Annotated in this window: 49 protein-coding genes and 1 pseudogene (2 of these 50 cut by a window edge); 25 read left to right on the top strand and 25 right to left on the bottom strand. The window is 47.0% G+C overall.

All coding sequences use genetic code 11. The features are described 5' to 3' along the window. Positions 1-463, bottom strand: partial view of a 50S ribosomal protein L25/general stress protein Ctc gene (locus BACPLE_RS15370; RefSeq protein ID WP_007563613.1) — the 5' portion only. 134 nt of this gene lie to the left of the window's left edge; 463 of the gene's 597 nt are visible here — the first part of the coding sequence; it begins with the start codon at positions 461-463; its stop codon lies off the left edge, out of view. A 190-nt stretch (positions 464-653) separates the two neighbouring features. After that, positions 654-1028 (bottom strand): PUR family DNA/RNA-binding protein, encoded by a 375-nt coding sequence (locus BACPLE_RS15375; RefSeq protein WP_007563615.1) that lies wholly within the window; start codon positions 1026-1028, stop codon positions 654-656. 184 nt (positions 1029-1212) lie between these two features. Here BACPLE_RS15375 and nusB point away from each other — a divergent pair, with 184 nt between their 5' ends. From nusB to cbiB, 12 genes and pseudogenes are all read left to right on the top strand, one after another. Further along, entirely contained in the window at positions 1213-2139 is a 927-nt protein-coding gene (nusB, locus tag BACPLE_RS15380) for a transcription antitermination factor NusB (RefSeq protein ID WP_007563617.1), read from the top strand. Between the two features lie 40 nt (positions 2140-2179). Continuing rightward, positions 2180-2488 carry a preprotein translocase subunit YajC gene (gene yajC / locus BACPLE_RS15385; protein ID WP_007563619.1) on the top strand — a complete coding sequence of 103 codons (309 nt, stop codon included), beginning with the start codon at positions 2180-2182 and terminating at the stop codon, positions 2486-2488. 12 nt (positions 2489-2500) lie between these two features. Then, positions 2501-3535, top strand: coding sequence for a CdaR family protein (locus BACPLE_RS15390; RefSeq protein WP_040313391.1), 1035 nt, complete (start codon positions 2501-2503; stop codon positions 3533-3535). Next, the gene (gene coaE / locus BACPLE_RS15395) at positions 3532-4137 is read left to right on the top strand and encodes a dephospho-CoA kinase (protein WP_007563624.1); all 606 of its coding nucleotides are present in this window, start codon (positions 3532-3534) and stop codon (positions 4135-4137) included. The genes BACPLE_RS15390 and coaE overlap by 4 nt, the downstream gene beginning before the upstream one ends. 65 nt (positions 4138-4202) lie before the next feature. Then, the gene (locus tag BACPLE_RS15400) at positions 4203-4616 is read left to right on the top strand and encodes a DUF5606 family protein (protein ID WP_007563626.1); all 414 of its coding nucleotides are present in this window, start codon (positions 4203-4205) and stop codon (positions 4614-4616) included. Between the two features lie 150 nt (positions 4617-4766). Then, the gene (cobU, locus tag BACPLE_RS15405) at positions 4767-5276 is read left to right on the top strand and encodes a bifunctional adenosylcobinamide kinase/adenosylcobinamide-phosphate guanylyltransferase (RefSeq protein WP_007563628.1); all 510 of its coding nucleotides are present in this window, start codon (positions 4767-4769) and stop codon (positions 5274-5276) included. A 3-nt stretch (positions 5277-5279) separates the two neighbouring features. Next, entirely contained in the window at positions 5280-6320 is a 1041-nt protein-coding gene (gene cobT, locus BACPLE_RS15410) for a nicotinate-nucleotide--dimethylbenzimidazole phosphoribosyltransferase (protein WP_007563631.1), read from the top strand. A 4-nt stretch (positions 6321-6324) separates the two neighbouring features. After that, positions 6325-7071 carry an adenosylcobinamide-GDP ribazoletransferase gene (locus BACPLE_RS15415; RefSeq protein WP_040313332.1) on the top strand — a complete coding sequence of 249 codons (747 nt, stop codon included), beginning with the start codon at positions 6325-6327 and terminating at the stop codon, positions 7069-7071. A gap of 19 nt (positions 7072-7090) precedes the next feature. Then, a pseudogene (cobC, locus tag BACPLE_RS19915) lies at positions 7091-7597 on the top strand (alpha-ribazole phosphatase); the annotation flags it as partial. Positions 7598-7600: 3 nt separating this feature from the next. After that, entirely contained in the window at positions 7601-9109 is a 1509-nt protein-coding gene (locus BACPLE_RS15420) for a cobyric acid synthase (protein WP_040313392.1), read from the top strand. Further along, entirely contained in the window at positions 9102-10112 is a 1011-nt protein-coding gene (locus BACPLE_RS15425) for a threonine-phosphate decarboxylase (RefSeq protein ID WP_007563637.1), read from the top strand. Before BACPLE_RS15420 ends, BACPLE_RS15425 begins: the two co-directional genes overlap by 8 nt. Beyond that, positions 10094-11035, top strand: coding sequence for an adenosylcobinamide-phosphate synthase CbiB (gene cbiB, locus BACPLE_RS15430; protein WP_007563638.1), 942 nt, complete (start codon positions 10094-10096; stop codon positions 11033-11035). The genes BACPLE_RS15425 and cbiB overlap by 19 nt, the downstream gene beginning before the upstream one ends. Before the next feature lie 152 nt (positions 11036-11187). On the opposite strand, the gene BACPLE_RS15435 is transcribed toward cbiB, so the two are convergent. The 5 genes from BACPLE_RS15435 to BACPLE_RS15455 all read right to left on the bottom strand — a co-directional run bounded on the left by BACPLE_RS15435 (position 11188) and on the right by BACPLE_RS15455 (position 20552). Further along, entirely contained in the window at positions 11188-13470 is a 2283-nt protein-coding gene (locus BACPLE_RS15435) for a hypothetical protein (protein ID WP_007563640.1), read from the bottom strand. Positions 13471-13510: 40 nt separating this feature from the next. Beyond that, positions 13511-15727, bottom strand: a complete 2217-nt coding sequence (locus tag BACPLE_RS15440) for a hypothetical protein (RefSeq protein WP_007563642.1) — start codon at positions 15725-15727, stop codon at positions 13511-13513. A gap of 26 nt (positions 15728-15753) precedes the next feature. After that, positions 15754-17607, bottom strand: a complete 1854-nt coding sequence (locus tag BACPLE_RS15445) for a hypothetical protein (protein ID WP_007563643.1) — start codon at positions 17605-17607, stop codon at positions 15754-15756. A 300-nt stretch (positions 17608-17907) separates the two neighbouring features. Next, positions 17908-19620, bottom strand: a complete 1713-nt coding sequence (locus BACPLE_RS15450; RefSeq protein WP_007563647.1) for an arylsulfatase — start codon at positions 19618-19620, stop codon at positions 17908-17910. 23 nt (positions 19621-19643) lie between these two features. Then, positions 19644-20552, bottom strand: coding sequence for a helix-turn-helix domain-containing protein (locus BACPLE_RS15455; RefSeq protein ID WP_007563650.1), 909 nt, complete (start codon positions 20550-20552; stop codon positions 19644-19646). Positions 20553-20743: 191 nt separating this feature from the next. Here BACPLE_RS15455 and BACPLE_RS15460 point away from each other — a divergent pair, with 191 nt between their 5' ends. The 3 genes from BACPLE_RS15460 to BACPLE_RS15470 are packed head-to-tail and all read left to right on the top strand — an operon-like array spanning position 20744 to position 26431. Then, positions 20744-21853, top strand: coding sequence for an efflux RND transporter periplasmic adaptor subunit (locus tag BACPLE_RS15460; RefSeq protein ID WP_040313393.1), 1110 nt, complete (start codon positions 20744-20746; stop codon positions 21851-21853). A 9-nt stretch (positions 21854-21862) separates the two neighbouring features. Then, positions 21863-25054 (top strand): efflux RND transporter permease subunit, encoded by a 3192-nt coding sequence (locus tag BACPLE_RS15465; protein WP_007563653.1) that lies wholly within the window; start codon positions 21863-21865, stop codon positions 25052-25054. A 9-nt stretch (positions 25055-25063) separates the two neighbouring features. Continuing rightward, positions 25064-26431 (top strand): efflux transporter outer membrane subunit, encoded by a 1368-nt coding sequence (locus BACPLE_RS15470; protein ID WP_040313394.1) that lies wholly within the window; start codon positions 25064-25066, stop codon positions 26429-26431. Positions 26432-26586: 155 nt separating this feature from the next. On the opposite strand, the gene BACPLE_RS15475 is transcribed toward BACPLE_RS15470, so the two are convergent. Continuing rightward, the gene (locus BACPLE_RS15475) at positions 26587-27246 is read right to left on the bottom strand and encodes a carbohydrate-binding family 9-like protein (protein WP_007563657.1); all 660 of its coding nucleotides are present in this window, start codon (positions 27244-27246) and stop codon (positions 26587-26589) included. A 31-nt stretch (positions 27247-27277) separates the two neighbouring features. After that, positions 27278-27430 (bottom strand): YqaE/Pmp3 family membrane protein, encoded by a 153-nt coding sequence (locus BACPLE_RS19025; RefSeq protein ID WP_081458141.1) that lies wholly within the window; start codon positions 27428-27430, stop codon positions 27278-27280. A gap of 224 nt (positions 27431-27654) precedes the next feature. Here BACPLE_RS19025 and BACPLE_RS15480 point away from each other — a divergent pair, with 224 nt between their 5' ends. Further along, complete coding sequence (locus BACPLE_RS15480) at positions 27655-28608, top strand: FimB/Mfa2 family fimbrial subunit (RefSeq protein WP_007563661.1); 954 nt, start codon at positions 27655-27657, stop codon at positions 28606-28608. A 510-nt stretch (positions 28609-29118) separates the two neighbouring features. Here the strand turns inward: BACPLE_RS15480 and BACPLE_RS15485 are convergent. The 5 genes from BACPLE_RS15485 to BACPLE_RS15505 form a co-directional block, all read right to left on the bottom strand. After that, positions 29119-29547, bottom strand: a complete 429-nt coding sequence (locus tag BACPLE_RS15485; protein WP_040313333.1) for a Fur family transcriptional regulator — start codon at positions 29545-29547, stop codon at positions 29119-29121. 80 nt (positions 29548-29627) lie between these two features. Beyond that, a complete protein-coding gene (locus BACPLE_RS15490; RefSeq protein WP_007563667.1) occupies positions 29628-30815 on the bottom strand; it encodes a C1 family peptidase in 1188 nt (395 codons plus the stop codon). A gap of 40 nt (positions 30816-30855) precedes the next feature. Beyond that, the gene (locus BACPLE_RS15495) at positions 30856-32454 is read right to left on the bottom strand and encodes a dipeptidase (protein WP_040313334.1); all 1599 of its coding nucleotides are present in this window, start codon (positions 32452-32454) and stop codon (positions 30856-30858) included. A 376-nt stretch (positions 32455-32830) separates the two neighbouring features. After that, a complete protein-coding gene (locus BACPLE_RS15500) occupies positions 32831-34405 on the bottom strand; it encodes an Rne/Rng family ribonuclease (protein ID WP_007563673.1) in 1575 nt (524 codons plus the stop codon). 244 nt (positions 34406-34649) lie between these two features. After that, positions 34650-34925: an HU family DNA-binding protein gene (locus tag BACPLE_RS15505; RefSeq protein ID WP_007563675.1), complete on the bottom strand. Its 276-nt coding sequence runs from the start codon at positions 34923-34925 to the stop codon at positions 34650-34652. A 207-nt stretch (positions 34926-35132) separates the two neighbouring features. On the opposite strand from BACPLE_RS15505, the gene mutY reads away from it, so the two are divergent. The 6 genes from mutY (at position 35133) to BACPLE_RS15535 (ending at position 43373) form a co-directional block, all read left to right on the top strand. Then, positions 35133-36197 (top strand): A/G-specific adenine glycosylase, encoded by a 1065-nt coding sequence (gene mutY / locus BACPLE_RS15510; protein WP_040313335.1) that lies wholly within the window; start codon positions 35133-35135, stop codon positions 36195-36197. A 4-nt stretch (positions 36198-36201) separates the two neighbouring features. Next, positions 36202-36627, top strand: coding sequence for a single-stranded DNA-binding protein (locus BACPLE_RS15515; RefSeq protein WP_007563679.1), 426 nt, complete (start codon positions 36202-36204; stop codon positions 36625-36627). A 43-nt stretch (positions 36628-36670) separates the two neighbouring features. Beyond that, entirely contained in the window at positions 36671-38032 is a 1362-nt protein-coding gene (gene gldE, locus BACPLE_RS15520) for a gliding motility-associated protein GldE (RefSeq protein ID WP_040313336.1), read from the top strand. 2 nt (positions 38033-38034) lie between these two features. Beyond that, entirely contained in the window at positions 38035-38697 is a 663-nt protein-coding gene (locus tag BACPLE_RS15525) for a 4'-phosphopantetheinyl transferase family protein (RefSeq protein ID WP_007563682.1), read from the top strand. Between the two features lie 22 nt (positions 38698-38719). Beyond that, positions 38720-41716: an AsmA family protein gene (locus BACPLE_RS15530; protein WP_007563684.1), complete on the top strand. Its 2997-nt coding sequence runs from the start codon at positions 38720-38722 to the stop codon at positions 41714-41716. Between the two features lie 100 nt (positions 41717-41816). Further along, on the top strand, positions 41817-43373 hold the full coding sequence (locus BACPLE_RS15535; protein WP_007563685.1) for a peptide MFS transporter: 1557 nt from the start codon (positions 41817-41819) through the stop codon (positions 43371-43373). A gap of 312 nt (positions 43374-43685) precedes the next feature. On the opposite strand, the gene BACPLE_RS15540 is transcribed toward BACPLE_RS15535, so the two are convergent. From BACPLE_RS15540 to trpB, 10 genes are all read right to left on the bottom strand, one after another. Beyond that, positions 43686-45473: a sensor histidine kinase gene (locus BACPLE_RS15540; RefSeq protein ID WP_007563687.1), complete on the bottom strand. Its 1788-nt coding sequence runs from the start codon at positions 45471-45473 to the stop codon at positions 43686-43688. Between the two features lie 17 nt (positions 45474-45490). Next, complete coding sequence (locus BACPLE_RS15545) at positions 45491-46177, bottom strand: response regulator transcription factor (protein WP_007563688.1); 687 nt, start codon at positions 46175-46177, stop codon at positions 45491-45493. Between the two features lie 103 nt (positions 46178-46280). Further along, positions 46281-47330: an asparaginase gene (locus BACPLE_RS15550; protein ID WP_007563690.1), complete on the bottom strand. Its 1050-nt coding sequence runs from the start codon at positions 47328-47330 to the stop codon at positions 46281-46283. Positions 47331-47416: 86 nt separating this feature from the next. Beyond that, positions 47417-48196, bottom strand: a complete 780-nt coding sequence (gene trpA, locus BACPLE_RS15555; protein ID WP_007563692.1) for a tryptophan synthase subunit alpha — start codon at positions 48194-48196, stop codon at positions 47417-47419. Between the two features lie 12 nt (positions 48197-48208). Then, positions 48209-48832 carry a phosphoribosylanthranilate isomerase gene (locus tag BACPLE_RS15560; RefSeq protein WP_007563694.1) on the bottom strand — a complete coding sequence of 208 codons (624 nt, stop codon included), beginning with the start codon at positions 48830-48832 and terminating at the stop codon, positions 48209-48211. Beyond that, on the bottom strand, positions 48829-49617 hold the full coding sequence (gene trpC / locus BACPLE_RS15565) for an indole-3-glycerol phosphate synthase TrpC (RefSeq protein WP_007563696.1): 789 nt from the start codon (positions 49615-49617) through the stop codon (positions 48829-48831). The genes BACPLE_RS15560 and trpC overlap by 4 nt, the downstream gene beginning before the upstream one ends. Positions 49618-49624: 7 nt before the next feature. Next, positions 49625-50620: an anthranilate phosphoribosyltransferase gene (trpD, locus tag BACPLE_RS15570; protein ID WP_007563698.1), complete on the bottom strand. Its 996-nt coding sequence runs from the start codon at positions 50618-50620 to the stop codon at positions 49625-49627. A 42-nt stretch (positions 50621-50662) separates the two neighbouring features. Then, complete coding sequence (locus BACPLE_RS15575) at positions 50663-51229, bottom strand: anthranilate synthase component II (RefSeq protein WP_007563700.1); 567 nt, start codon at positions 51227-51229, stop codon at positions 50663-50665. Between the two features lie 6 nt (positions 51230-51235). Continuing rightward, entirely contained in the window at positions 51236-52636 is a 1401-nt protein-coding gene (locus BACPLE_RS15580) for an anthranilate synthase component I family protein (RefSeq protein ID WP_007563702.1), read from the bottom strand. Between the two features lie 12 nt (positions 52637-52648). Next, positions 52649-53845: a tryptophan synthase subunit beta gene (gene trpB, locus BACPLE_RS15585; protein WP_007563704.1), complete on the bottom strand. Its 1197-nt coding sequence runs from the start codon at positions 53843-53845 to the stop codon at positions 52649-52651. A 307-nt stretch (positions 53846-54152) separates the two neighbouring features. On the opposite strand from trpB, the gene BACPLE_RS15590 reads away from it, so the two are divergent. Further along, positions 54153-54863, top strand: a complete 711-nt coding sequence (locus BACPLE_RS15590) for a DNA alkylation repair protein (protein ID WP_007563706.1) — start codon at positions 54153-54155, stop codon at positions 54861-54863. 29 nt (positions 54864-54892) lie between these two features. Here the strand turns inward: BACPLE_RS15590 and prmA are convergent, their stop codons facing one another. Beyond that, complete coding sequence (prmA, locus tag BACPLE_RS15595) at positions 54893-55738, bottom strand: 50S ribosomal protein L11 methyltransferase (protein ID WP_007563708.1); 846 nt, start codon at positions 55736-55738, stop codon at positions 54893-54895. A 241-nt stretch (positions 55739-55979) separates the two neighbouring features. On the opposite strand from prmA, the gene BACPLE_RS15600 reads away from it, so the two are divergent. Beyond that, positions 55980-56966 (top strand): hypothetical protein, encoded by a 987-nt coding sequence (locus BACPLE_RS15600; RefSeq protein ID WP_007563710.1) that lies wholly within the window; start codon positions 55980-55982, stop codon positions 56964-56966. After that, on the top strand, positions 56953-57671 hold the 5' portion of the coding sequence (locus BACPLE_RS15605; RefSeq protein ID WP_007563712.1) for an acyloxyacyl hydrolase. 514 nt of this gene lie beyond the right edge of the window; 719 of the gene's 1233 nt are visible here — the first part of the coding sequence; its start codon is at positions 56953-56955; its stop codon lies beyond the right edge, outside the window. Before BACPLE_RS15600 ends, BACPLE_RS15605 begins: the two co-directional genes overlap by 14 nt.

Here is a 57671-nt window from a genome sequence, read left to right on the forward strand (position 1 = left end):
CCAGCGGAGTTACGTCTACAACCAGACGTTCAGGAATTACATTGTACAAAGCTTTCACTTTCAACTTACGGATCTGCAGAGCCAATTTACCACCGGCTTTCACACCTTCTGCCAAACCTTCCAACTTCACAGGAACTTCCATTACGATAGGTTTGCTTTCGTCGATCTGATAGAAGTCAACGTGCAGGATTTTGTCTGTTACAGGGTGGAACTGGATATCTTTCATGATAGCGTTTACAATCTTGCCATCAATGTTCAGGTCTACAACGTAGATGTGCGGTGTGTATACCAAGTTACGCAAGCCTTCAGTAGGAACTGTAAAGTGAGTAGCAACCTGATTGCCATTTTCATCTTTCTGAGTTCCGTACAATACGCAAGGAACACCATTGTCTTTACGAAGTTCACGAGTGGCTTTCTTACCAGTTTCAGTTCTCAAAGAACCTTTGATTTCGATTGATTTCATTGTTTTTAATTTTTTGTGTTACTCTAAATTAAGTTGATTGTTTGCTTAATTCGCCATCACACGATGTGGTATATCACACGATGAGCTTGAAAAAGCGGCGCAAAGGTATGCATTTTCTTTTTACTTTCCAAATGTTCACGGAATAAATTCCTGTAATTCAAGTTGGAATCAGTGCTTTTTGCGCTTTATCTTAAAAATCGATGTCAATTTTTATTTCTTCTGATTGTGAAGGAATCTCTTCTGTGGTTGTAGCAGGCTGATAATGTGTTTCACTTGTGGTCCCCTGTTCGTGTCCGATAAAATCGATGGCCTGCTGTAAACCGTTCATAAACTTCTCAAAATCTTCCTTGTACAGGAAAATTTTGTGCTTCTCAAAATTAACCTGAGGATCATCTTTGTCAAGAGATACCACTTTCTTGCTTTCGGTGATAGCAATGAACATTTCCTCTTTCCGGTTTTTCTTTACATCCAAGTAGTAAATTCGTTTTCCAGCTTTGATAGCTTTGGAGAAAACGATTTCTTTGTCGTTTTCAATAGTCGTACTTTTCTTCTTCAGTTCTTCCATAACTCACTGTTACTAATAAAAATGCGTTCAAATTTGAATATTTTTTTGCAATGTGCCAAAAGAGAATGAGGAAAAATGTCGAATCTCTGAAAAAAAAGAAAAAATATAAGGCTTTATGGTGTGTAATAAAGGAAAAATGCTTACTTTTGCCCACCTAAAATAAAATATAGTTTGTTTATATATTATGATTAACAGAGTTCTTATTCGTCTGAAGATAGTTCAGATAATTTATGCGTATTATCAGAACGGAGGTAAAAATTTGGATACTGCAGAAAAGGAGTTGTTCTTCAGTTTATCTAAAGCGTATGATTTGTACAACTATCTTTTGCTTTTGATGGTAGAGGTAACCAAGTATGCCAACAAGCGGTTGGATGCAGCAAAAAACAAGTTGGTTCCTACCAAAGAAGATTTGTCTCCCAACATGAAATTTGTAGAAAATCGCTTCATTGCGCAGTTGGAAATCAACAAACAGTTGAATGCTTTTGCTTCTTCTCAGAAGAAAACCTGGGAAAATGAAGGCGATTTCATTAAAAATCTGTGTGAACAAATCATGCAGAGTGATATATATAAGGAGTATATGGCCAGCGAAACTTCTTCATACGAAGAGGATCGTGAATTGTGGAGAAAACTGTACAAGAAAATTATTTTCAACAATACAGCTCTTGATGAAGTTCTGGAAGACCAGAGCTTGTATTGGAATGACGATAAGGAAATCGTGGATACTTTTGTGTTGAAGACTATCAAACGCTTCAATCCTGAGAACGGTGAAAAGCAGGAACTTCTTCCTGAATTTAAGGATGAAGAAGATCAGGACTTCGCTCGCCGCTTGTTCCGTCGTTCTATCCTGAATGCAGATTATTACCGTCATTTAATCAGTGAGAATTCAAAGAACTGGGATTTGAGCCGAGTAGCTGTGATGGATGTTATCATCATGCAGATTGCATTGGCTGAGATTCTGAGTTTCCCTAACATTCCGGTAAATGTCTCGTTGAATGAATACGTGGAAATTGCCAAGCTGTATAGCACTCCGAAGAGTGGCGGTTTCATCAATGGTACTTTGGACGGTATTGTTAATCAATTGAAAAAGGAAAACAAGCTGACTAAAAACTAATATATTTGTCCAGCTATTATTAATCTAAACCGAAAAACGTATGAATTTGTTAGCTGTAGTATTGCAGGCACAGGGAGGAGCAGATTACTCTTTCCTTATTATGATGGTGGCTATTTTTGCCATTATGTACTTTTTTATGATTCGTCCCCAGAACAAGAAGCAGAAAGAAATCGCCAATTTCCGTAAGAATCTGGAAGTAGGCCAGTCTGTAGTTACTGCGGGTGGTATTTATGGAAAAATCAAGGAAATAGAAGATAATACTGTAATAGTTGAAGTTGCTGCCGGTGTAAAAATCAAGGTAGATAAGAACTCAATTTATGCAGATGCACAGGCTCAGCCTGCGAAATAAATATGAATGACTATGTTCGATCGAAAGAACATAAAGAGATATTACTTGATACTTGTACGAAAAATCAGGAACTTTCTGCTCAGTGCCAAGAGCAGAGAGTTCCTGATTTTTCTGTTTTTCGTGTTCGTGTCGCTTTGTTTCTGGTTCTTGCAGACCATGAACGACACGTATCAGACCGAGTTTAAGATTCCGGTCAGACTGAAGAATGTGCCGAAAGAGGTGGTCATGACGTCTGAACTGCCTGATGAGATTCGGGTGAAGGTAGAAGACAGAGGTACGGTACTGCTGAACTACATGCTGGGACGTACTTTCTTTCCGCTGACTTTTAACTTTGAGGATTATCAGGATAAAGGTTCTTATGTCCGCATTCCTCAGACTGAGGTACTGAAAAAAATCAGTGCCCAGTTGAATAACTCTACGCAACTGCTTGCCGTACGTCCGGACACACTGGATTATATCTATTCAAGGGGAATACCCAAGAAGGTGCCGGTAGCGGTGGGAGGAGAGGTCTCAGCCGGCCGGCAGTATTATGTGTCAGATATTCAGGTGATACCCGATTCTGTGGTAGTATATGCTCCTCAAGGTGTGCTGAATACCATTCTGACAGCATATACACAGCCTTTCCATTGGACCAATGTAACGGATACGCTGAAGAAACATATCAATTTGCAAAAGCTTCATGGCGTGAAGTTCGTGCCGTCATCCGTAGATGTGGTAGCTTGTGTAGATATGTATTCAGAAAAGACGTTGGAGGTGCCTGTGGTAGGAATCGGTTTCCCGAAAGGAAAGGTCTTGCGGACTTTCCCGTCGAAGGTGCAGGTAACTGTACAGGTGGGACTGAAGAACTTCAAGTCTGTGACGGAGAACGATTTTCTGGTCGGTGTTTCTTATGCTGACGTGATTGGCAATAAATCCGAGAAACTGCCGCTTACCATCAAAAAACATCCAGATGTAGTAAGTCACGTGCGTGTGACTCCTTCCTCTGTAGATTACTTGATTGAACAGCAGACCGTAAGCGAACCCTCTAAAGAAAAAGAATCAGAATGATCAAGATTGGAATTACAGGAGGTATCGGGAGCGGTAAATCCTATGTGTCGCATTTGCTGGAAAAAGCAGGCATTCCTGTATACGATACGGATACGGAAGCCAAAAAACTGACGCTTTCTCATCCCCGGATTCGTGAAGGTTTATTGGCTCTGCTAGGAGAAGAAGTGTATAAGGCAGACGGCTCATTGAACAAGCCCGTGCTGGCAAATTACTTGTTTGCCTCGGCAGAGAATGCCGGACGTGTCAACCGTATTATTCATCCTTGTGTGCATGAAGATTTCCAACAGTGGGCAGACCGTCAGGCCGCATCCGGCACGGAGGTGGTGGCTATGGAGAGCGCCATCCTGTTTGAGTCGGGTTTTCATGCAATCGTGGACTATGTCGTGATGGTATATGCTCCCTTGGAGTTGCGTATAACGCGGGCTATGCAGCGGGATGCCGCTACGGAAGCACAGATAAAGGCCCGTATTTCCGCACAGATGGATGACGAAGAAAAGAAGCGTCGGGCCGACTATGTCATTTTCAATGACGAAAAACTACAGCTGGATACGCAGATTGCAGCGTTGGGAGAGTGGCTTGCCCATAGAAAAACGGGCCGATAGTTTGTGTATGTCATTCGTGCGTTGTATTTTTGTCACTCGTAATTTAATTAATCATTAGAGATAATATGTTGAAGACTATTTTAGCGATTTCTGGAAAACCAGGTTTGTACAAACTGATTTCTCAGGCAAAGAATATGCTGATTGTGGAAACAGTCAGTGCAGAAAAGAAAAGAGTACCGGTCTATGCCAGTGACAAGGTAATCTCATTGGGCGATATTGCCATGTATACTGATGCAGAAGAAGTAGCTTTGGGTGAAGTGCTGGAATCTGTAAAGAAGAAAGAAAACGGCAACGTGACTTCTTTGGATTACAAGAAAGCTTCTGCGGAAGAACTGCATGCATTTATGGCTGAAGTATTGCCTAACTACGACCGTGACCGCGTACATACCAGTGACATTAAGAAATTGATTCAGTGGTACAACCTGCTGGTGTCAAACGGAGAAACTGATTTCGTAGAAACAGAAAAAGCAGCCGAATAAAGCAGAAGAGTCGTACAGCTTGATGTACAATTTGGAACAGGAAACTGTCTCAAGGTAAACGGATGCATCGTTCCGGCTACGGAGTGCATATTTGCCTTGAGACAGTTTTTTATTTATAGTAATGGAAGCTGAAAACCACAGCAGAAGATTATGAAGAAGATAATACTGATTACGGGCGGCGAGCGCTCCGGAAAAAGCAGTTATGCAGAGCGCTTGGCTCATGAGTTGTCTGCATCGCCGGTGTATATGGCCACGGCAAAGATATGGGACGAGGAATTTCGTCGCAGGGTGGAGCGTCACCAGCAAAACCGGGGGCCGGAGTGGACGAACATCGAAGAAGAAAAGGAACTGAGCCGCCATGACATTACGGGACGGGTGGCTGTCATTGATTGTGTGACGCTCTGGTGCACGAACTACTTTGTGGAACAGCCGGAAGTGTCACTTGCCTTGGAAGCCTTGAAGCGGGAATTCGACCGTTTTACCGCTCAGGATGCGACCTTTATTTTCGTCACGAACGAGATTGGCATGGGAGGCGTTTCCCCCAATGAGGTACAACGCCGTTTTACCGATTTGCAAGGATGGATGAACCAGTATATTGCTTCGAAAGCCGATCAGGTAGTGCTGATGGTGTGCGGTATTCCGGTTAAAGTGAAAGGATAAATCATGCGTAAGTTTACTATAGCACCTATTGCCTGTCCGGAACTGGAGCAGGCAGCCCGTGAAAAGATTGATAACCTGACGAAGCCGAAAGGTTCTCTGGGGCGTCTGGAGGAATTGGCCCTGCAGGTTTGTATGATTCAGCAGACCTTGTCGCCTTCGTTGAACAATCCGTATAACTTGCTTTTTGCAGCCGACCACGGCATTGTGGAAGAGAAGGTCAGTGCTTCGCCGAAGGAGATTACCTGGCAGCAAATCAGTAACTTCCTGCATGGAGGGGCCGGTATCAACTTTCTGTGCCGCCAGCACGGATTCCGCTTGGAAATCATTGATGCGGGAGTGGATTACGACTTACCCTACGAAAAAGGCATCATTGATATGAAAGTCCGTCGCGGTACACGTAATTTCCTTCACGAAGATGCCATGACACCTGAAGAAATGAATCTGTGTCTGGAGCGTGGAGCACAATGTGTAGATCGTATTCAGGCAGCAGGTTGTAACGTGGTAAGCTTCGGTGAGATGGGAGTAGGAAATACTTCCGCTTCTTCCTTGTGGATGAGTTGCCTGACGGGGATTCCACTGGAACAATGCGTGGGAGCCGGCAGTGGTCTGTATGGAGAAGCCATGACCCATAAGTTCCGGGTGCTTCAGCAGGCTCTTCAACATTTCTCGGGCGAGCATACGGTGGAAGAAATCCTGTGTCGCTTCGGAGGACTTGAAATGATGATGGCAGTAGGTGGCATGCTGCGTGCGGCCGAGCTGCGCATGGTCATTCTGGTGGACGGCTTTATCATGACCAACTGCATACTGGCTGCTTCGCGTTTGTGCCCCGACGTACTTTCGTATGCCGTGTTCGGACATCAGGGAGATGAAAGCGGACACAAACTGTTGCTGGACTACCTGCACGCCCGTCCGTTGTTGAATCTGTCATTGCGCCTGGGTGAGGGAAGCGGCTCCGTCTGTGCTTTTCCTATCCTTGATTCAGCCGTGCGGATGCTGAATGAGATGGATACCTTTGCCCATGCTTCCATTACCAAATACTTCTGACCTCATGAACAATTTATTGGCTGCCTTGATGTTTTTCACCCGTCTGCCTTTCTGGCGGATTTGTACCGTGCCATCCGAATGTTTCCGGCATGTGGTGAGCTACTGGAGCCTTTGCGGATGGCTCACGGGAGGAGTGATGGCCCTGTCTTTCTGGGTTTTCTCCACCTGGTTTCCTCTGCCGGTAGCGGTACTGCTGGCCTTGTGTACCCGTCTTTTCCTGACGGGGGCTTTGCATGAAGACGGTCTGGCCGATTTCTTCGATGGATTTGGTGGCGGACGCGACCGGGAAGGCATTCTCCGCATCATGAAAGATTCTCATATCGGGAGTTACGGTGTGCTGGGATTGATATTGTATTACCTGCTCTCGTTCTCGCTTTTGGTATCCTTGCCTGCGCCTGTTATTCCCTGGGTGCTGTGCGTGGCCGACCCTTTCTGCAAGTTTGTATGCAGTTTCATGCTCTTGTTCCTTCCGTACGCCCGAAAAGAAGAAGAAAGCAAGGCCAAGGTGGTCTATACCCGCATGAGTCTTTCGGAGTGGATAGCCAATGCCGCAGGAGGATTGTTGCCCTTGCTGCTTTTACCTCTTTCTTACTGGGGAATGCTGTGCTTTCCCTGTGTACTTTTCATTGGATTGGGCTGGCTGCTCAAGCGACGTTTAGGAGGATACACCGGCGACTGTTGTGGTGCACTTTTCCTTTTGTGTGAACTGGCGTGCTGGATGGGAGCAGTAGTAATGGCATATAATTTTTAATATGGTTAGATAAAAGAAAATGAAAATATATTTAGTTCGACATACTTCGGTGGATGTGGCACCCGGGACGTGCTACGGGCAGACCGACGTGCCGCTGCGTGCTTCGTTCCAGGAAGAGGCAGAGGCATGTAAAAAGGCCCTTCAGGATACGGGAATGCGTTTTTCACGTATCTATACCAGTCCTTTGTCCCGCTGTACACGCTTGGCAGCCTATTGCGGCTTTCCCGAAGCGGAACGTGACGAGCGGCTGAAAGAAATGAACATGGGTGAGTGGGAGATGCAGCGTTTTGAGGAAATAACCGACCCGCGCATCCAGGAATGGTATGACGATTACCTGCGGGTTCGGACTACCGGAGGCGAATCGTTCATGGACGTGCTGGCCCGTGTGTCCGACTTCTTTGACCACCTGGACCGTACTTCAGGTCCGGCACTGGTATTTGCCCATGGCGGTGTGCTGGTAGCCGCACAGGTCTATGCCGGCAAGGTGAAACTGGAAGATGCCATGAAAGCCTTGCCTCTTTACGGGGGGATGGTGGAAATTGATCTGCCGCTTCCGCGTTTGCATCCGCTCATGCTGGCCGGAACAGGCAGTGACGTGGGTAAGAGTGTACTGGCTGCGGCGTTATGCCGTATTTTCTTGCAGGACGGGTACCATCCGGCACCTTTCAAGGCACAGAACATGGCACTCAATTCGTATGCCACTCCCGAAGGACTGGAAATCGGACGGGCACAGGCAGTGCAGGCTGAGGCCGCAGGAGTACCCTGCCATACGGATATGAATCCGTTGCTGCTGAAACCGACCTCCGACCAGACGGCACAGGTGGTGCTGAACGGTAAGCCCATAGGCAACCGGAGTGCGTATGAGTACTTCCGGACAGAAGGGCGTGAGGAGTTGCGCCGGGAAGTGAATCAGGCATTCGACCGTCTGTCAGCCCGTTACAATCCGGTGGTGATGGAAGGAGCGGGCAGTATCTCGGAAATCAACCTGAAGGATACGGATCTGGTAAATCTGCCCATGGCGCGTCATGCCCATGCGGATGTGATTCTGGTAGCCGATATCGACCGGGGAGGTGTGTTTGCCAGTGCCTACGGTTCGGTGGCCTTGCAGACACCGGAAGACCGCAAGCGCATCAAGGGAATTATTGTCAATAAGTTTCGTGGCGACCTTCGCTTGTTTGAATCGGGGGTGAAGATGATGGAAGAAATCTGTGGCATTCCGGTGCTGGGCGTGATACCGTATTACCACGACATCTACATCGAGGAAGAAGACTCGGTGGAACTTTCCTTGAAACAGCGGAAGGCGGTGCAGGGGAAGGTCAATGTGGCGGTGGTATTGCTCCGTCATCTCTCGAATTTCACTGATTTCAATATGCTGGAGCATGACGAACGGGTAAACTTGTACTATACGAACAACGTGGACGACCTGATGAAGGCCGACATCATCCTGCTGCCCGGCAGCAAGAGTACCATCGACGATTTGTACGAACTGCGTCGTAACGGAGTGGCACAAGCCATTCTTCAGGCACGCCGCAACGGGGCTACCGTGATGGGAATTTGTGGCGGATATCAGATGATGGGGCAACGTATTGCCGACCCCGACGGAGTGGAAGGAAGCATCAGCCAGATGCCCGGACTGGGACTTCTGCCTACAGAAACGGTCATCGAAGGAGAGAAGGTGACACGTCAGGTACGTTTTGCTTTCCTGTCTTCCGAAGAACCGACCTGTACGGGATACGAAATCCACATGGGGCGCACTTCGGCGGTGGAAGGAGAGACTTTGACTCCACTGGTACGTTTGGAGAACGGAGAAACGGATGGCTGTGTGGCAGACCGGAAATGTGCCGGCTCCTACATTCACGGCATACTGGATAATCCGGAAGTGATAGAGTGGCTGCTGGCTCCGTATGCCGAAAAGCTGGACCAGCCTCAGTTGGATTATGCCGCTTTCAAGGAGGAACAATACAACAAGCTGGCCGACCATGTGCGGAAGCACCTGAACATGCCACTGCTTTACCAAATACTGACTCAAAATGATTAACGGACACGGAGACGACGCCTATCGCTATACGGCCATTCATGCCAATTTCAGTTCGAATGTGTACCACCGGGTGAACCATGATGGGTTGAACCGCTACCTGGCCGGATGCCTGCCGTGCATCCGTTCCTATCCGGAACCGGAGCCCTATGCACTGGCTGCCGAGCTGGCCCGGTTGCATGGTGTCAGTCCGGAGGAAGTCTGTGTGACGAACGGAGCCACGGAAGCCATCTACCTCATTGCTCAGGCTTTTCGCGGAAGTCATTCTGCTGTATGGATACCGACCTTTAGTGAATATGCCGATGCCTGCCGCTTGCATGGACATCGGGTGGAAGGCATTTCCAGTCTGGAGAAGCTGACGGACGGCGAAGGGATTTTTTGGCTGTGTAATCCGAACAACCCCACGGGGCAGACATGGGATGCCGCCACGCTTCGCCGACTGATAGCCGCATATCCCCGAAAGCTGTTTGTCATTGACCAGTCGTATGCGCTGTTTACAGAGAAAGAGGTGCTGTCTGTAGCCGAGACGGTGAAACTTCCTAACGTATTGCTGCTGCATTCCATGACCAAATGCTATGCCGTGCCGGGCCTGCGCCTGGGAGCGGTGACGGGCAGCAGGGAACTTCTTTCCCGGATACGTGCCTGCCGTATGCCTTGGTCGGTCAATGCCTTGGCCGTAGAAGCCGGACATTACCTGTTGCAGCATCCGGAGGAATATCGCATGGACATACAGGCTTTGCTGACGGAACGGAAACGGGTGACCGATGCGCTGGAAGCTTTTGGGGTAGAGGTACTGCCTACGGATACGCATTATTTCTTGGCGCGGCTGCAGAAGGGTACTGCGGCACAACTGAAGGAATTCTTGGCTACCCGACACGGACTGCTGATTCGCGATGCATCCAATTTCGAAGGGCTGGATGCGCGCTATTTCCGTATCGCCATACAGACGGAAGAAGAAAACAATCTATTAATTGAAGGCATACACGAATGGATACAGAACTCGTAATGGGATTGATTCCCCTGGCAGGAGGTTTTTTGCTTGACAAGATTTTAGGTGACCCGCTGTGGTTGCCCCATCCGGTGGTAGGATTCGGAAAACTGATTTCGCGGTGTGAGCGCAGAGGAAATCAGGGAGCTCACCGCAGACGGAACGGAGCGTGGACCGCAATAGGGCTGGTTGTGCTAACCTTTCTGGTGAGCAAGGGGTTGCTGGAAGCGGCAGCTCTGCTGCATCCCTGGGTAAAGATAGCACTTTCGGTAGTGGCCGTATTTTATTGTCTGGCCGGGAAAACCCTGATAGATGAGGTCCGGATGGTGTTTGAAGCGGCGGATACTTCGCTGGAAGCCGGGAGAAAACAGGTGGCCCGCATCGTGGGAAGAGATACCTCTGCCTTGACTGACCAGGAGGTGCGTACGGCTGCCCTTGAGACCTTGGCCGAGAACCTGAGTGACGGTGTCATCGCTCCGCTTTTCTGGTATTTTCTGTTGGGTGTGTCGGGGATGCTGGCGTATAAGATGGTCAATACCCTCGACTCTATGATTGGCTACCGCAATGCCCGTTATAAAGATTTTGGCTGCTGGGCGGCCCGCATGGACGACGTGGCCAATTACCTTCCCGCCCGACTTACTTCTCTGCTGATGATACTGGTTTCCGGTCGCTGGTCGTTGCTGAAGTTCGTGGCGCATTACGGGCGGATGCATGCCAGTCCTAATTCAGGTTATCCGGAAGCCGCGCTGGCCGGCATTCTGAACTGCCGTTTTGGCGGTCCGCACGATTATTTCGGCGAGACCGTTTACAAGCCCTTCATCGGAGATAATCCTCGTCCGTTGGATAGTCGGGATATGCGTGTGGCCATCCGTGTCAACCGTGGGGCTGAACTGTTGATGCTACTTCTTATGATAGGAGGATATTGGTTTGTTTATCAGTGATTTATTGAGGAAATAAACTGATTCTCAGAAAGCATAAAAAAACGCAAGTGCGTTTGGACTGAAACTCTTTTGCGTTTTAGTTCAAGCGCACTTGCGTTTTAAGTAAAACGTCCTTGCGTCTACTTTGAAACGCAAAGACGTTCTGAGGGTTGTTATTCATAGATGTATTCTACATCCGACTTCTTAAAGCGGAGAAGTCGGGTGTCGTTCGGGCCTGCGCCGTTCTTGGTTGGATAAAGTCCTGCCATTGTGCCGTTATAGAACCATCCCTGTCCGTTGCTGGGCGAGTAAGTGGCCCATAACATGGCATTGTAGTGATTATGTTTGATGCCATCGTCATTCCATTGTGCTCCAGGACCATACCATACGAGTGGTTCGTATTGCTGCTCTGCATTGTTGTACATCTGAATGTAAATCAGGTCAGACAGTGCTACGGTTCCTACCGTGATGTCGTTTCTTCTTCTTTGGCGACGCTGAATGTTTGTTCCTCCGTTCCATGCCGTGGTGTGACTGCCATCCCACATCAGCCAGATGGTTCCGCTGGTTGAATTTAATACTCGTTCAAAATTTTCCATGGAAGGAAGCTCGTAGCCGTCGGGTGCCATGGCGGTGGCATCCAGTTTGTTGATATGCTCGCTGGACGGGCCGTATCCTTTCATTTTAGCCACTCCTCCGTCATCAATCACTTCCAAACCCTGCGTCGTTTTTCCCTGATACTGCCACTTCCATAGTTTGAAGAATTCTTCGGGAGTACAGTCGCGCAGGTAATCAAAAAGCGTCTTACCTGCCTTTGCAGCCGGGTCGTTCGAAGAAAGTATCTGGTCGCTGAAGTTCTTGGAATCTCCCATGGCATTGTATTTGCACCACCACACACCGTTGAGGTAGGTAACAGGGAGTCCCCAGTTGCGGCGTACTACCGTGTATTCTTCTTTGTCCGTACCGTCGGTATTGCAGATTACCAGTGTAGCTTTCTGCTTGCGTCCGTTGGCCGTAGGGTCATTGGGTTTCCATCCTCCTATGATGCGGAATGAGTTCGGTGTTTCAGTCCGTTCTTCCAGTTTGATCCATTTACCCTCACCACTTTCGTATTCTACTGTCAGCTTTTTCGATTCCGGCAGGGTGATGATGCCCAGTTCATTGTCAATGTAACGTTCAAAGTCAAACTCATAACCTTCATTGAACTGGATGAGTCCTTCCAGTTTGACAGGATTTTCCGACAAGACCAGTGTAAGGCAATCTTCCTCGTAGTTCTGGTTCAGTCCTTTCCGGTGGAATCTTAGTTTCACTTCCTGTCCGGCAACTCCCGGTCTCCATTTTTCTTTTTGGATGCGGAATACATTCTTTCCTGTTGTTTCCGGGCTCGTACCTCCCAATGATTCTATAGTTATTGGCATGTCTCCCGGAATAAGCTCCAGTTCATTGTCGCAGTCAATGGCCAGCGTCATATCAGTGGCTGTATAAGGAAGAGTCACCAAAGTCTTTTCCGCATTGACCGTAACATTGCCTGGAAGAACGGATTCTTCTGTGTCCACTTTCAGGCTCTGTGCTTCAGGCGCTAAGATATGGTCGCCTCCGTTCTCCCATTCGATGATATCTATTTTTGCTTCTCCGGTAGCAGGGTCTACACTGAGGTTCAGCGCGTAAACTGTATTACGTTTCAGTATAGATGGTAGGGAAGTTTCAACGGTCATTTCCTTGCCGTTCTTCAGAATGTCTACGATAGCTGTCAAATCAGTACCGGTCTGTTCGTAGGCGTAGGCAATGCCTGGGGTACTTGCTCCCAGTGGTTGCGTAAACTCAATGCTCACATCTTTCAGGTTTGCCTCATTGGGAATGGCTGTCGGGTCCTTTGAAAATAAAAAGCTACGTTGTGCCATGTTTTTCAACGTAAGTTTCTTTACTTCTACAGATTCGTTTGTTTGAATGGAAAGATCAAAGCGGGCAGTTCCTCTTACCATATTCATTTGTATGGTGTTTTCACTGCTTTTCCCTAAATCAACCATGCCGGAGAAGAAATCTACGCTGCTCATTGTTTCTCCTGTTGCGGTGATGGTAGTTTCCAGCCACTCTTCTTCTGTGATGCCCTGTGCTTTCAGGTCTTGAAGGTTGATGCGGTCTGAAATGTTGGCCAGCATATACAGATGTCCTTCCTGTTTGTTGACCGGAAATACGTATTGAGTTCCTTCTTTGGAAAACTGGGTATAGACTTCTGTCAGTATGCCGTTTTCGAACAAACAAGCCTGCATGTCGTTTATCTCGTCTTCGCCGGGAAGGGAAGATGCTGCTCCTTCTACCGTGAACGCACTTGGCTGTGCTTTCACGGTTCTGTTCTGTGAGTTGCCGGTATCTTCACCAGGAGCATCGTTGCTGCATGCTGTGGTGAAGAAAAGGGCAGAGAAGATGCTTAAAATCTGTATGTATTTTTTGATGTACATATATACTGATCTGTTTTCTGTTTTTGTTATTGTCTGTTTTTTATTCGTAGATGTATTCTACCGGTGTTTTGATGCATCGGATGGTACGGGTTTTCTGTGCATTGTTACCTGTGTATTTAAACCAGTTTCCTCTGCCATCGCTTTTAGAATATCCTTCCATCATCCAGGTGCTTCCACTGCTTCCGTAAGTGGCAAGCAGAATCATCATTTTTGATATGCTTGTGGCATCCCACTGATGTCCCAGACCGCAGAGTGTCCAGTGATTACCTTCGTATTCAAAATCGTAGAAAGTAATTGGTCCGTACTCCAATCCCTGGAAGGTAGCATTGCGTTCCACGACCTTGAAGTTCAGTCTTTGGCCCAGTCCGTTGTTGAAAACTCCAGGATTGAAATAACTTAAATTGTAGTTCGTGCCTCCTGTAAAGAAACGGTAGTCATCGAAATCTGGAATCTGATAACCGTCGGGAGCCATGACAGTGGGAGCCAGGGTACCGAAATTATCAGTCTTGGTTTGGTATCCTTCATAATAGAATGACGTGCCGTTGTGGGTCAGTTCTAATCCGTCGGGGTTTCCTGCCTGATACTGGTCACCCAAGATGTGCAGGAATTCGTCGTCGGAACATGAAGTCAGGTAATCGGCCAGACTGCTGTTTTTTGCAGGGTCTGCGTTAATCAGGATCTGGTCGGTGAATTTCTTCACATTACCTCTCAGGTTGTACTTGCACCACCATGTTCCGTTGATATTTACAACCGGTAGTCCCCAGTTTTGTCGTCGGATGGTATAGATTTCTTGGTGGCTTCCGTCCTTATCGGCAATGATTAATTCGCCGGCCTGTTCCCGTCCGTCAGCTTTGGGGTCGTTGGGTTTCCAACCTCCCAGCAGACGGAATGTGTTGTTTCCTTCATCGGTGAGTTTCATCCATTGTGCTTCTTCGCCATCGAATTTCAGTGTAGCGGTTTTTCCTTCGGGCAAGATTAGGCTGGCAAGCTCTCCGTCTACGTATCTGTTGAAGTTACATTCTCCGTTTTCGTCAAACTCGACCAGTCCGCTCAACTCTATCGGATTAGGTGTGAAGACCAGTACCACTCTGCCGGTTTGTATCTGGTCTTTGTGGACATCCAGATACACGTATTCATATTTGCTTCCTGGCATTTTCTGTCTGCTGGCAACCTGAATTTGTGCTACGGGAGAGAGGTTTCTGGAACGACTGGCAGGGGTTACCGTAACTCCTGCTGCTTCTCCAATAATGCTGACCTCTGCTCCTGCTTCTGCGGCCAGAGTAACCTGGAAGTTACTTTTCCAATAAGGAACGAATACCGTGTCGCCTCGTTCATTGACGGTTACTCCTTCTGATAGCTGTGAGCTTTCTTTATCTACCAGTCCTTTGAGTGTGAGACCAGACTCAGAAGACTGTCCGCTTTCCCAATCGTCTGTCAGCACTTCCACTTTCAGGTCGGCACCGTTTCCATATACTTTAAGTGTATAAACGGTATTGCGCTTTAATGCGGGCAGCGTCGTTCTCAGACGATGCCATCCTCCATTAGCCGTCATCAGGATTTCTACCTCATGTCCGTTGGAGGTTTGTTCCGGAAGGTAGTAGATAGCTGACTTGCCATTCTTGAATGGTTGCTCGCCAAAATCCTTTGTCAAGTTGGTTTTTTCTACATCCTTTAAGGCGTTCTGGCTACCAGCTTCATTTACCAGGCCCGTCAGTGCTACATCTTTTATTACTACACTGTTTACCTCTGCATCTTGAAAGGCAGATTCCAAATCGATGCGGGCTACCGTACGTTTTAAAGCTACAGAGAAAGAAGTGTTACCCGAACTCAAGTCTGCCTGTCCGTTCATCAACACATACTCCGATGCCATTTCTTCAGAAGTAGCGGTCAGGTTCAGGAACTCATCCAATGTGGTAACATCGTCTGTCAGATTTGCCTTTGAAATCACACTTTCACCATTGGCCAGGAAATAGATATTTCCTTTTATCTGTTCAAGGTCGAGGCGGCACGTTCCTTCATCGTTTACCTGTAAAGATTTGAACGATTCTTTCAGTATTCCGTTCTCAAAGCGGTAAGCATTGAGGGTATGTATCTGAAGGTCAGTATCAGTGCCCGTTTCGTTTATCATTCCGGCTCTGGAAAAGTTGACGGTCAGCGTTCCGTCTGTATTTTGCGACTGCTGGAAATCTTCCTGAAGGCAGCTGCTCAGTAAAAACAAGCCTGCGCTTGCCAGTGTAAGTATATATTTCATATTCATTTTTTCGTCGGATTTATATCGTTAGTTTATTTGTATCGGTGAGGGTTCTGCGCACTGTTCAAATAATTCTTGGAGTCGATCGGCATGTCCTGGATGTTCTTGACATAGAAATTGTTCATCAGTTTTTCTGCCCATGGTCCGTAAGTAAATGAACTGCTATGCCCATATCCCATTACATGTCCAAGTTCATGGAACATGATGCTGCAAGAGTATGTATTAAAGTAGTGTTCAAACCATCCTTGCTGGTAGCATCCGAATGTGCTTCCACCTCCTAAACCGACAACCCCGTTTCCTGGGTAAACGAGTCCTACCTGAAGGGTTCTGGCCATCCGCATCTTTTGCAATACCTCTTCCACCTTTACAGGTTGTTTGTTGTCATCGTACAGCTGGTCGGCGTTGTCACGCAAAATCTGTTCATGTTCCGGCATGTCAATCATATAGGTGAAGTTCAGAAAGAGAGCAACCGATTCCCGGCAATGTACCGGGCGTATTCCCATCCAGTTTCCTACTGGTCCGCCGTCTTCTTTTTCCGGATCACCTCCATACAAGCCCCAATAGATGTTCCAGCCATGTTTGATTTCCTGCAGTTTGGCCCAGAATGGATCGTCTGATTCAATTTTGAGTACAGCACCCGAAAGTTCGGCAGCCGTTTTCTTGCTTATTTCAATGACTTTTCCTGATTCTGTGCGGCACATTACCGAACGTTCTATCAATGGAATCTCTTCATAGAAATCGCAGAATCCCGGGATTGAATCGAAATAGGCTAGGTCAAAATACTCACTGCTTACTTGCGGTAACTGCATTTTTATCAATACATTGCTCAGTTTACGAGGAGAGTAGAAGCGGGCATGCAGCTTTCCTTCTTCTGTAACCGACACCTGTAGCGGCTGTGCAGTATTGAATTTGCGGAGTGACGGATTGGTGTATACTTCTTTCGTTTCATCGTCTTGCAAGATAGCCTTGTGTCCGCCTGCATTGTATGCCGCAGGAGTAATGAACATCACTATATCTTTATCGTCCGGATGGGTGACGGTGGTTTCTATATGGTGGATATGATTCCCATTCAGTGTGGTATGTTCAAATCCATACACCTGACGTCTTTCCTCCTTGCGGTAGTTGCGTGTAGAAATGGTAATGTTTCCGTTCAGGCTGGAACCACTACATACAGGCATGAAGAAGTAAGAAGTCTTCTGATTCAAAGAAACCGGATCAAGTGTTCCGTTACTTTCGCCGCTCAATTCTCCGTTGCCCGCAAGAGTCGTATAGAATTGTACATTTCCAAACGACAGATTCTTGTCTGTTACCGCATTCCGCACATAAGGGTTGTGGTAGGAGAAATCAAAATCAACCCGACTGATAATTCGTTTTTGGGCTATTTCGTTCGGGATGGAAGCTGTTTCCTTGATTCCGTCAGCTGTTTGTTCCTCTATTATAGAGAAAGGAGTCTGCGAATAGAAATATTCGGCTTCCAGTGGCTTTTGCAAATCTTCGGGAAAAACGAGCCATTCATCTTGTATGCGTTCAGGGGTATAGATTACGGCCTTGTCTTCAGCTGCATTTCCTTTGATTCCCAGTACGAGCAAACGATAATCTCCCTTGTGAAGTCCTTCGGTATAGATTTCCGAAGTGGAAGCTTCATAATAGCTTTTGATGTTTTTTACTTTTTCACCATTTTCGTCTACAATGAAATAATATAACTGGTCATAAAGTGAAGTTTCATTTTCTGAACTACGGGAGCCATTACCTTCGTAATCCTCTTTTTGCAGTTTGAAAACCACACCTGCTTTGTTTGTTTCAGAAGATGTCTCTGGATATTTTTCCTGACTACAGGAGACCAGCAGCAAAACACATAAAAAACCAATAAAAGTAAGTTTTCTCATTTTGTTGTCCTTTTCTCAATAATTACAATCTTTTTAAACTAATGCTTATAACTTTTTTTGTTGGAAAAATAACTAATTAATGATTTTATAGTCTAGTTTGTTTATGTCATTAATATTTCCCCTTCCTTTTCTTAAACGAAATATTTCTTGTTTTGTTCAATAATTCTTTCTTTTGTGTAATATTTTTTTAGTTGTAATCTGTGCATATTGTTGATAATAAACTGAATAATGATAAAATAAAAAGGGGATAGCAATATAAATTTATTGCTATCCCCTTATGATTAGGGTTGTTGTTACAAGCTAATGTGACAGCGATTGCTGGTATTGATAGAATGCTTCTGCACCAATTCTTTTAATGGTCATGGATTGGTCGGATGGGATATATCCCACAGACTTCGCATACTCTTTCCAGAGTTTGATGAGTTCTTTCAGTTTTTCCGGATAAACTTCTGACAGGTCATTCTGTTCGGCCAGGTCTGTTTCCAGGTTATATAATTTCCATGTAGTGCCGTCTCCATGAGGAGGAGTGAGCTGTACGGCTTTCCATTTCCCTTGTATAACGGCTTTGTCTTCTTTCATTTCAAAACAGAGTGCGTCATTAGAAGTGCGTATAGGCAATGCGTTTGCATCTGTGAGTCTTTGTACAAATGATTTTCCGTAAAGAGGAGCCAGTGTAGTGTGGCGATAGGAGGATGGCCGTTGGGTGTGGGTATACTCCAGAATTGTAGGAAATAAGTCGGTCACATGCAGCAGGGTGGTATGGTCTATACTTCCTTTCTGGCTTATATTCTTTCCCGAAATAATAAGTGGTACGCAGATTCCTCCTTCGTGGGTAGTCATTTTATAAAGGGAATAAGGTGTGTTGCACACCTCGGCCCAGGCTTCTCCCAATGAAATGAAGGAGTTGGAGTTTCCATAGTTTTCCAGCTGATTGTCATATCGCTCCTGAATCACTTCTTTGGTATTGCCCGGATATGATTCCGGCTCCTTAGGGTTAGCTCCATTGTCGCTCATAAACAAGACCAGCGTATTGTCCAGTTTGTGTTCTTTTTCCAGTTCCTCAAGCACCCGTCCGATGCTGTAGTCTACATATTCTATCATGGAAGCATAGATTTCCATTTTGCGGCTTTGTTCTTTTTGTTGCTCTTTGCTCAGTTTGTTCCATTGTATACTAGGATTGCTGAGGTCGGTATCAGGAGTTTGTGCAGGGATGAGTCCCATCTGCTTTTGGCGCTCCAATCTGGCAGAACGGATGCTGTCGTATCCGCAGTCGTATGTGCCTTTTTCCCGGTCTTTCCATTCGGAGATAATCTGTAAAGGGTCGTGGGGAGCTGTAAAAGCCAGATAGCCGAAGAACGGCTTGTCTTGAGGACACTTGCGCAGATATTCAATCATTTTGTCAGTATAGTAGCGGGTGGAATAGAAGTCATCGGGAAGCTTGTCTACTTTCTTTCCGTTGTCCAGGTAAAAAGTGACCGGTTGTTCGCTGTCGGACAAGGCAAATGAGTGGCAGAAATGACCGGCACCTCCCCCTAACATGGTGAAACTCTGTTCGAATCCGCGTTCGGAAGGGATGTTTCCTTTTTGTGCACCCAGATGCCATTTACCGGCCATGCAAGTGTAATAATTGTTTTCGTGCAGTACTTCGGCCAGTGTCATTACGCGCTGGTTAATACCCCCTTCGTACCCGGGTTGCATATACTGGTTCTCGGCATGCAGGGGAGGCATGATGCCCAGTCCGTTCTGGTGATTGTCCACTCCCGTCAGGAGCATGGCTCTTGTAGGAGCACTTAAAGAAGAGGTATGAAACTGGGTAAAGCGGATGCCTTGCTCTGCCAGTCGGTTGATATGGGGTGTCTGTATTTCCCCGCCGAAGGGTTGTGTGTCTGAAAATCCCATGTCGTCTACTACAATGAGTAGTATGTTGGGAGAAACATTCTCGTTAGATGTGTTTTGTGAGTGAGCTGATAAAGCTGCCAGTCCACTCAGGCTGTATAAAATGTAGCGTTTCATAAGTAAAAAAGTTTAAGTCTATGTTATTTCTCATCTTGACTGCTGTTGCGATATTCTGTAGGTGTCATTCCTAAGTATTTTTTTACGTATTGTGCAAAAAACGACACATTGGGGAATTCAAAATCCACAGAAATTTCCTTAATGCTTTTGTTGGAATGCCTCAGTTCAGGAATGATATGTTCAATGGCATTCTCATGAATCAGCGTCAATGCATTTTTCCCGCTGATTTGCTTGACGATGCGCGACAGATACTTCGGCGAGTAACAGAATAAGTCGGCATAATAAGTCAATGTACGGTGTTTACCGTTGTCGGCTGTTAGCGCTTCCATGAATTGCTTGAAGATGAAGTCGGGTTGTTTGACAGGAGTGTGATATCCTTGCTTTTCTTTTTCAATAGACTTGCGGGTGGTTTCGGCCACCATCTCGCCATAAAAGGCTGAAGCAATGTGCAGCAGAATCTCTTTCTGGTATTTGTCGGGCGGAGTCTGTATCTTGTCCTCTATCAGTTTCAGGTACTGGTGAAACGTTTCGTTCCGGTTTTTTCCAAAATGCTTGATGGGGTTTTCCTGTATGTAACATATCGATTTCCAGCTGTATTTCTGAGTCTGGGTCAGCCGTTGGATAAAGCGGTTGGAAAAACAGAATACTTTTACTTTATGGTTGGGACTAGCCATTACCTGACCTATAATCGTATTGGGCAGGCTAATCAGCAGGTCGTTGGCCTGTAAGTGTCGGGTCACGTTGTTCAGTTCTAATTTTACTTCTCCTTCCTCGCAATAGAGCATCAGAAAAACTTCCAGTTTGACATTCCGGTTTTCCGGGAACACATTCTCCAGGCGTTCAGTCAGAAACATGTAGTCATCAATATAGCTTTGGGCATCGCAATGTGCCTGAAGCATTTCCATGTGAATATGTCTAATAATCTCTTCCATAATTCTTTTTTGCAAAGATGAAGATTTTTGGTTAAGGTGCTATGTCTTATTTTCTCTCAAGAATGTCTTATTTTCCATATTTCATGATTTTGACGGAAGAGTGGAGAAAATTGAACATCTCTGTGCGAAAATCGGTTGCCTTCCTTTTTCCCTTGCTTGCTACTTTTGCGCGAACAAAAAAAGAAACGAATATGACGAAAAAGATTGGAAAATTAAACGTATGGCTGATGTTGCTGGTTGGCTGTGCGATGGGGATAACTTCCTGTAAGACGGAAACCAAAGAAAACACTCAGAAAGGCTATAACCTTGTAACGCTTACAGCAGATACGGATAAGGAAATCATGACTTCGTATTCTGCCTCCATTGAAGGTATGCAGGATATTGATATTTATCCGCAAGTGTCAGGATATATTGAAAAGTTGAATGTATCCGAAGGAGATGTCGTACGACAGGGAGAAGTCTTGTTTGTGATTGACCAGATTCCTTATAAGGCGGCTTTGGAAACGGCAGTTGCCAATGTGGAAGTAGCGAAAGCCAGTCTGGCTACAGCTGAACTTACGTATAAAAGTACAAAGGAACTGTATGCCAAGAAGGTGGTTTCCAGCTTTAACTTGCAAACAACTGAGAATGAGTATCTGACTGCTAAGGCACAGCTGGCGCAGGCTAAGGCACAGGAGGTGAATGCGCGGAATAACCTTTCTTATACGGAAGTAAAAAGCCCCAGCAACGGGGTGATTGGCATGTTGCCGTATCGGGTAGGGGCGCTGGTCAGTTCGAATCTTCCGCAGCCACTGACTACTGTTTCAGATAATGCTACCATGTATGTCTATTTCTCGATGACTGAAAATCAGCTTTTGGCTTTGGCACGTCAATACGGTACGATTGACAAGGCGGTAGAAAATATGCCGGCCATTCAGCTTCAGTTGAACGATGGCTCTGTGTACGAAGAAAAGGGAAAGATAGAATCTATCAGTGGCGTGATTGACAAGGAGACGGGTACGGTAGGTGTGCGTGCGGTATTTCCGAATGCTTCCCGTTTGTTGCACAGTGGGGCATCGGGCAACGTGATGATTCCAAGTGTCTATAAGAAATGTATCGTGATTCCGCAGGGAGCTACCGTACAGTTGCAGGATAAGATTCTGGCTTATAAGGTGGTAGACGGGAAAGCGGTATCTACTTTGATAAAAGTAGCTCCGGTTAACGACGGAAAAGAATACATTGTGCTGGATGGCCTGAAAGCTGGAGATGAGATTGTGGCCGACGGAGCTGGAATGATTCGTGAAGGAACGCAAGTAAAATAACAGACGATTATGAAAGGAAATATATTCATTAAGCGGCCGGTGATGGCCCTCTCCATATCGGTCTTGATTCTGATAGTGGGATTTATATCACTTTATACACTTCCTGTGGAACAATATCCTGACATTGCTCCGCCTACCGTGCGTGTGGAAGCCACTTATACCGGTGCCAATGCCGATGCGGTGATGAACAGTGTCATCATGCCGCTGGAAGAGAGTATCAACGGGGTAGAAAACATGATATACATTACCTCTACGGCTACCAATGCGGGTACAGCCGAAATCCTGGTGTATTTCAAGCAGGGGACCGACCCGGATATGGCAGCGGTGAATGTGCAGAACCGTGTGTCTGCCGCACAAGGTCTGCTGCCTTCCGAAGTAACTGCTATTGGCGTCAGCACCATGAAACGCCAGAACAGCTTCCTTCAGATTAACAGTCTTATCAGCCCCGACAAGCGTTATGATGAAACCTTCCTGGCCAACTACCTTGACATCAATGTGATTCCTCAGGTAAAACGTATTCAGGGCGTAGGCGACGTGCAGCTGATGGGAGATACTTACAGTATGCGTATTTGGATGAAACCCGACAAAATGGCACAATACGGACTGGTTCCTTCTGATGTGACAGCCGTATTAGGTGAGCAGAACACGGAAGCACCTACGGGCTCATTGGGTGAAAGTTCGGACAATGTGTTTCAGTACACCATGAAGTACAAAGGTCGTCTGAAGAGCGTGGAAGAATTTGAAAACATGGTCATACGTTCGCAAAAAGACGGGTCCGTGCTTCGGGTAAAAGATATTGCGGAAGTAGAACTGGGGCGTGAGTCCTATAGTTTCCATGGCGAAGCAGATGGAGTTCCGGGAGTTACTTTCATGGTCTTCCAGGTGGCTGGTGCCAATGCTACGGCTGTAAACCAGGAAATCTCCGACTTGCTGGATGATATTTCAAAAGATCTTCCGGAGGGAACGGAGTTTATTCAGATGATGAGTGTGAACGACTTCCTTTTTGCTTCTATCGACAATGTGGTTGAAACCCTGGTGATAGCCATTATCCTGGTAGTGTTGGTGGTTTACTTCTTCTTGCATGATTTCAAGAGTACCTTGATTCCTTCCATTTCCATCATTGTGTCACTGATTGGTACGTTTGCCTTCCTGTCGGTAGCCGGATTCAGTATCAATATCCTGACCTTGTTTGCCCTTGTGCTGGCCATCGGTACTGTGGTGGATGATGCGATTATTGTAGTGGAAGCCGTACAGGCCAAATTTGATGTGGGGTATCGCTCGTCTTATCTTGCCACAAAGGATGCCATGAGTGATGTGACGATGGCCGTTGTGTCGTGTACCTTTGTCTTTATGGCTGTATTTATTCCGGTGACTTTCATGGGAGGAACTTCCGGTGTGTTCTACACTCAGTTTGGTATTACGATGGCGGTGGCTGTGGGACTCTCCTGTATTAATGCCTTGACGCTCTGTCCGGCTTTGTGCGCCATGATGATGAAAGCTTCTGACACGGAGAAAAGCATCAAGAGCTTCAGCGGTCGTATCCGTGCGGCTTATACCGTGTCATTTAATACGATGCTGGGTAAATACAAGAAAGGACTGATGTTCTTCTTCCATCATCGGTGGACTGTATGGGCTTCACTGGGTGTTGCCACTGTATTGCTGGTATATCTGATGTCGACTACCAAGACCGGACTGGTGCCTCAGGAAGACCAGGGAACCATGATGATTAATATCAGTACCTCACCTGGTAACTCTTTGGCTGAAACCAATAAGGTGATGGACAAGGTGCAGGATATATTGAAAGCCACTCCGGAGATAGAGCATTATTCGCGTATCACGGGATATGGATTGATTTCCGGGCAGGGAACGTCATACGGTACGGTCATCATCCGCTTGTATCACTGGGATGAACGAAAAGGAAAGGAACATTCGGTAGAAGCTGTCATGAAGCGCCTGAATGCCCAGTTCAGCGAGATAAAGGAGGCGCAGGTATTCTGTTTCCAGCCTGCCATGATTCCGGGATACGGAACCGGTAATGCGGTGGAACTTTATATGGAGGACAAAACGGGAGGCGACATGCAGCCGTTCTATGAGTCCGTACAGAAATTTATCATGACCCTTAATGAGCGTCCGGAAGTGGCAATGGCTTATAGTTCATACGCCATGAACTTTCCTCAGATTGCGGTGGATGTAGATGCAGCTAAATGCAAGCGTGCCGGAATCAGTCCGAGTGATGTGCTCGATGTGGTGGGAGCCTATTGTGGAGGTTCGTACGTATCTAATTACAATAAGTATGGAAAGGTATACCGTGTCATGATTCAGGCTTCACCCGGTGCCCGTTTGAATCAGCATGCACTGGACAACATGTTTGTGCGTAATGGAACGGAGATGGCACCGGTCAGCCAGTTTGTGACGCTGCGTTCTGTCTTAGGTCCGGAAATTGCCAAGCGTTTCAACTTGTATAATACGATTGATGTGAATGTGAACGTGGCCGAGGGATATTCCACAGGTGAAGTCCAGAAAGCCATTAAGGAGGTTGCAGCACAGGTACTTCCTTCCGGCTACGGTTATGAATATGGAGGTATGGCACGTGAGGAAGCCAGCAGCGGAGGAGCACAGACCGTCTTTATCTATACCCTCTGCGTGGTATTGATTTACCTGATTCTGTCTTGCTTGTATGAAAGTTTCCTGGTGCCGCTGGCCGTGATTCTGTCCGTACCTTTCGGATTGATGGGAAGCTTCCTGTTTGCCCGTGTGGCAGGGTTGGAGAACAATATCTACCTGCAGACCGGTGCCATCATGTTGATTGGTTTGCTGGCTAAAACAGCCATCTTGATTACAGAGTATGCCATTGAACGCCGTCGTAAGGGTATGGGTATTATCTCTTCTGCTTACTCGGCAGCTCAGGCCCGTTTCCGTCCTATTATCATGACCGTCTTGTGTATGATTTTCGGTATGCTTCCGTTGATGTTCTCATCCGGTGCCGGAGCAAACGGAAACAGTTCATTGGCCACGGGTGTAGTAGGAGGTATGCTGATTGGTACGTTGGCCCTGCTCTTTGTGGTTCCGATTTTCTTTGTGGTGTTCGAATATCTTCAGGAAAAATTGCGTGGCCCTATGCAGAAGGAACCCGACCAGCAGATTCTATATGAGAAGGAACAGACCTTGATTGAGAAAAGTGCCTTTAACACAGAAAAGTAAATGAACAATATGAATACATCAAAGATAATCGCATGTGGCGCAACGCTCTTGCTGAGCAGTTGCGGAATATATACCAGCTATAAACCGCAGACCTCGGTTCCCGAGAACTTGTACGGCGAAGAGGTCACAGTTTCCGATACGGCAAGTATCGGAAACATTCACTGGCGGGATTTCTTTACCGATCCTTATTTACAGGATTTGATTGAAAAGGGGCTGGCACAGAATACAGATGTGCAGACAGCCAGTCTGCGTGTGGAAGAAGCGAAGGCTTCTTTGCTTTCGGCCAAACTGGCTTTTCTTCCTTCCTTTGCTCTTTCTCCGCAAGGAGGCGTCAATACAGTGGAAGGCAGCAAGGCTTCACACACCTATACGCTTCCGGTGACGGCCAGTTGGGAGCTGGACATTTTCGGGAAACTGCGTAATGCCAAACGTCAGGCTAAATCTGCTTATCTGCAAAGTGAAGATTATAAGCAGGCAGTATACTCCAGCCTGATAGCCAATATCGCGAATACATATTACACGTTATTGATGCTCGATGAGCAACTGGAGATTTCCCGTCAAACAGCCGATACGTGGAAGGAAACCGTGGAGTCTACGCAGGCTCTGATGGATGCGGGACAGGCCGATGAGGCTGCCGTTTCACAGATGAGGGCTACTTATTATGAGGTGGAAAATTCAGTGATGGATTTGGAAGAACAGATTAACCAGGTGGAAAACAGTCTGTCTTTGCTGCTGGCAGAAACACCGCATAAGATGGCGAGGGGAAAACTTTCCGGTCAACAGTTCACTTCACGTCTGTCTGTGGGAGTTCCACTTCAGATGCTTTCCAACCGTCCGGACGTGCGTATGGCCGAACGTGACCTGGAACAAGCGTTTTATGTGACTAATCAGGCCAATTCAGCCTTTTATCCGTCCATAACCTTAAGTGGAAGTGCCGGATGGACAAATTCGGTGGGCGGACTGATTACCAATCCGGGCAAGTTTGTTACCTCAGCCTTGGCTTCACTGACGCAGCCGCTGTTTAACAGAGGGACATTGATTGCCCGCCGGCGCATTGCCAAGGCACAGCAGGAAGAGGCTCTTCTGGCTTTTGAGCAAAAGTTGCTGGATGCCGGTACGGAAGTGAACGAAGCGCTGGTGTCTTATCAGATAAGCAAAAGGAAAAAAGATAATTACGAAAATCAGGTGGCTGCCCTGGAAAAGGCCTTCACCAGTACGTCACTGCTGATGCAGCATGGCAATACTACTTATCTGGAAGTGCTGACTGCCCGGCAGACGTTGTTAAATGCCCAGCTCTCTCAAACCGCTAACTGTTTCAAGGAGATACAAAGCCTTATCAACTTGTATCAGGCGCTGGGTGGAGGACAGCATATTTAGTTCTCTTTTTTTAGTTTCTATTGTGTTTGCAGGCGAATGTTGCTTGACTGTTTTTCCTCTTTTCTCTCTCTCATACTTATATTCATTTTTTGTATTCATACCCTGAGAGGAAAACAGTCAAGGACATTCGTTCTTGTTTTTATTGGGTCAGTTTCTTATTCAAACAGAATCTTGCCGAAGAATTCCGGACAATGAAAACAAGGTTCCGGCAAGTCTATCTTGTTCCATGACAGGAAATGCGGGGTATGCTGCTTGTCGCCGCATTTGTAGAAATTGGCACGCGCAGTCATTCCTTTGAAACCTTTGAGCTGATGACGGAAAAATGCTTCCTTTGGGATGCAAAGGGCCAGTTGCCAGCTGCATTCTCCCATACGTTCTTCAAAAGGAGCTTTGTCGAGCGAGGTCCAGCGGTCTACTTTTCGGGTGATTTCCAATGGTGCATGAGGTCTGTCGCCCGGTCTTCCGCCGCCGATAAGCAAGGTACCTCCACAGTTGCATTCAAAGTTGTAGTAGATATTTTCTTCCTGGTCTTCGGGAAGCTGGAAGAAGAACTCACAACAGGAGTCTTCCCATACTCTGCCGTTGTCTTCCGCTGCTACGGCACGTATGCTTTCTTCCTTGACGCGGTAGTTCAATAAAATAGCCTCTCCTGTGTGAGCCATGCGGAATTCCACCTCAGGGCGGTAAGGATAGGCGTTCCAGTTTACACAGTCGATGGCCTGAAATTCAATATGGTTTTCATCGAGCAATGCCGGAATGTCTTTTGCGGGAACAAGCGAATGTCCCGTAATTTCATGTACATGTAATTCTTTCATAATGTTTCTTTATTTAGGAATAGAGTTAGATTTAGTTCTTGTTGAGGATAATCAGGGCACCGATTACGCCCGGAATCCATCCACACAGGGTAAGGATGAAGACAATCAGTACCGATCCGCAGCCTTTGTCAATTACGGCAAGAGGCGGAAAAATAATGGAGAGAATCACTCTGATTAATGACATTTCTGTATCGTTTTTAGAAATTTGCAGGAAAGTTATTGAAAAGATTCGGAACTGGCAATAATTTGTGCCAGATTCAAAAACATTCTTTGTTTTTAGTTGTTATTTATAATAGAAAAGCATGAAACTATAAACATATCTCTGAACCTGTTCTGGTTTTTATCTCTATTCGTTTCTCTGATGTCTTTATGGCTTGATTCTTTTTTAATGTTTTTATCTTATTAATTATGAAAAAAATAGTTTTTGGAGTTTTAGCTTTGTCTGTGGCAACTGTTTCATGTGTGAAAGATGATTGTGTTCTTAACGAAGAAAAAGAGGGTCTTGTCACTCCTCGTCTGGAATCTCGACTTGCAGATAATGAGAGTCCCTTATCCGGTATTTTGGAGGCATATCCGTGTAATGCGGGAACTTCTATTTTCTGTGGAAACTATGTAAACGATAAGTTATCTACGTTTTATGGTTTTTACCATATTCAGGATGGAAGTATTTATGGGGATAATAATCGGGAGATTTCACTTCCTGTCGGGCAGTATAATATGGTGTATTGGGGAACTCCTCAATATGAAGAACCTATTCATACTACACCGGCTATCAGGGAACCGGGTTTGTCGATAGGGAGTGATTTGTCTAATCTTTATTTTGAATTAAGGCAGAATTCTTCGGATACAACTTATATTCCTGTGTTCGACCTGGTGTATGGCAGACAGAATGTGAACATTGGTGAAGAAGACTTGCAGGCCAATATGCGCAGGGCAGTGGCAGGCTTGAAAGTGATTGTAAAGACAGCGAACAATGGAGTCATCAGCTCGAATGTGGAGAGTATAAAGGTGCATATTGGCGGAATTGCAGAAAAACTGAATCTGTATACGGCTGAGCCGGAGAATAAAGAGAAGACCGTTGCTTTTGACCTGGTTCGGTCTGTCGACAATACGGAAATGAGTAATGCCATGATCATGTTATTCCCTTCAACGAATAATCCTTTGCTGCAATTGTTCATCACATTGAAAGATGGAACGGTGCATCGGCTGGCGCGTAATTTGTCATCTACCTTGGATGCAAATACCCGTTTAACTTTAAATGTGGTGATTGGTAATATTTTTTCGGGGGGAGGAACCGGAAACTTTACCATCGAAAACTGGAATGAAGCAACCGAAACCATTGAATTTCCAGTGGTGGATTGAAGAAAGAAAAGAAAAATTCTGAGTTCCTCCTGGCTTAGACAAATAAAAAACGAGTGTATCGAAGCAGATACACTCGTTTTTTTATGATACCTGTGAAAGGTATTGTATACAGTAAACTTTACAACTTTCTGTCAAAAAGACCGAACATCCCCGGTCCGCAAAGGGGTTACACACTCATTAGCTGAGCATTACGTAACCCCAAATCATCGGGTCTCCCTTGAAGACCTTCTGAATGAAATTCTTCATCGTTTTCATGTTGTTACCCTTTCTTTTTAGTGAATAAAAAACTTTAATACCTTAAATCTAAAACCTAATCTAAAAATACGTCGTCATCCCGACGAGGTAAAAACAATCTTTTTAAATCCTATAACAATCTTTTTTCCTGGTAACCGTTGAACTTTCGTTCTTGATTACGCTGCAAAGATAGAGCTTTTTTGAATAGAATATATGTTTTATAACATGAAATTTTGATTTTCCGGTGTTTTATTGATGTAAATCAACAAAACGGCTTTAAACGGAGTGCTTGGCGGCGCACTTGGCGCAGATACCCTTCACGATGTAGTTCACTTTTCGGGCAATGAATCCCTCGGGCAGGTCGATGTGCGGTATCAGGTCTTCGTTCAGGCAGTAGGTGTTCTGGCAGATTTCGCAATAGAAGTGGCAATGGGCCTCTTCTTCGTGGCAGTGTCCGTGGTTGTGGCAGATGCAGTATTTGTGTGAGCCGCTACCGTCGTCTACACTGTGTATCAGGTGGTGCTCGTGAAAGAGCACGAGGGTGCGGAAGATGACCGACTTGTCGATGCTGTCGAGTTGTCTTTCCAATGTGCTCAGGCTGAACGTGTCACTGTTTCGGGCAATGGCTTCATAGATGAGCAGTCGGGTAGAGGTGGGACGGATGCCGGCCGACTCTAAAATGGGAGTATAGTCTTCAGTTTTCATAAAAAAATGGATGCTTATCTGTTGACAGCAGCAAAGATAAGCATCCATTTTGGTAACCTGGTTGTTTTTCAGGCAGGTTTTTAGTCGGCCAGTCCGAGCTTTTTCTTCATGTCCTTGCTCAGGGCATCTTTGTGTACAAGTACGTAGATGGTCTTGGCACGTACGTAGCTTTCCGACATGTTCAGGTAACCGCCAAAATCATTGCGGTCGGTTCCCCAGGAGTTTTTGGTGATGTAGTATTTCGTGCCGTTCTGGTCCTTGGCGATGCCGGTGAGGTGCATCAGGTGGTCATCGGTTGTTACGAAAGATTCGTATCCTTTCTGGCGGATTTCGGGAGTTACCTTGACTTCCGGACAAGGATATTCAAACTTGAAGGCTTCGTTGAGTCTTTCCTGTGCATCCATACCTTGCCAGCGGGCAAAGTCAGTGTCCTTCAGGTCTTCTGTCTTTCCGGTTTCCGGATTGATGGCTACTCCGTGCTTGAAAGAGAAACCTTTTTCGCTGACGTCTCCGTCCCAGCATACGGTATAGCCGTTTTTCAGCGCATAGTCTGTAGCTTCCATCATCTCATCCAGCGGAAGGTTATACATCTTGGCATGTTCCCAGTTGTCGGGAATCTCTACTTCAAAGGCCTGGTAGTAGGGCTTGTGGGTAAAGCTGGTCAGCATGACGTAGTCTTCGGGATGGATGTCCAGGCTCTGTGCGAAGGACTGCGGAGTGTATTCCTTGCCTTTGTAGGTGAATTTTTCAGGCAGTTCGCCCATGTAGATGTCGAACAGGCTCTTGATCAGCTTGTCGTATTCCGGGCTGCGCTGGCGCATCTGTACGGCCTTTTCGGCAATGACTTCCATATAAGAGGCCAGTTCCTTGTGGTTGTGGGTAGGGGAGTTGTAATTGATACCGCTGTACACTTCTTCCGGCACGATACCTACTTGAGTGAAAGCCGTAAACCAGCTGGGTGAGATGCTTCCCTGACCGATGTTGCCTTTTCCATGGCGCAGGTAGTTGTCGTTCAACTGGTTCATGTATTTCTGACGGACAATGTACATTTCCGAGAGATCAAATTCACCTTTTCCCTGACGCAGGAGTTCGGCTTCGATGAAAGAGGTAGTGGCAAAGCACCAGCAAGTACCGGTGGCAGCCTGATTCTTGACCGGAGTCACTTTCTGGTTGACTACGGTAGTAAACTGGTAGCCTTCGGCCTTGGGCTGTGCCTGAACGGTGGCCGAAGCAAGAAGTAATGCAGAGATAAATGTAACTGTTTTCATATTTTTCTATGTGTTTTTTTACGTGTGTATTAATAAGGAATCAGAATCCGAAACGGTAGTCATTCCAGTATTTGGCAGTCATTTCGTCCCAGCGCAGAAGGGTAGCTCCGATAAAGTCTTTGGTATAGTCGGTCAGATAAGCCTTGGCAGCTTCTTCTCCCTGACTCTTGACCAGCTCGGCATAGCGTTGTTCCACCATCGGCAGTTCTTCCAGTCCTTTTCTTTCAAAATGGAGCAGGTTCTTTTCCAAAATCTTCCGGGCATTTCCCCATCTCACGGTAGCCAGCTTGTTGGCCTGGCGATAGTGCCACAAGGCAGCATCCAGGCGGTAGCGGTGGTTGCCGCAAATCTTGAACATTTCCGGCAGGTCGGTCGTACCGCAGAAGATGGGCACGCGCGGACTCTGTCCGGGGTTGTCCATGCCAAACCAGCAGACACCTCCCACGGCATCCGGAAGCCAGTCGCGCAACTGGATGACGGTAGAGTACGCACATTGCGGCACGGCCACGTTGCGGTTGGCTGTCACGGCACCTTTTTGCAGTGCATTGAACAGCTGTACCTCGTCGGTACGCATCCACGGGTTGGCACGCGGGCTGGTAATGGTATCAGTCTTTCCGGTTTTTCTGTCCTTGACAGCCACTTTCAGGTTTTTCGTTACGCTCCATTCCGTACCTTCATACGTCTGGCGAAGGTAAGCCATCACGTCGGCATTGCTGATTTTCTTTTCCGGTTTTACACTCAGCGGCAGTTCCTCATCGTCCATGCTAAGCTTGAGCGACGGAGCCAGTGTGCTCAGGATAAAGAACTCGCGGATGCTGAATGCCTGCATCTTGCCGAAATAGTTCGGACCTCCGTAAACTTTCCAGAACTTGAACGGTTCCTTGCCGTCCCACAGCTTGAGTTTCTTGGCCACGCTGAACACGTTTTCAGAAGCCATATAGTTACGTGTATCCTTCAGGTTGAGCGTGCTGATGCGTGAGATATTGGCCGATACGCCCACTTCATCGTCGGGGATACGTACGGCAGCCCATACACCGCCAATCTGGTCGGGGCCTTCGCCGAAGATTTCAAAGTGCCATACTTCCTTCGGGTCGGCAATGGTCAGACATTCGCCCGAATCGCCATAACCGTATTCCTTCACCAGCTTGCCCATGAGCTGAATGGCATCGCGGGCCGTAGTGCAGCGTTGCAATGCCACGCGGGCCAGTTCTTCAATCATGAACATTCCTTTAGGGTTCCGCAGGGTATCCCGTCCGCTGATGGTGGTTTCTCCCATGGCCAGCTGCTTCTCGTTCAGGCACGGATAAGCCGTATCCAGAAAAGCGTAGGTATGCTTGGTCTGCGGAATCTGTCCTTTCACGGTCAGTTTCGTCTGGTCGTTGACCGATTCCGTGTGCATGCGTCCGTCGTAAATGTTCATCACTGTGTCGTTGGCAAAATCTGCTGCCGGTACTACGTTTACCCACGTACGGTACCAGCTGTCGCAAGTGTGGCTTGTCATGACAGAGCCGTCAGTTGAGGCCAGTTTCCCCACCATGATGCTGGTACAGCAGTCCGGATCGCGCGGCAAAGTCTGTTGTGCCAGTGAAAACTGAGAGAATGTAACCCCAAGAATAAATAAAATGCTACGTATTTTCATGTTTTTGTATTAAAATGATACTTGATTGCAAAGGTAGTAAAAAAAGGAGGAAATCAACAAGGGCATAGCGGATAAAAACTGAATTCCGGTGTGCAACGTGCGGGATGGGGTAAGAGAAAACACAGGTACAGTTTTGTTTCAGTGCTTTTACGGCAATTACGTTTTTCACCTGAGAGACCTGTGTTTCCCGGTACGGAACTCTAGGTTTCTCAGACGAAAAACATAAGGTTCTGCCAAGGGAAACCTAGACAATGTGGAATAGTTATTCTTTTATCTGCTGTGCGTTTGTCAATCAGGAAAGAGAGGATGAAAGGCCTTTGTGCTGGGAGACAAAAAAGGCCGTCTCCCTTGTTTGCGATGGGAGACGGCCTTCTGATTATTTAATTTCGAATTCTTCCTTCATGTCCATTTCCTGGTTGTTCACGTCAAAGAATTTATATTGCAGGAACGCCAGGTTCTGGTTCGGAACGATTTTGATGCCAAATCCATATTTCATCTGCCATTTGCGCTTCATGGACATGAGTCCCTGATTTACGTAGGCAGCGACATAAGGATGAATGTGTAGCGTGAATTTCTTCACTTTCAGCTTGTTGACCATATAGTCAATCTTACTTTCCAATGTATCGGTAAACAGAATGGAAGGTTTGATTTTTCCTTTTCCGAAACATACGGGGCAGTCTTCATCAGTAGTAACATCCATGGCCGGACGCACACGCTGGCGCGTGATTTGCATAAGTCCGAATTTGCTCAGAGGAAGGATGTTGTGCTTAGCCCGGTCTTTCTGCATGTTCTGGCACATGCGTTCGTAAAGTTTCTGCCGGTTTTCAGCCAGGTTCATATCGATGAAGTCTACCACAATGATACCTCCCATATCCCTTAGACGAAGCTGGCGTGCCAACTCATCGGCTGCGCCCAAATTCACGTCGAGTGCGTTCGCTTCTTGTCCGTTGGTCGATTTGGAACGGTTTCCGCTGTTTACGTCCACCACATGCAGTGCTTCCGTATGTTCGATAATCAGATAAGCTCCACTCTTGTAGGAAACGGTTTTCCCGAAAGAAGATTTGATTTGCTTGGTGATGCCGAAGTTATCGAAAATAGGGAGCTGGCCGGTGTAGCGCTTCACGATGCCCGTACGCTCGGGAGCAATGAGTGCTACATAATCTTTTACTTCGTTGAAAACGGTTTCGTCGTTCACATAGATGTTTTCGTACGACGGGTTGAACAAGTCGCGCAGCATGGCTACGGTGCGGCTTGTTTCCTCATAAACCAGTGAGGGCAGTTTGGTGGCCTTCTGTACTTTCGTGATGGTTTCTTCCCAATGTTTCAGCAGGACTTTCAGTTCCGCATCCAGTTCTGCCACGCGCTTTCCTTCGGCCACGGTACGTACGATGACTCCGAAGTTTTTAGGCTTGATGCTTTGCAGCAGTTGTTTGAGGCGTGCTCTTTCCTCGCTGGATTTGATTTTTTGTGAAACGGATACTTTGTCGTTGAAAGGTATCAGTACCAGATAGCGTCCGGCGAACGACAATTCGCAGGTCAGTCGCGGCCCCTTGGTGGAAATCGGTTCCTTGACAATCTGTACGATGACTTCCTGTCCCTGCTGGAGCACGCTGGAAATGGTTCCATCCTTTTCAATGTCGGGCAGCATGGAAGCTTTCGACATGGGATAGAGCTTTTTCCGGTCGCTGATTACTTGCTTGAGGTACTTCTGGTAAGAATGAAATTGTGGTCCCAAGTCCAGGTAGTGAAGAAAAGCGTCTTTCTCAAAGCCTACGTCTACGAAGCAGGCGTTGAGGCCGGGCATGAGTTTCCGGACTTTTCCTACGTACATGTTGCCTACGGAAAAGGAGAGGTTTCGTTCCTCTTTCTGAAACTCTACCAGGTTCTTGTCCTCCATGAGGGCAATAGAGATTTCCTTGGGCTGTACGTCTACTACTAATTCGCTTGTCACTTTCTTACTTGGTTTTTTGTTTTTACTAGGTTGCTAATTACACAAAGAACAAACCTGAAAGACTTTTGTTGAGCTTTGCAAGTTTGTTCTTTATTGAAGTCGGACAGACTAACAATTATTTTTTGCTTTTATGTCTGTTCTTTCTTAGTCTTTTTTTACGTTTGTGTGTAGACATTTTATGTCTTTTTCTTTTCTTTCCGCTTGGCATAGCTTCAAAATTTTATGGGTTAATACTAAATGTTAATTATTTTTTTACTGATAGAGTAAATGTTTTTGCAGGTTTGAATGCCGGAATATTGTGTTCCGGAATAATAATGGTAGTGTTCTTAGAAATATTACGAGCAGTTTTCTGCGCTCTTTTCTTTACAATGAAACTACCGAAACCACGAAGGTAGACATTTTCATCTTTCGACAAAGATTCTTTTACTGATCCCATGAACGCCTCAAGGGTTGCCAATACTGTTGCCTTGTCAATACCTGTGTTCTTGGCAATTTCGTTTACAATATCTGCTTTAGTCATTTCGCTAATAATTATTGTTATACGTTATCTTAAATTTTTGGACTGCAAATATATAGCTTTTCTGTATCTTTCGAAAATTTCTTGAGAATATTTTTTTAGAAAACTCGTGCTTTTTTGAGGGTTACGAGTCTTTTATACAGCTGTATGACGTGGTTTTTCTGATATGTCGGGCAAATGTATTATTTTTGCAGCCAAATTATAGATTGGATGAATTTGTTTGCAACTACAATAATTGACTGGTACAAGGAGAACAAGCGTGACCTGCCTTGGCGTGACACCAAAGACCCTTATAAGATATGGATTTCGGAAATCATTCTTCAGCAGACCCGTGTGGTGCAGGGGTATGATTATTACTGCCGTTTTATGGAGCATTTTCCGGATGTAGAAACACTGGCAAAGGCTTCGGAAGACGAAGTGATGAAGTGCTGGCAAGGGCTGGGCTATTATTCGCGAGCCCGTAACTTGCACGAAGCTGCACGTACGATTGCCGAAAAAGGGGCTTTCCCCGTGCGTTATGAGGAAGTCCGGGCACTGAAAGGGGTGGGAGACTATACGGCTGCAGCCATTTGCTCTTTTGCCTACGACATGCCGTATGCGGTGGTCGACGGAAATGTGTATCGCGTATTGTCCAGATGGCTGGGCGTGGAAGAACCGATTGATACAGGAGCCGGAAAAAAGCTGTATGCTTCGCTGGCAGATGAAATGATGGATAAATCTCGTCCGGCATTGTATAATCAGGCCATCATGGATTTCGGAGCCTTGCAGTGTGTGCCGTCATCGCCTTCCTGCCTGTTCTGTCCGCTTTCAGACAGTTGCGTGGCCCTGCAAAAGAATTTAGTGGACAAACTTCCCTGGAAAGCTCGTAAAACGAAGGTGTTAGACCGTTATTTTTCTTATATTTACGTGCGTGCAGGCGTGCATACATTTATAAAAAGACGTGATGCCGGAGACATTTGGCAGAATCTGTACGAATTCCCGCTGATTGAAACGGAACAGGAAGTAGGAGAAGAAGAAATTTTCTCTCTTCCGGCATTCCGGGAACTGGTAGGTGACCGCTCCATACGTATGTTCCGCGTGGTATCGCCTGAGGTGAAACACGTGTTGTCGCACCGGGTAATCCATGCCCGATGCTATGAAGTGGAACTGGCAGAGGAGGATGCTGTCCTTTCTGGATTTCAGCGTGTTCTGATTGACGATTTGCATAAATTCCCCGTGTCGCGCTTGATATCTCGTTTTTTTTCGTTACTTTTGAAACCAAATTATAAAAAATAAAATTATGTCATTGAATAAAGTACAATTGATTGGAAATGTAGGGAAAGACCCTGAAGTAAGATATTTGGACAGTGGAGTGGCTGTGGCTACTTTCCCGCTGGCTACCACAGACCGTGCCTATACGCTGGCCAATGGTACGCAGGTGCCTGAACGTACGGAATGGCATAACATCGTGTTGTGGCGCGGACTGGCTGAAACAGCCGAAAAATATGTACACAAAGGCGATAAGCTGTACATCGAAGGAAAAATCCGCTCACGCTCATACGACGACCAGAATGGGGTGAAACGTTACGTGGTGGAAATTTTCGGTGACAATATGGAAATGCTGACTCCGCGCGCTGCCCAGCCTGCTGCTCCTGCACAACCACAGGCCGCTTCACCGGCTGCTGCTCAGCCTGAGAACAATCCTTCGGATGATTTGCCGTTTTAATCTCAGGCGGTCTTAAATTGATGTTTAACTACAGGTAGATAGAATGGACCCTGACTCGTGTTTGCTCCGCTGGACGGAGCTTTGTAACGGAATTACCGTAATGCCCCTTTCGTTAGGGGCTGCTTTTGCTTTGCTGCTGGCCCTTATGTTGTTATATACTTCGGGCTTCGTTTCTGCTTCTGAAATAGCTTTCTTTTCGTTGTCTCCTTCTGATTTGAACGATATAGAGGAGGAGAATCACCCTTCTGACTCCAAAATCAAGGCTTTACTGGAGGATTCAGAGCGCCTGCTGGCCACTATTCTGATTTCGAATAACTTTGTCAATGTGACCATCATTATGCTGTTGAACTATGTGTTTGCCAGTGTGATTGATTTTGGAGAAGCAAAGATTCTGGAATTCTTGATTGTAACGGTCGTATTGACCTTCCTGTTGTTGCTGTTCGGCGAAATTATGCCGAAAATTTATTCGGCACAGCACACTTTACCTTTTGCCCGTAAGGCTGCTCCCGTAGTGACGGTTTTGCGCACCGTATTTTGGCCTATTTCTTCATTGCTGGTCCGGTCTTCTTTCTTTATCAACCGTTTTTCACAGAAGCGGAAAGTCCGGAATTTGTCGGTTAATGAACTTTCTCAGGCATTGGAATTGACAGATATTCAGGAAACACCGGAAGAAAACAATATGCTGGAGGGAATCATCCGTTTTGGAGAAGAAACCGCGAAGGAAGTAATGACTTCCCGTCTGGATATTGTGGATTTGGAAATACATTCTACTTTTTCTGAGGTTCTGAAGTGTATCAATGAGAACGGATATTCGCGTATTCCGGTGTATGAAGAAACGCGTGACCAGATTAAAGGTATATTGTATATCAAGGATTTGCTTCCTTATTTGGACAAAGGTGAGGACTTCAAGTGGCAGAACCTGATTCGTCCTGCCTTGTTTGTACCTGAAAATAAGATGATTGGCGATTTGCTGCGTGATTTTCAGGCGAACAAGATTCATATTGCTGTAGTGGTGGATGAATTTGGAGGTACGTCGGGTATCGTGACGATGGAGGACATTATCGAGGAGATTGTCGGAGAAATCAATGACGAATACGATGAGGAAGAACGCACGTACGTGAAACTGACGGAAAACGTGTATGTGTTCGAAGGAAAGACTCTGCTGTCGGATTTTTATAAGATTATCAAGGATAGTGAGGAGGTATTTGAGGATGTTTCTGGGGATGCGGATTCACTGGCCGGCCTTTTGCTGGAGCTGAAGGGAGAGTTCCCCGCATTGCATGAGATTATCAATTACCAGAATTACCGTTTTGAAATTCTGGAGATGACTTCGCGTCGTATCCAGAAGGTGAAAGTGACCATCTTGCCTGTGGCTCAGGAAGAAGACGAGTCGAAGGAGAAGTAAGTATGCCGCTGCTGAAGACTTGGACGGAGGAGAATGGCAGATGGGGAATCTGGCAGGTGACGGAAACGATGGAGGAACTTTGTGCCTGTCTGTCGGACGATGTGGTGCGGCAGGAACTTGAAGGCCTGAAGGCTTCTTCCCGGAAATTGGAATACCTGGCAGTCCGTGTGCTGCTGAGAACGATGTTGGGGAAAGAAGTGCGGATTGGACATGAACCTTCCGGAAAGCCGTTTCTGACAGGAGGGGAGTATCATGTATCTATTTCTCATACGAAGGGATATGTGGCAGTCGGTTTACATGAGTCTGCCCAGCCCGGCATTGATATTGAGGCTTATGGCGAGCGGGTACGAAAAGTAGAATCTCGCTTTATCAGAGAAGACGAGATGCCGGAAAGAGTACGGATGGAGTCGCGTGAAGAACTGTATCAGTTGCTCTTGCACTGGTCGGCCAAGGAAACCATGTACAAAGTACTGGATATGGCAGAAGTGGATTTCCTGCAACACTTGAAAGTGTGTCCTTTTAAATTGTCTTCCTCCGGAACCTTTGCTGGTGAATCATATAGGAAAGCGGACAAGGCCCGTTTCCTGATTCATTACCTGATACATCCTGAGTTTGTCTGTACCTATTGCCTCAATACCGAGACTCGTAGAACAAACAACGGATGAGTTTGTTTATGAAAGAAAAAAGATGAACAAGAAATTACGTAAAACAATTCGGCTGACGGCCATTTCGTTAGGAGCGTTACTGACTGTATTCTTGTTGGCCGTAACCATCGTGGTGAATTTTATTTTTACACCGGAAAAGCTGACGCCGGTGGTGTTGAATGTGGCCAATCAGTCATTGAATGCCCGTTTGCAGATGAAAAGTGTGGAGCTGACTTTTTTTTCCACCTTTCCGCGCTTCGGACTGAAGGTGACGGATGGGGTGTTGGTGTCTAAAGCCATTAATGACACGTTGTGGCAGAAGACCGATTCACTGGTTTCTTTCAAGAAGTGTGTGGTAGTGGTGAATCCGGTGGATTATCTGCTGCATGATAAAATCAGCCTGCGCTATCTGGGACTGGAGGATGCGTCGGTATATGCCTTCAAGAACAAGGAAGGAAAAAGCAACTGGGACATCGTAAAGAGTACGGAAGAGACAGTAGAAGAGGATACCACATCGCAGAAGCCTCAGATTCAGGAAATAGACATTAACCGTGTGGCCTTGAAGCGTACGAACGTGACGTTCGACGACAGGGATACAAGGGTATATGCTCGTGTGCAGAACCTGAACATGAATCTGAAAGCTTCTTTGAAGAAAGATTATTCCATGCTGGCACTGGAGTATGACAACGAGAATCTGCTCTTCTGGCAGGACGGACAGCTATTGGTGAATCACCTGGCTGTAGGACTGAATGCGGATATGCAACTGGACCGTGTTTCCCGACGACTTACGCTGAAGGATACGGGGCTGACATTGAATGGAATAGCCCTCGACTTGTCGGGTACTCTCGGGCGGGATACGATTGGCGGACCGACCTTGGTAGATTTGACCTATAAGTTGCATGCCCCGTCGCTGGAAACCGTGTTTAATATGATTCCGGAGAGTGTGCTGAAGCGTCAGGAACTTACTGCCAAAGGGGAGGTTACGTTAGAAGGAACCTTGAAAGGACATTATGGCAAACAGCAGATGCCGGAAGCCACACTTCACATGAGCATTAACCAGGCCTCGGCGAAGTATGCCGATTTACCCTACGGTATTGACGACCTGACAGCGGAATTCAGCGGGTACGTTGATTTCATGCGCCGAAAGCCCTCGTATGCCGATTTGAAGATATTCCGTTTCAAGGGAGCTCACACCGATATATTGGCCGACGGAAAAGTGGACGATTTGTTGGGCGACCCTGACATCACTTTCCATACCCGTTCGGAAATAGACCTTACGGCACTGGCCAAGACTTTCCCCTTGCAGGAGGGAGTGTCGATAGGCGGCCGGGTGGGAGCCGATTTCCGTTTGCATTGTCGCTTGTCGACTATTCAGAAACAAGACTGGGGGCGTGTCCGCTTGAAAGGAAAGCTGGATATGCAGGACATGTTCTTGCGCGATACCAAGAAGAATTTTGAATTTACCAGCCAGGCCGCTCTCCGTTTCATTGGAGAAGACAATCTTGCCGCACAAATGGACATTCGCAAGGCTTCCTTGCGTACTGCGGCTATTTCTGCCGATTTGGATGAATTGAATGCTACTGTCCGGTCTACGAATCCGCAGGATACGACCCGCCTGATTGACGTGGAATGTAAATTGCAGATGAGTCGCCTGAAAGGAGAAATGGGCGATTCGTTGAAGGTGTTCAGCAAAAAGGCAAAGGCTTCCTTGCACCTGCAACCGGGTAAACTGAATCCGGCCATGCCGAATATAAAGGTGGCCTTGGAGACCGATACTCTCTTCTGCCGTATGGGCGATATGAAAATGGGCATGGATAAGGGAGGCTTTAACTTGACGGCTGAAAAGGTACGCGATTCAGTATGGCTTCCCAAAGGAATTGTCGGATTCAACCGACTGACTTTAAGAACCCCTGAACTGGCTTTGCCGGTGAGAATGCGAAAAACGGCCGTAACGGTAGGCGATAGAGTTATCACCTTGAAAAATGCCAGCATGCGTATCGGACGTTCCAACTTGACGGCAAGCGGATCGGTTTACGGCCTGTATGCGGCAATGAAGAAAGGAAAAATGCTGAAGGCCAACCTGGAAATCGCTTCCCGCAACCTCGATTGCAACCAGTTGATTAATGCACTGAATTTCCCGCAGGATACGCTTCAGGCAGAGACCGACACGGTATCGTCGGCAGAACCGATGCAGTTGTTTGTCATTCCGAAGAACATTGATTTCGAGTTGAAGACCAACCTGAAAAAGGTGACTTACGGAAATATGGTGTTTGAAAATGTGCAAGGAGCGGTAGACATTCGCAATCAGGCGGTTTATCTGAAAAAGCTGACCATGCGCGGACTGGAAGCAGACCTGGAAACCACGTTGGTATATCGTGCCCGAAGGAAAACAAGAGGCTATGCCGGTTTTGATTTCCGTTTGCGCAAGGTAAATATCGGTAAGTTGGTCGATTTCATTCCTTCGCTTGATACGATTGTGCCGATGCTCCGTTCCTTCAAGGGAATGGTCGATTTTGATGCTACGGCTGAAGCAGTGCTCGATTCCAACCTGAACGTGAAGATTCCAAGTCTGAAAGCGGCCATGCACATTAAAGGCGACAGTCTGGTTCTGATGGATGGAGAAACCTTTGCCGAAATATCCAAAACATTGATGTTCAAGAACAAGAAACGGAATGTGTTCGACAGTATTTCGGTGAACCTGACCGTGCAGGACGGCAATGTGACGGTATACCCGTTCTTACTTCAGATAGACCGTTACAAGGCGGCTGTGGGAGGAACCCAGGGTTTGGACATGAACTTTAACTATCACATCTCTGTGCTGAAATCACCGTTGCCGTTCAAGGCGGGAGTGAACATTACCGGAAACCTGGACAAGATGAAAATCCGTATCGGCAAGGCGAAGTATAAAGATGCAGTTACGCCTGTGGAAATCCGGAAAGTGGACAGCACGCGTGTGAACATGGGACAGGAGATTATTCATAGCTTTGAACGCGTGATAAGCCGTACGTACAGAGGAAAACTTCCGCAAGGTGCTGAGTGAGGTAAGTTTGCATATTTATCTGAATAATTGTATATTTGCGAACGAGAGACAGAATTTATACGAGTATTAACACTATTAATTATTAAAATCTTCATTATTTATGTTTAACAAGCATCCTAAAGGTCTGATACCGGCTGCACTTTCTAACATGGGGGAGCGTTTTGGCTACTACATCATGAATGCCGTACTGGTATTGTTTCTTTGTTCTAAATTTGGTATAAGTGAGGAAAAAAGTACACTTATCTATTCATTCTTTTATGCAGGTATTTATCTGTTAAGTCTTGTGGGGGGGCTGATTGCCGACAGAAAGCAGAATTATAAAGGTACAATCATGGCCGGTCTCGTGGTCATGGCTGTTGGATATATTGCATTATCTATTCCTATTACTGCCAATGCAGGCAATACATCATGGTTGCTTACACTTACTTGTATTGCTTTGTTCTTCATCGCATTTGGTAACGGTTTGTTTAAGGGAAACCTTCAGGCCATTGTAGGTCAGATGTACGATGACCTTGAAGCAGAGGCTGCAAAGAAGGGGGAAAAAGAACTGATTGAAGCCAAGAGCAAGAGAGATTCTGGATTCCAGATATTTTATGTATTTATCAATATTGGTGGACTTATCGCTCCGTTTATCGCTCCTTTGTTGAGAAGCTGGTGGCTGAGTGCACACAATATGGTCTACAATGCGGGTCTTCCTGCTCTGTGTCATGAATATATAGCAAAAGGTGCAGACGGTATGTCGGCTGAGGCTATGGGTAACTTGAATCAGCTGATGTCACAGTGTGTGGGTGAAACTTCCGATATGGCTGCTTCTTGCGCACAGTATTTGCAGGTATTTAATGAAGGTATTCATTATTCATTTGTTGCATCTGTTGCCGCAATGCTTATTTCTTTGATTATCTTCTTTGTGACCAAGAGTCAGTTCCCAAATCCGGGGAAAAAGGAAGCAGCAGCTGCTGTTACTTATACAGCTGAAGAAAAGGCTGCCATGGCTAAGGAAATCAAACAGCGTCTTTACGCCTTGTTTGCAGTGCTTGGCGTGGTTATTTTCTTTTGGTTCTCATTCCATCAGAACGGTACTTCACTTTCACTCTTTGCGAGAGACTTCGTTGATACATCTACAATTGCTCCGGAAATATGGCAGGCAGTGAATCCTTTCTTTGTAATCACATTGACTCCGGTCATCATGATGATTTTCGGTTCTCTTTCAAGAAGAGGCAAGGAGATTTCTACTCCGCGTAAGATTGCCATCGGTATGCTCATTGCAGGTTTGGCTTATCTCTTCTTGTCTGCATATTCACTCATTATGGGTTATCCTTCTGCTGCAGAATATCGAGAACTTCCTATTGACCAGCAGGTAAAGGCAGGTGCATGGGTGTTGATTGTTCTTTACTTCCTGCTTACGGTAGCCGAGTTGTTTATCTCTCCGCTTGGATTGTCATTCGTTTCGAAGGTGGCTCCAAAGCATCTTCTGGGACTTTGTCAGGGATTGTGGCTTGGTGCAACAGCTGTAGGTAATCTTCTGTTGTGGATTGGTCCTCTTATGTATAACGCCATTCCTATTGGATATTGCTGGGCTATTTTCATGATTGTATGCCTCATTTCAATGGGAGTCATGCTGTTCATGGTAAAATGGCTGGAACGTGTAGCAAAATAAATTTCTCGAAATAGAATTTACTTGTGGAATCCCTCATGCGGTTGCATGGGGGATTTTTTATGCCTGTTTGAGAGAGGTGTATCCCTTTCTTCCAAACGTAAGTGCGTTCAGCCTGAAACGTCCTTGCGTTTGAAGTGAAATGTAAGGGCGTTTGAAGTCAAACGCAAAGGTGTTTCATATCAAACGTACTTGTGTTATTTTTAGTTTGGCAGCAGAATTCTAACAAAAATGGGCTGACCTCACAAATGAAGTCAGCCCTTATCTTATGTTTGCTCTAAAAAATATCAGATGATAGCCTCATGAAGTAACGCTTTATCCTTGTATATCCTTCTTCAGTGTGAAGACAAATTCCAGTCCTCCCTTCGGCATGTTCTTGGCGAAGATGGTTCCGCCATGGAACAACACGGCGTTCTTCACGATGGCCAGTCCCAAACCTGTACCTCCTAATTTCCGTGAACGTCCCTTGTCTACCCGATAGAAGCGTTCGAACAGTCGGTTCAGGTGCTCTTCGGGTACTCCCACGCCGGTATCAGAGAAACTGAAATAGTAGAATTTCTCATCCTCGCGGAAGCAGTTGATGGTGATTTGTATGTCATTACCCGCATAGGCTATGGCATTGTCGGTCAGGTTGCGGAAGATAGAGTAGAGCAGCGAGCTGCTTCCAGTCAGTATGACTTCCGACGGGAGCTTGTTCACCACAGTGATATGCTTTTCTTCCAGACCGAGTGCCACCTCGTTCAAAATGTTTTCTACAATCTTGCTCAGGTTTACCTGTTCCTTTTCTACCAGTTCCGGTGCCTCGTCCATTCGGGTCAGCACAGAGATATCGCGTAGCAGGAAGGTCAGGCGGTTGCTCTGGGCATAGCTTCTTTCCAGGAAGACACGGACATTTTCTTGCGGAATGTTCGGGTTGCTGATAATGGTTTCCAGGTATCCCTGAATGCTGCTGACGGGCGTTTTCAGCTCATGGGCGATGTTCTGTGTCAGCTGGCGTTTCAGGCGGGCCTGTTCTTCTTCTTGGGTAATATCGTTGATGGATATTTCGAACGACATATCTTGAAAGATGATACACTCCAAGGTGAACGAGCGAGCGTTCTTGTTGAGGTGCATGGCATACCGCTTTTCCTCTTTGCTGAAATTGCCTTCGTTTCGGTTTAAGAACTCAATGATGGGCTGCAGTTCCGGAATGTCGAAAATTTCATTGGTAGAACGCAGATTACGGTCGGATATGTTGTTGATGTATTGCGTAAACAGGTTGTTGACCAGGATTTCCTGCCGTTCTTTGGTAAAGACACCTAATCCTTCGTGTGAGGTCTGAAGGTGCGAAATCAATTTCTCACGCTCAATGTAGAGAGCTTCTTTCGCCCGGTGCAGGCGTTTGTATATCTTAATGATGTGTTGTGAAATCTCTCCCAGTTCGTTCTTGGGGAACGTTTGCAGGATGTCCATGTCAATCGGTTCGTTCCGGTCGGCCTTCATGGCAAACTGTTGCAGTTTGGTGATGGACTTTCCCAGCTTCCTAGTAAAACGGTAGAAGATGAAAATCAGTACCAGACAGATAATCAGCGCAAACCATAGGTAGCCGGAGTCAGCTTGCAAGTGTTCTGCCAGACTCAGGTTGTAGGGAAGGGCAGACCGTATGATGATGCGGTAGGGGGGATAATAACGTGCGGAATAAAAATATTCCTCTCCCTGAATGCTTTCCGACTGGCGGCTGATGGAATAGCCGCTTCCATACATGAGTGCGTCTTGCACTTCCTTGCGTGAAGAGTGGTTGGCAAAGCTTTTCCAGTTAGCATTTGTATTGTCGTACACGACTTTCCCCGACGGCTCAATAAGCGTCACCCGCAGATTCGGCATCATGTGAGTCGTCACATAGCTCTGCATGGAGTCAGAGTTGACCCCATGATGATCGGCCAGAAAGTCGCACAGCTGGTTGTTATAGTTTTGCAACTGCGTATTCAGTAATTCTATTTTGTAAGCCTTTTCGCGTTTGTATTGAAACAGCATGAAGCATACTGCATATCCCAGAAAAAGGAATATGACAGAAAGAAACAGCCTCTGACTGAAAGGGAGGATGCGATAAGAAAATTTTGTCATGATTGTGCCACCGTAATTTATTCACATTCGAAACAGTATCCATAACCGAGACGGGTTACGATACAAGCACCGTATTCACCGATTTTCTTGCGAAGGCGAGTGATATTCACATCAATCGTACGGTCGAGCACGTACACTTCATCGTGCCATACTTTCGCCAGAATGTCTTCGCGGGAGAATACGCGTCCCTGGTTCTGCAACAGGAGCAGAAGTATTTCAAATTCTTTTTTCGTTAATGAAATTTCCTCGTTGTTGATGGTTACTTTCTTCTTCGGAATGTTGACAGACAATCCTTTATAAATCAGCTGTTCGGGCACCTGAGTCTGTACGCCGGCTGTGCGTCGTAACACGGCCTTTACTCTCATGATGACTTCACGCAGAGAGAAAGGCTTTGAAATATAGTCGTCCGCTCCCAGGTTGAATCCGGTCAGCGTATCGTTCTCCGTATCCTTTGCAGTGATGAAAATGATAGGAATATTCTGTGTATCCTTGTTCTTTTTCATCATGCTGGCCATTTTGAATCCGGAAATTTCTCCCATCATCACGTCCAGCAGTATCAGGTTGTAACGTGGCAATTCAAGTTTCAAGGCTTCTTCGGCGGAATTGGCAGTATCTACCATGTATCCTTCCATTTCGAGATTGAACTTTAGAATCTCGCACAAGTCTTCTTCATCGTCTACAACTAAAATCCGGTAATCGTTCATGCGTATTTTCTATTAATTAATACAAAATTCAATGTGATTTAGTTTTCGTTACAAAGATGACCCTTTCTTGTTTCGTCCTTATGAAATAGATGTTACATTTAGGTTACAACACGGGCTTGGTAAACTCTCCGGCTATGGAACGGTTCATTTCGCAGCGTATTTCTTTGGGAGTAAGCCCGTGGCCGAGCAGGAACATCAGCTTGGTGAGCACGCTTTCCACGGTGGCATCATATCCGCTGATGACGCCCGCATCGAGCAGGTGCAGACCGGTTTCGTAACGTGCCATTTCTACCATACCCGTCTGGCATTGTGAAATGTTGACGATGACGATTCCCTTTGCCGTAGCTTCTGCCAGCAAGTGAATGAACCAGGGCTTCTGGGGCGCATTTCCGGAGCCGTACGTCTTGAGCACTACTGCTTTCAGACCGGGTGTGTTGAGTACCGTGCGCACGATGTTTTCCTGAATACCCGGGAAAAGTGTCAGGATAATCACATTCGTGTCGAAGACATAGTGTGCATGCATGGGCAGGTTGGGATCCACCTTCCGGATACGGTCGTATTCGTACTTGATGTGGATACCGGCCGTGGCCAGTGCCGGATAATTGTAAGAACGGAACGCGTTGAAGTTTTCTGCATTAATCTTGGTTGTACGGTTTCCGCGCAACAGGTGGTTCTCAAAGAAAATGCAGACTTCCGGTACTACGGCAGTTCCGTCCGGATGTTTCGCTGCGGCTATTTCGATAGAAGTAATCAGATTTTCCTTTCCGTCTGTACGTAGCACACCGATGGGCAGCTGGCTTCCGGTAAGGATGACCGGTTTGCTCAGGTTCTCCAGCATGAAGCTCAGTGCGGAAGCGGTATAAGCCATGGTGTCCGTGCCGTGCAGAATCACGAACCCGTCGAAGTTATCGTAGTTATATTGGATGATTTTGACCAGTTTGGCCCACAAGGCCGGCTCCATGTCCGAGGAGTCGATAGGAGGGTTAAACTGGTAAGAGGAAATGCGGTAGTTGAACCGTTTCAGTTCCGGTACGTTCTCCTGAAGTTGGTCAAAGTTAAATGCCTCCAAGGCACCGGTTTCCGGATTTTCAATCATACCGATTGTACCTCCAGTGTAGATGAGTAATACGGAAGGATAATCTGGTTTTATCATTTGATGCTTCGTTTAGTTTGGCACAAAGATAGCAAAAATATGCTTTGACTGAAAGAATAAGCCGCTAAAAATAGCAGAATGATTAATTATCCTTCGTTTTTTAGCATTTCCAACAGTTTGTCGATGGCCTTTCCGGCATCCTTTTCCTCCTCGAGCAAGGTCACGAATTTGCTCCCGATGATGCATCCGGAGGCGTATGCCGCTGCCGATTCGTAAGTGGATTTGTTGGAGATTCCGAACCCGATCATCCGTGGGTTTCGCAACTGCATTTGCTTGATACGCTGGAAGTAAGCCTGCTTCTGTGCATTGAATTCCTTTTGTGCTCCCGTCACGGCCGCAGAAGATACCATATAGATGAATCCGTCGGTATGCGCGTCGATTTGCCGGATGCGTTCTTCGCTGGTTTCCGGCGTGATGAGCATAATCACGTGGATGCCGTATTGTTGTGCAATGGGGCGATAGCTTTCCAGGTAATCCTTATAAGGAAGGTCGGGAATAATCACGCCATCGATGCCGCATGCCTGACATTGCCGGCAGAAATCCTCGAAACCATACTGCATGATGGGGTTCAGGTAGCCCATCAGTACCAGCGGAATGCGGACATCTGTACGGATTTGTTCCAGCTGGCCGAAGAGCTTGCGGAGCGTCATGCCGTTGCGCAGGGCTTGTGTGGCTGCGTGCTGAATGACGGGGCCGTCGGCCATCGGGTCGCTGAACGGGATACCGATTTCAATCATCTGTACTCCTTTCCGCTCTAAAGTGCGGATGACTTCGGCAGTACCTTCCAAGGTCGGGGTACCTGCACAGAAATAAATGGAAAGCACGTGGTCTTTATGTGTCTGGAATAATTGGTCAATGCGATTCATATCAGTAAGTTTTTAGAGGTTGTACTTGTTTTGTTTGAAAGAGTAAATAAAGTCAGAGAGGGCAGCCGCATCTTTCAGGCCGGGAGCCTGTTCAAAGCCGCTGTTCAGGTCGATGCCAGCCCAGCGGGGATGGCTGAATTTCAGTAATGCATCCAGGCTTTCAGGCTTCAGTCCTCCGCTTAACAGGAAAGGCGTCTCGCCGTGATAGTGCGTCAGGATTTCCCAGTCGAAGCTTTTGCCGGAGCCTCCGTATCCGTTGCAGGGAGTGTCGAACAGAAAATAGTCGCAGCAGGTGGCATAACTTTCCGTTGCTAGCAGGTCGCCAGGAGTATGCAAGGAGAAGGCCTTGATGACGCGTAGGCCGATCTGTTGCACTTCCCGGCAAAACTCCGGCGATTCCTTTCCGTGAAGCTGAACGAAATCCAGTTGCCATACCGTCACTCTTTCCCGGATTCGCGGAAGGGAAGCATTGACAAACACTCCCACTTTCTGCACCGACTCTGGCAGGTATTCCGGTACGCCCGGTACATAGCGGGGAGAACCTTCATAGTCGATGAATCCCATCCAGTCGGCCCCTGTTTGCTCCACCTGACGGATGTTCTCCGCCACCCTCATGCCGCACACTTTGACAATCATAAGGCAAGAGCTTGAAGAAAGTCCGACAAAGCCTTTTCCGGTGAAGGCGTTTTCATGAAAGTTTCTCCCATCAGAAATCCCCTGAAACCGGCTTCACGCAATTGCCTGAACGTGTCGGGTTGCGAGATGCCGCTTTCGGATACCCACAGCAGTTCCTTCGGCAATTTCCGGGCCAGGCGGAACGAATTCTCCACATCCGTATGAAATGTGCCTAAGTTCCGGTTGTTGACCCCAATCAGGTCTACATGCTCGTGCAGGTAGTCGAGTTCCTTTTCCGTGTGTATCTCCAGCAGGACCTCCATCTCTAACTGATGGGCCAATTTTCCCAGGGCTTTACATTCGTCTACGGTCAGGGCGGCTGCAATCAGAAGCACCACATCTGCACCGGCCAGCTTGGCTTGATATAGCTGGTAGGGACTGACGATAAAATCTTTTCGTAGCACCGGAAGGTGTGTCAGTGGGCGGGCGGCTTGCAAATCTTTCAGGTTGCCGCCAAAGAATTTCGGGTCGGTCAGTACGGAGATGCCGGAAGCACCAGCACGCTCATAGCCGGGGACGATGACGGTCGGGTCTGCCTGTGGAGCAATATCTCCTTTTGACGGGGAGCGTCGTTTGAATTCCGCAATGATGCCCGAGGGCGATGCAGCCAGTGCCTGCTTCAGGCTTTTTGACGGACGTGGAGTACCCAACTGCTGGATGAGGAAGTCTTGAGATACAGCTTCTTCCTGAAGGGCAATTTCTGTGCGCTTATGGGCCACAATGGTATGTAAGATATCAGTAGTCATCGTTTGTTTATTGGTTAAGAGTAAGGAACTTGTGTAGAGTAGCTAGGGCTTTTCCGCTTTCGAGCGATTCTTTGGCCAGTGCCACGCATTCTTCTATTTTCTTTTGAGGCTCCAGTGCCTGGATGGCAAACGAGGCATTAATCAGCACACAGTCGGTCTGTGCCTTGCTGCCCTCATTATGCAGCACCCGGTCGAAAATGGCGGCCGCCTCTTCCGGGGTGTTTCCTCCGTAAAGTTCTTCCTGGCGTGCCATGGAAAAACCTAATTCCGAAGGACGATAGATGGTTTCGTAACGGTTGGTCATCACCTTGAACTCGTCGGTCAGCGAGATTTCATCGTATCCGTCCAGGTTGTTGACCACGGCAAACTGGATGCCGAGCTTCTGGAGCGTGTTGGTGTAAAGCCGCATCTGTGGGAGGTCGGCCACTCCTAACAACTGGCAGGCCGGATGGCAGGGGTTGACCAGCGGACCTAATAAATTAAATAAGGTACGTACGCCTAATGCCTTCCGCACGGGAGCCACGGTTTTCAGGGCCGGATGGAAGAGGGGAGCGTGCAGGTAAGCCATGCCGCATTGTTCGATGGAACGTTTCAGTTTGTCTGCGTCGTTTGTGAATTTTACGCCGTAGTGTTCCATGACGTTGCTGGCTCCGCTCACCGAAGTGGCTCCGTAGTTTCCGTGCTTGGCTACCCGGTAACCGGCTCCGGCCACGACAAAGCAGGCACATGTGGAGATGTTGAAGGTGTTTTTTCCGTCTCCTCCGGTACCCACGATGTCAATGGGATGAAATTCATGCAAGTCGACAGGTACGCAGGCCTGGAGCAGGGCATCGCGGAAGCCGACCAGTTCGTCCACCTTGACTCCGCGCATCTGGAAGGCGGCAAGCAGGGCGGCTGTCTGTGCTTCATTCATCTCACCACCGGTCATTCTCTGCATCAGCGTGCAGGCTTCTTCGCGTGTCAGCTCTTCGTGGTGGAATATCCGTTTCAGTATTTGTTTCATATTGTGTATCTAAGTTTTATGAGTGAGAAAATAGGGTTTTCTTTATTGATGGTGTATCCAGTTGCCCAGCATCTGTTTCCCTTCGGGGGTGAGAACGGATTCCGGATGAAACTGTACGCCTCGCACATCGAGTGTGCGGTGACGGAGTGCCATGATGTATCCTTCTTCACTTACGGCGGTTACCTCCAGGCAATCCGGGAAATCTTTTTGGTCGACTACCCAGGAATGATACCTTCCTACCTGTACGGTAGAGGGAAGTCCTTCGAACAGATAGTCCGTCGCAGTCAGGCTGACGGGACTTTGTATGCCGTGGAACACCTCATCCAGGTTGGTCAGCTTTCCTCCGTACACTTCGCCGATGGCTTGTTCGCCCAGGCAGACTCCCAATATCGGTTTCTTTCCGGCGTACCTGCGGATGACATCCAGCAGCAGGCCGGCTTCTTCCGGAACACCGGGACCGGGCGACAGCAGAATCTTGTCGAATTCCTCCAGTTCCTCCAGCCGGAACTGGTCGTTGCGTTTCACGGTGACTTCTGCTCCTAACTCTTTTATCGCATGACTCAGGTTGTACACAAATGAGTCGTAGTTATCGATGATGACAATTTTCATGGTGTGTTATATTTTTTCGGCCAGGAGAATGGCTTTTTTCAATGCTCCCAACTTGTTGTTTACTTCTTGTAGTTCATTGTTCTCGTCACTTTTGGCTACGATGCCCCCTCCGGCTTGGAACCAAAGCTCGTTGTTACGGCTCACGAAGGTGCGGATGGTGATGGCCTGGTTCAAATCGCCGTTCAGCCCGATGAAGCCGATGCAACCTCCGTAAGCCCCTCGGTTGTGCGGCTCTATTTCACTGATGAGCTGCATGGCCTTTACCTTGGGAGCCCCACTGAGTGTACCGGCCGGAAAAGTATCGATGAACGTTTTAATCGGGTCGGTTTCCTTGTCCAGTGTGCCGCTTACCCTGCTCACCAGGTGAATTACATGGCTGTAGTATTGCGGCTGTTTGTAGAATTCCACGTGCGTGTCGTGGCAATTCCGGCTCAAGTCATTCCGTGCCAGGTCTACCAGCATCACGTGTTCGGCATTCTCCTTCGGGTCGGCCAGCAGGGCTTCGGTCAGTGCGGCATCCGTCTTTCTGTCTCCACTTCTGCGGGTAGTGCCGGCAATGGGGTCGATGGTGGCCTTTCCCGCTTCAATCTTGCAATGCGTTTCGGGAGAGGAACCGAAAATCCGGAAACCGCCGAAATCAAAATAGAACAGGTAAGGCGAAGGATTGATGCTTCTCAATGCCCGGTAGAGGGTGAAATCATCGCCCTCATAGCGCTGGATGAAACGACGGGAAAGCACAATCTGAAACACGTCGCCTCTTTTGCAGTGGGCAATACCCTTGCGGATATTGGCCTTGTGCTCCTCGTCGGTCAGCGTACTGGTGGTGTCGCCCGTCGCCCGAAATGCGTAGGTGGTGTAGTTGCGGTTCAGTACCGCCTTCTCCACTTCGTCAATGTGGCTCGGCTCGTCGTTGCCCTGCAACTCCACCAACACCATCTCGCTCTGGAAGTCGTTGAACACAATCAGGTACTTGTAGAGAATGTAGAGAATCTCCGGCGCATCGTTCTTCGGGTCGCTGCTGTCTTTCACCGGAATCTGTTCGAAATAGCGGACGGCATTGAACGTGGTGTAGCCGTACACTCCTCCGTAGCGGGCATATTCTCCTTCCACCTGAAACTGTCTCAGGAAATACTGGAAAGCATCTTCCACCTGGAACTCGGGAGTGAGCGGACGTTCTTCACGGCTTTTGTCCGGAAAGACCGTGGTCACGATTCCGTGGTTTACGGAGAAACTGGCAATGGGGTTCAGTCCGATAAAAGAGCGGTTGTTTTCCACTCCGTGATAATCGGAACTTTCCAGCAGAATACTTTGCGGAAACAGGTCGCGCACCTTCAGGTACGTGCTCACAGGCGTATGCAAGTCGCCGGGCAGCGTTTTGTAGTGGGTGGTATAAGCAAATTTTTTCATGGCTTTTCTCGTTTAAAAAATTTCAGGGTTGTTTTTGTATTTCAGATAAGTGTCAATGTCTTTGTCACCTCTTCCCGACACGGTCAGCACCACGATGTCCGAGGGCTGGAACTTCACTTTCTCCAGTGCTCCTAAGGCATGGGCCGACTCCAGTGCCGGAATGATGCCTTCCAGTCGTGTCAGTTCGAAGGCAGCCCGCAGGGCTTCATCGTCATTGACTGCCAGCACGGTAGCTCTTTTCTGTGCGGCTAAGTTGGCATGCATGGGACCGATGCCGGGGTAATCCAGTCCGGCCGAAACGGAATACGGTTCCAGGATCTGTCCGTCCTCGTCCTGCATGACCAGGGTTTTGGAACCATGAATGATGCCCAGCCGGCCCAGCTGGATGGTAGCAGCCGACAATCCCGTTTCCACTCCCTTTCCTCCGGCTTCCGCTAAGATAATTTTCACCCGTTCATCGTCCAGGTAGTGATAGATGGTTCCGGCAGCATTGCTTCCTCCTCCCACGCAGGCCATCAGGTAGTCCGGATAGTCACGTCCTTCGTGTTCCATCAGTTGCTTTTTGATTTCTTTGCTGATGACCGACTGCAAGCGGGCTACCATGTCGGGGTAAGGATGAGGCCCCACCGTGGAACCAATCACATAGTATGTGTCCGCCGGATGGCAGCACCAGTCGCGTATGGCTTCGTTGGTAGCATCCTTCAGGGTCATGTTGCCCGAAGTCACGGCTTCCACTCTGGCCCCCAGCATCTGCATGCGTTCCACGTTTACCCGTTGCCGTTCTACGTCGGTCTTTCCCATGTAGACCACACATTCCATTCCCATCAGGGCACATACCGTAGCCGTGGCCACTCCGTGCTGTCCGGCTCCTGTTTCGGCGATAATGCGTTTCTTGCCCATTCTCCGAGCCAGAAGTACCTGACCGATGGCGTTGTTGATTTTGTGCGCTCCCGTATGGTTCAGGTCCTCCCGTTTCAGGTAAATCTTGCATCCGTATTTTTCTGACAAGCGTTGAGCAAGGTAAAGTGGTGAAGGACGTCCTACGTAGTCCTTGAGTAACGCATTATATTCTTTCTGGAATCCTTCATCTGCCAGCACCTTGCGGTAGGCATTGCGTAATTCTTCCACACAGCGATGGAGAATTTCCGGTATGTAGGCTCCACCAAAATCTCCATAAAATCCTTCCTGGTTTACTTGATAAGTTTTCATGAGTGTACTTGTATTAGGGGTGAAAAACAAAAAGGGCCGTCGTAAAGTTACGACAGCCCTTCTGTGATACTATTACTATTGAGGTATATACATGCGACTGAGTTCCCTTACGACCTTTGGAGTTGTAAGCGGCGCCACCAGAAGAATGTATTTACCGTAGAAAGATTCATAATGTTATTTTTCTTGTTTTTTTATTGTTTCACTCGCAAAGGTAACCATTAATATGAAAACGCCAAACAAATGGATGGAAATTTTTCAATTTTTCCTATCTTTGTTCCACATTTTAAATCTTGCTATATAATAAGGTATGGAAGAGTTTCGACTGGACGGTCTGACCGTCAAAGAACATCTGCTGATACTGGCGGAAGAGGGAAACCGCAAGTTTACCGAGGGACTTCACCCGGGGGTGGAACATGTGTTGGGCATTCGTTTGCCGGCGTTGCGGAAACTGGCTGCAAGGATTGCCAAGGCAGACTGGGAGCGCTACTTTGACACAGCCGATGGGTTTTATATGGAAGAACGCATGTTGCAAGGCATGGTGTTGGGATGCATCCGCCCCGACGAGGATGTGGAAGTCTATCTTCACCGTGTGACACGTTTTGTGTGGATTATCAACAGCTGGTCGGTGTGCGATACGTTTAAGTTTGGAGGAGGAAAAGCTTTTATCCGCCGTAACGAGGCGCGGCTTTGGGAATACCTGAAAGAATGGATGAAAGCATCGGGTGAATATGAGGTACGTTTCGGCGTAGTGATGGGAATGAGTTATTTCTTGGATGAAGCTCACCTGGATGAGTACCTTTCTCTGCTCGACGGGATTCGTCATGAGGGATATTATGTGCGCATGGCTGTGGCCTGGGCACTTTCATTCTGTTTTGTCAAGTTTCCGGAACAGACCATGGCTTTTCTGCGCCATTGCCATCTGGACGATTTTACTTTCCGTAAGACTATTCAGAAAATCGGTGAGTCTTACCGTGTGAGTGAAGACATGAAAAAGGCTGTCAAGGCATTGAAGCGCTGACAGCCTTTGCTGTTATTTAGACAGCTTGCTTATTTCATGATAAATTTCACGGCAGCCCAGTTGTGCTTTTCGCGGTGATGCACGTATTCCATGCCCAGACTCTCTGCTTTTTCGCGCAGCACCGGAATGTCTTCCGTATAGAATCCGCTGATGTACAGTTCCGAACCTTTCTTCATGCAAGCCGCATAAGCCGGCATGTCCTGCAGCAGAATGTTGCGGTTGATATTGGCTATCACTACATCAAAAGGTTCCCGTCCGTTCAGCAGGGAAGCATCTCCCAGTTCTACGGTGATATTGGAAATGCCGTTCAGGGCAATGTTGTCGCGCGAGTTGTTCACACACCAGTCGTCAATGTCGATGGCAGTCACCTTACCGGCTCCTCTCATGCTGGCCAGAATGGCCAGGATAGATGTGCCGCATCCCATGTCGAGCACCGATTTGCCTTTCAGGTCAGCTTCCAGCAGTTCTCCTAAGATAGAGCTGGTGGTTTCATGGTGTCCGGTACCGAAAGCCATCTGCGGATTGATGACGATGTCGTATTCGGCCTTCGGGTAATCCTTGTGGAAGGTACTGTGAATCACGCAGCGGTTGTCGATGACGATGGGCTGGAAGAAATTCTTCTCCCATTCCTCGTTCCAGTTCTTGTCTTCCGGCTCCGTGATGGAATAACTGATGCTTGCGCCGGGTATCGGAAAATCTTCTACCACTTGCTGGAGTGCAGCTTCGTCAAACTGGCTCTGCTGGATGTAGGCCTTCATGCCGTTTTCACATTCCACGAAACTTTCAAAACCGATGTCGGCTGTCAGTCCCGATAATACATCTGTGATAGTTTCATTGCACGGCTGTGCGGTAAAGGTCACTTCAAAATATTTCATACGTATGCGAGTTTAATAGAATGTCAGACAAATGTACGTAAAATCATTGACATTATAATGCTTGTTGGCTAACTTCTTTATGTTGCTAAAAAGTGCGTTAGTGACAGGCTTTTTTGCGGAAATATGTTTGTCATATTGAAAAACTCTCTAACTTTATGCCCAGAAAATGCTTGCTGAGGGTGGATAAATGCTCCCCGTCTGCTTGCTAGTCAACGAACCTATGAACAAGTAAATACATGTGATGATGAAAAGCACATTCCGTATGCTGCAATGCGGTATTCTTGCTGTCGCGTGGCTTCTCTCCGGATGCAACAGCGATATTTTTGTTGACAGATTCCTGTCGTCAGAACCTTCTGTGTCCTTATCCGAAACAGAAAAAGAAGTAACTGTTTGCTTTGAAGCAGACAACTGGGACATTCTGGGTATAGAGAATATGAGAGAAGGGGTGGATGTGTCTGCCACAGATCTGGAAGGAAAAAACTCCAAATATCTTCCTTTTGAGGAAGGAGAAACCGGCATTGTGTATTGTAAGAATACGTTCCTGGATTTTCGTATAGAAAAAAGAAACGGTAATGAGTTACATTTTATTTCCGGTGAGAACCTCTATGACCAGCCGTTTGAAACATTTGTCAGGGTGGGCAACCGTTATGAAGAGAAGGTGATTCGCGTGTCTTTTTCTCCTACCCGTAAATATCAGATAGACAGTGTGGCATACGACTGGAGTCAGTTTTCTTCCTTCGATTACATGCTGGAACCCGTAGAACAGGTGGAAGTGAATACCCTGAATGCCAGTAGCCCCGCCACATTGTATTTTTATCCTTATAAAAATTCAGCCCGTATCGTGGAGTTTTACATGCAGTATGGCGGCTGGGGAGGAGATGAAAACGATTTACGGAAGTTGCTGGGCGATGCTGCTTCCCAGGTGGAGATTCCGGATATCGTGAACGGCACACCGGGATTGTATGGCACGAAGGTCTCTTTCCGTCATCATGAACAACGGCTGGATGCGGGGCTCGACAAGGAGTTGAAGGTATCGAAAACGGTAGAGGCTGGCAAGCACGTACGTCTGGAAGTGTATAATGGAATAGAGCAGTATAACGTACCTTATAAGGCCTATCTTTCCAACTCGCTGACCGGAAAGAAGCTGGTAATTTCCGGTACGCTTTCCAGCAAGAAACCGTTTAAGTATTTAATCATTCCTATTGCAATTACTGATGAAGATAAATAGACTTGCAGTCAGACTGTGCATGTGTGCGCTTGTATTTTTCCGTGCACTTTCTCTCTATGCCGATGGCAAGGACAGCCTTTCCCGAAAAATGATTCACATGGCAGGCATTGATGTCAAGCCGGCTTATATTTTCCCTACGCATGAGTTTTTTGCCGGAAACAATGCCACGTTTGCTCCCATCCGGAAAAATCTGTCGGTGCATTTGAAGTATGGGTTTAAGTTTGCGCCAGACTCTTATTTCGGCCGAATGTATCCTCATGCCGTACAAGGAATCGGGGTGGGGTATAACACATTTTTCCATTCTTCCGAATTGGGGAATCCCTGGTCTGTATATGCCTTTCAGACCTCGCGCATAGCCAGTCTTACTCCCCGGTTGTCACTGGACTATGAATGGAATTTCGGAGCTTCCTTCGGATGGAAGAAGTTTGATGTGGAGTCGAATCCCTACAACAGAGTAGTAGGTTCCAAAATGAATGCGTACATTCACCTGAGTTTCCTGTTGAACTGGCAGCTGGATGCGCAGACGAACTTACGGGCAGGAATCGGTGCAACGCACTTTTCAAACGGGAATACCGGTTATCCCAATTCGGGAGTGAACACGCTGGGAGCCACTATCGGTCTTACACGTTATTTCGGAGGAGGATCGCGTGCTGCGCTGGCAGATGCCTCTTCCGGCCTTGTTCGGCGTCCGCCTTTCAAACCCTA

The organism is Phocaeicola plebeius DSM 17135, from assembly GCF_000187895.1.
GTDB classification, from domain to species: Bacteria; Bacteroidota; Bacteroidia; order Bacteroidales; family Bacteroidaceae; genus Phocaeicola; species Phocaeicola plebeius.

What these genes read in the sequence shown, in the direction of transcription:
- BACPLE_RS15375 (WP_007563615.1), bottom strand. Translation starts at nt 1,028, where the DNA reads ATGGAAGAACTGAAGAAGAAAAGTACGACTATTGAAAACGACAAAGAA.
- nusB (WP_007563617.1), top strand. Translation starts at nt 1,213, where the DNA reads ATGATTAACAGAGTTCTTATTCGTCTGAAGATAGTTCAGATAATTTAT.
- yajC (WP_007563619.1), top strand. Translation starts at nt 2,180, where the DNA reads ATGAATTTGTTAGCTGTAGTATTGCAGGCACAGGGAGGAGCAGATTAC.
- BACPLE_RS15390 (WP_040313391.1), top strand. Translation starts at nt 2,501, where the DNA reads ATGTTCGATCGAAAGAACATAAAGAGATATTACTTGATACTTGTACGA.
- coaE (WP_007563624.1), top strand. Translation starts at nt 3,532, where the DNA reads ATGATCAAGATTGGAATTACAGGAGGTATCGGGAGCGGTAAATCCTAT.
- BACPLE_RS15400 (WP_007563626.1), top strand. Translation starts at nt 4,203, where the DNA reads ATGTTGAAGACTATTTTAGCGATTTCTGGAAAACCAGGTTTGTACAAA.
- cobU (WP_007563628.1), top strand. Translation starts at nt 4,767, where the DNA reads ATGAAGAAGATAATACTGATTACGGGCGGCGAGCGCTCCGGAAAAAGC.
- cobT (WP_007563631.1), top strand. Translation starts at nt 5,280, where the DNA reads ATGCGTAAGTTTACTATAGCACCTATTGCCTGTCCGGAACTGGAGCAG.
- BACPLE_RS15415 (WP_040313332.1), top strand. Translation starts at nt 6,325, where the DNA reads ATGAACAATTTATTGGCTGCCTTGATGTTTTTCACCCGTCTGCCTTTC.
- BACPLE_RS15420 (WP_040313392.1), top strand. Translation starts at nt 7,601, where the DNA reads ATGGTGGAAATTGATCTGCCGCTTCCGCGTTTGCATCCGCTCATGCTG.
- BACPLE_RS15425 (WP_007563637.1), top strand. Translation starts at nt 9,102, where the DNA reads ATGATTAACGGACACGGAGACGACGCCTATCGCTATACGGCCATTCAT.
- cbiB (WP_007563638.1), top strand. Translation starts at nt 10,094, where the DNA reads ATGGATACAGAACTCGTAATGGGATTGATTCCCCTGGCAGGAGGTTTT.
- BACPLE_RS15435 (WP_007563640.1), bottom strand. Translation starts at nt 13,470, where the DNA reads ATGTACATCAAAAAATACATACAGATTTTAAGCATCTTCTCTGCCCTT.
- BACPLE_RS15440 (WP_007563642.1), bottom strand. Translation starts at nt 15,727, where the DNA reads ATGAATATGAAATATATACTTACACTGGCAAGCGCAGGCTTGTTTTTA.
- BACPLE_RS15445 (WP_007563643.1), bottom strand. Translation starts at nt 17,607, where the DNA reads ATGAGAAAACTTACTTTTATTGGTTTTTTATGTGTTTTGCTGCTGGTC.
- BACPLE_RS15450 (WP_007563647.1), bottom strand. Translation starts at nt 19,620, where the DNA reads ATGAAACGCTACATTTTATACAGCCTGAGTGGACTGGCAGCTTTATCA.
- BACPLE_RS15455 (WP_007563650.1), bottom strand. Translation starts at nt 20,552, where the DNA reads ATGGAAGAGATTATTAGACATATTCACATGGAAATGCTTCAGGCACAT.
- BACPLE_RS15460 (WP_040313393.1), top strand. Translation starts at nt 20,744, where the DNA reads ATGACGAAAAAGATTGGAAAATTAAACGTATGGCTGATGTTGCTGGTT.
- BACPLE_RS15465 (WP_007563653.1), top strand. Translation starts at nt 21,863, where the DNA reads ATGAAAGGAAATATATTCATTAAGCGGCCGGTGATGGCCCTCTCCATA.
- BACPLE_RS15470 (WP_040313394.1), top strand. Translation starts at nt 25,064, where the DNA reads ATGAATACATCAAAGATAATCGCATGTGGCGCAACGCTCTTGCTGAGC.
- BACPLE_RS15475 (WP_007563657.1), bottom strand. Translation starts at nt 27,246, where the DNA reads ATGAAAGAATTACATGTACATGAAATTACGGGACATTCGCTTGTTCCC.
- BACPLE_RS19025 (WP_081458141.1), bottom strand. Translation starts at nt 27,430, where the DNA reads ATGTCATTAATCAGAGTGATTCTCTCCATTATTTTTCCGCCTCTTGCC.
- BACPLE_RS15480 (WP_007563661.1), top strand. Translation starts at nt 27,655, where the DNA reads ATGAAAAAAATAGTTTTTGGAGTTTTAGCTTTGTCTGTGGCAACTGTT.
- BACPLE_RS15485 (WP_040313333.1), bottom strand. Translation starts at nt 29,547, where the DNA reads ATGAAAACTGAAGACTATACTCCCATTTTAGAGTCGGCCGGCATCCGT.
- BACPLE_RS15490 (WP_007563667.1), bottom strand. Translation starts at nt 30,815, where the DNA reads ATGAAAACAGTTACATTTATCTCTGCATTACTTCTTGCTTCGGCCACC.
- BACPLE_RS15495 (WP_040313334.1), bottom strand. Translation starts at nt 32,454, where the DNA reads ATGAAAATACGTAGCATTTTATTTATTCTTGGGGTTACATTCTCTCAG.
- BACPLE_RS15505 (WP_007563675.1), bottom strand. Translation starts at nt 34,925, where the DNA reads ATGACTAAAGCAGATATTGTAAACGAAATTGCCAAGAACACAGGTATT.
- mutY (WP_040313335.1), top strand. Translation starts at nt 35,133, where the DNA reads ATGAATTTGTTTGCAACTACAATAATTGACTGGTACAAGGAGAACAAG.
- BACPLE_RS15515 (WP_007563679.1), top strand. Translation starts at nt 36,202, where the DNA reads ATGTCATTGAATAAAGTACAATTGATTGGAAATGTAGGGAAAGACCCT.
- gldE (WP_040313336.1), top strand. Translation starts at nt 36,671, where the DNA reads ATGGACCCTGACTCGTGTTTGCTCCGCTGGACGGAGCTTTGTAACGGA.
- BACPLE_RS15525 (WP_007563682.1), top strand. Translation starts at nt 38,035, where the DNA reads ATGCCGCTGCTGAAGACTTGGACGGAGGAGAATGGCAGATGGGGAATC.
- BACPLE_RS15530 (WP_007563684.1), top strand. Translation starts at nt 38,720, where the DNA reads ATGAACAAGAAATTACGTAAAACAATTCGGCTGACGGCCATTTCGTTA.
- BACPLE_RS15535 (WP_007563685.1), top strand. Translation starts at nt 41,817, where the DNA reads ATGTTTAACAAGCATCCTAAAGGTCTGATACCGGCTGCACTTTCTAAC.
- BACPLE_RS15540 (WP_007563687.1), bottom strand. Translation starts at nt 45,473, where the DNA reads ATGACAAAATTTTCTTATCGCATCCTCCCTTTCAGTCAGAGGCTGTTT.
- BACPLE_RS15545 (WP_007563688.1), bottom strand. Translation starts at nt 46,177, where the DNA reads ATGAACGATTACCGGATTTTAGTTGTAGACGATGAAGAAGACTTGTGC.
- BACPLE_RS15550 (WP_007563690.1), bottom strand. Translation starts at nt 47,330, where the DNA reads ATGATAAAACCAGATTATCCTTCCGTATTACTCATCTACACTGGAGGT.
- trpA (WP_007563692.1), bottom strand. Translation starts at nt 48,196, where the DNA reads ATGAATCGCATTGACCAATTATTCCAGACACATAAAGACCACGTGCTT.
- BACPLE_RS15560 (WP_007563694.1), bottom strand. Translation starts at nt 48,832, where the DNA reads ATGATTGTCAAAGTGTGCGGCATGAGGGTGGCGGAGAACATCCGTCAG.
- trpC (WP_007563696.1), bottom strand. Translation starts at nt 49,617, where the DNA reads ATGACTACTGATATCTTACATACCATTGTGGCCCATAAGCGCACAGAA.
- trpD (WP_007563698.1), bottom strand. Translation starts at nt 50,620, where the DNA reads ATGAAACAAATACTGAAACGGATATTCCACCACGAAGAGCTGACACGC.
- BACPLE_RS15575 (WP_007563700.1), bottom strand. Translation starts at nt 51,229, where the DNA reads ATGAAAATTGTCATCATCGATAACTACGACTCATTTGTGTACAACCTG.
- BACPLE_RS15580 (WP_007563702.1), bottom strand. Translation starts at nt 52,636, where the DNA reads ATGAAAAAATTTGCTTATACCACCCACTACAAAACGCTGCCCGGCGAC.
- trpB (WP_007563704.1), bottom strand. Translation starts at nt 53,845, where the DNA reads ATGAAAACTTATCAAGTAAACCAGGAAGGATTTTATGGAGATTTTGGT.
- BACPLE_RS15590 (WP_007563706.1), top strand. Translation starts at nt 54,153, where the DNA reads ATGGAAGAGTTTCGACTGGACGGTCTGACCGTCAAAGAACATCTGCTG.
- prmA (WP_007563708.1), bottom strand. Translation starts at nt 55,738, where the DNA reads ATGAAATATTTTGAAGTGACCTTTACCGCACAGCCGTGCAATGAAACT.
- BACPLE_RS15600 (WP_007563710.1), top strand. Translation starts at nt 55,980, where the DNA reads ATGATGAAAAGCACATTCCGTATGCTGCAATGCGGTATTCTTGCTGTC.